The sequence below is a fragment of the Flavobacterium sp. genome, assembly GCF_040402955.1.
GTDB lineage: Bacteria > Bacteroidota > Bacteroidia > Flavobacteriales > Flavobacteriaceae > Flavobacterium.
This window is the reverse complement of sequence record NZ_JBBALQ010000001.1, coordinates 115,343-173,013: the sequence shown is the minus strand read 5'-3', so window position 1 is coordinate 173,013 and position 57,671 is coordinate 115,343. Positions and strand designations below refer to the sequence as shown.

The window sequence follows — 57,671 nt, the reverse complement described above, 5'->3', positions numbered from 1 at the left end:
CTTATTGAAAAATTTATTGAATCTACAAAAGAATCATCAATAGCATTAAAAAGTTTTATTGATGATAATACTGATTTTGCAAAATTAGTAGATAATAAATTTAAAAATATAGAAGAGCTATATAAAATGAATAAAAAGAATAACGAATTAAATTCAGAAATAATGGATTTGATGTCAAAAAGATTAAACTCTTTACAAGAAACAATTAAAATAATAGTTAAAAATAATTAGCCAATAAAACCAAATTTATTATGAAAAAGATAAAAATTATTCTCATAGTAATATTTTCATTAGTAGTAATTAATTATTTAGGTGTATATTTAATTCATTTATTTAATAAAGAACCACAAGAAAAACTATTAAGTGATGCAGAAGAAGCTTTAATTAGTTCTATGAATGACCCAGATAGTTATGAGTTTATTTCATTTGATAAAGATTATATATATTCTGATTCTTTAAGAAAAAGTGATGAAAAAAATTTTAAGGAAGAAAAAATGGATCCAAATAATGACTATTATTTATTAACTTTTAGAGGGAATAATAAAATGGGAGCAAAAATAATTGATAAAGTTATTGTAAAATCAACCGATGAATATTTTTTAGAATTAATCGATATTGATTAAATGCATACATCAGATAAATCCATATTACGTTTAATTGAGTTGTTGAAATTTCAAAAATAAAATTATAACTGTTAAAAATTTTGCTGAAATTATCAAAAACATAATCAGGTAAATGCCATTTTACGGTTGAGCAAATTGACACCATTTGTCAAAAATTTAAAGTTAACCCTAATTTTATATTTGGCTATGATACACAGATATTCCGAAATAATTCAGATACACATATTAAGGATTTTATAATGAACAAAAAAGTGAACAAAAATTAATATTAACCTTTTTTAATTTGCTTTTAAATCATTAATAATCAATATTTTATAAAAACGAAAGAAGTTAAAAGAGTTTCCCTCTTTCTCTGCGAAAACTTTAGTGGTTTTCGCCAATTAAAAATCAATAACTATTAACAAATGAGAATATTATTTTTTTTATGGATTCCCTTTTTTTGTTTCTCACAAGAAATAAAACCAATTGAAATTGATTCGCTTTACAGAGAAGACCAATTTTATGCTTCTTTAAGTTATAATTTAATACAAAATCGTCCTGAAGGATTTAAGCAGTTTTCATTTTCACCAGGAATTACATTTGGAATATTGAGAGATTTGCCCATTTCAAAAAACAGACATTGGGCAATTGCTCCTGGTATTGGCTATTCGTACAATAATATTAAACAATTTATAAATTCTGAAGAAATTGTTGGGGCTACAGAAAACAACTTATCTGAAAACATTAGAACCATAATTACAACTCATAGCGTTGATTTTCCTTTAGAAATTAGATGGCGAAATTCCAACCCAAGTAGTCATAGTTTTTGGCGAATTTATACTGGATTAAAAACCAGTTATGTGTTTAATTCAAAATTAAAATTAGAGTCCACAACAGAAAGTTCTAAAGAATCTATTTCAGATGAAATCAATCGATGGCAATATGGCGCTTATATTTCTGTTGGGTTTAATACTTGGAATCCATACATTTATTATGGTTTAAATCCAATCTTTAAAGAAGGCTCTAAAATGAGTAATTTTAATGTTGGTTTTATCTTTTATATATTATAAAACCAAACCAAAATTTGAGGCAAACCTCCTATAACTATTCCTGCAATCAACTCTAATGGTGTATGAGCTTTCATATATAATCTTGACGAGGCAACAAATCCCATACACAATATTAAAAGTGCAACAGTATTAATCGCGGCTATTTCTAAATAACTCATAAAAATTAATACAAAAACAGTTAAAGAAGTACAGCCTATCATATGCAAACTTACTTTAAATCGAAACAATACAGAAATAAAGACTAAAAAAGCACTTATAAATCCTGCTTGAAAAAACATAAATAATTCGGGGAAATGCGTTTCTAAAACCGTAAATTTTAATAGCAAATACAAAAGTACCAATTGAATAAAAATAGGCAATCTTCTTTCTTCAAGTGTGGCTTCTGTGAATGATTTGATTTTTTTAAAAATTTTTAATAACGAATAAAAGCTAATAGGTAAAAGTAGTGTTAGAATAAAAATTTGAATGAGTGACAAGTACATTTCTGCCAAATAATTGATGTTATTTGTGAAAAAGAAATATAAAATTGCCCCATACATAGAAATAAAAATGGGATGAAAAATATATGAAAATGGTTTTAAAAAGTATTTTGTAATCAATTGAAACAGCATTTTGAACGTTAAAAAGAGTTACATTTTTTTTCTCAATCTGGCTACAGGAATATCTAATTGTTCTCTATATTTTGCAATAGTTCTTCTTGCAATTGGAAATCCTTTTTCTTTTAAAATAGCTGCTAAATCTTCATCTGGTAAGGGCTTGCTTTTTTCTTCATCAGCAATAACGCGTTCTAAAATATTTTTAATTTCAATGGTAGACACATCTTCCCCTTGATCGTTTTTCATCGCTTCAGAAAAGAATTCTTTAATTAGTTTCGTTCCGTAAGGTGTATCCACATATTTGCTATTTGCTACACGGGAAATCGTAGAAATGTCCAAACCAATCATATCGGCAATATCCTTTAAAATCATTGGTTTTAACTTAGATTCTTCACCTTCCAAAAAGTATTCTCGTTGAAAATACATAATGGCATTCATCGTAACAAATAAGGTTTCTTGACGTTGTTTTATGGCATCAATAAACCATTTAGCAGAATCTAATTTTTGTTTGATAAACTGCACCGCATCTTTCTGTGAATTAGACTTGTCACTGGAAACTTTATACGTTTGCAGCATTTCTTGATAGTCTTTAGATACGTGTAATTCTGGCGCATTTCTTCCGTTCAATAGTAATTCTAATTCGCCATCTACAATACGAATGGTAAAATCAGGAACTACGTGTTCTACAATCCTACTATTGCTATCGTAACTGCCACCCGGTTTTGGATTTAATTTTTCAATTTCTTCAATCGCTTTTTTTAATTGGTCTTTAGAGCAATCGAATTTTTGTAGTAATTTATCGTAATGCTTTTTAGTAAACGCATCAAATTGTTTGTCAAGTATAGCAATAGCTAAATTGACCGATTCTATAGGTGTTTTGTGTTTTAATTGAATCAATAAACATTCTTGTAAATCCCTTGCGCCTACTCCAGAAGGTTCTAACTGTTGCACAATATGAAATACTTTTTCAACTGATTTCTCGTCAGTATACACCCCTTGTGTAAACGCCATATCATCTACAATATCCTGAATGGTTCGTCTGATATAGCCAGAATCTTCAATACTTCCTACTAAAAATTCAGCAATTTCTCTATCGTTTTCTGAAAGAATAAAGGTATTTAATTGATTAATTAAATCTTGATGAAAACTAATTTGAGCCGCCATAGGCAACGTTCGGTCTTCATCGTCATCGCTATAATTATTACTTTGATATTTATAATCTGGCGTATCGTCGTTGCTTAAATATTCATCAATATTAATATCGCCAGTATCTATTTGGTCGTTATCGTAATCATCATAACCATCCTCATCATTTGAAGAATCATTATAATCATCTAACGATTCGTTATTGTCGTCTAAACTTCCTTCTAAAGCTGGATTTTCAACCATTTCCTCTTGCAAACGTTGTTCAAAAGCTTGCGTAGGCAATTGAATCAACTTCATCAACTGAATTTGTTGAGGCGATAATTTTTGCGATAATTTGAAATTTAAACTGTGTTTAAGCATTGATTTTTTTGTTTAAAAGTTTAAGGTTTCAAGTTTCAAGTTATTGCAACTACAACAACTTGAAACTTTAAACTTGAAACAAATTTTTAGAACTCTGCGTTATCTGGCGTTCTTGGGAAAGGAATTACGTCGCGAATGTTAGTCATACCCGTAACAAACAACACCAATCTTTCAAAACCTAATCCGAAACCTGAATGCACCGCTGAACCAAATCTACGAGTATCTAAATACCACCATAATTCTTCTTCATCAATATCTAACGCTTTCATTTTTTCGATTAAAACGTCCAAACGCTCTTCACGTTGTGAACCTCCAACAATTTCACCAATGCCTGGAAATAAAATATCCATAGCGCGTACGGTTTCTTTTCCTGGTTCGGTTCCGTCATTTAATCGCATATAAAATGCTTTAATTTTAGCAGGATAATCAAATAAAATTACGGGACATTTGAAATGTTTTTCTACTAAGAAACGTTCGTGTTCTGATTGTAAATCAGCACCCCATTCGTCAATTAAATATTGGAATTTTTTATTTTTATTTGGTTTCGAATTTTTAAGAATATCAATAGCTTCGGTATACGAAACACGTTTGAAATTGTTTTCTAAAACAAAATTTAATTTTTCTAACAAAGCCATTTCGCTACGTTCCGCTTGTGGCTTGTTTTTTTCTTCTTCAATTAAACGATTTTCTAAAAACTTTAAATCTTCAGGACATTTATCTAACGTGTATTTTATTACATTTTGAATAAAATCTTCCGCTAAATCCATATTCGCAGCCAAATCATTAAAAGCTACTTCTGGTTCAATCATCCAAAATTCGGCTAAGTGACGAGAAGTATTTGAATTTTCCGCACGAAAAGTAGGTCCGAATGTATATACTTGACCTAAAGACATTGCATACGTTTCTGCTTCTAATTGACCAGAAACCGTAAGATTCGTTTGTTTTCCGAAAAAGTCTTCTTTATAATTTACTTTTCCATCTTCAGTTCTTGGCGTATTATCAAAAGGCAAAGCCGAAACTTGAAACATTTCTCCAGCGCCTTCAGCATCAGAACCTGTAATAATTGGCGTATTTACATACACAAATCCTTTTTCTTGAAAATATTTATGTACCGCGAAAGACAACGTAGAGCGAACACGCATAATGGCACCAAACATATTGGTTCGGGTACGCAAGTGTGCATTTTCTCTTAAAAAGTCTAAACTTGGTTTATTTTTGGGTTGTATTGGGAATTTTTCCGCATCAGAATCGCCTAAAATTTCAAGTTTAGTTACTTGGATTTCTACTTTTTGTCCAGCACCTTGACTTTCTACTAAAAGTCCGGTTACAGAAATTGCCGCACCAGTAGTAATGCGTTTTAGCGTTTCTTCAGGTGTGTTTTCAAAATCAACCACACACTGAATATTATTTAGCGTTGAACCGTCATTTAGCGCAATAAATTGATTGTTTCTAAACGTTCTTACCCAACCTTTTGCGTTTACTTCTTGTAACGTTTTTGTGTTTTCTAATAAATCTATAATTCTAATGTGCTTCATAATCTCCAAATGTTCATTTAAAATGCAAATATAGTGCGAATTTTTGAGTTTTAGAAATACGAATTTTAGATAAATTTATACTGGTTTTTTCTTTATAAGAAGCTGCTTATTATTTCAATTTTTCACTAATTTTACAAAATGATATTAGTCACAGGCGGAACAGGTTTAGTTGGTTTTCATTTATTGTTAAAATCAGATATTATAAATTGATCGAATTTTATACCTTTACTAAAACTAAAATAATTATGAAATCAATAATTTATATTTTTTTATTAACTCTTTTGTTGTTTGGATGCAAGAAAACCAATAAACATAATAAAAATGTTCCAAAAAATAAGAATATTACTTTATTAAAACCAATAACAAATTTTTTATTTTTTAAAACGGGAATGACATCTGGTGATGTAGAAAAAGAATTGTTAAAAAGAAAAATAGAGTATAAATTCAAAAATGATAGAAATTATGTTTTTGAAAACATTAACATAAATTCATTCAATTCCTATCATAAAATTTACAATTTAAAAGTTTTAAAAGGAAAATCTCTAAAAATTCTAAGTTATGAAATTAAAGATTTTGAATTAGGTTTTGTTAATGATACATTAACAGTGTTTAGATATTATCACATTAGCGAAGAACCTGAAGCTGAATACGTTTACCCAAAAATAATAGATGAAAATGGCGAAACCGTAATAGACATAACGAACAAACACTTTTCTGATAATTGGCATAAAGCAAATAGTGAATATAAAAAAAATGGTGTGTTTTTTAAAGAATATTATTATGCATTGAAGGAAAAATATGGGAAATGTGATAAAATAATTGGAGATATTTACGACGTAAAATTAACTGAAGACAATGAATTTGATTTTAATAAATTTTGGATTAATTATAAAATGATGTTAGGAAATAAATCAGATAAAAGAGGATTAAATAGTGAATTAGTTTATTATTCTTTAAATAATTATTTAACTCAAAGAGATTGGTCAAATGATATACATAATATAAATATTAGTCTTAAAAGAAGAGAAGTTAGAGAAATGTTTAGAGAGAAAAATAAGGATGCTGAATTTTTACCCTATATTACTATTATTGATATTACAGCTAATTTTAAAAAACACACATTAAAAAAAGTTTTTGATTTACATAAAAAACAATTAAAAGAAACAACTGAATTAAATAATAAAATCGTTAGCAATAAAATGAAAATGAAAAGAAAAAAAGAACTTGATAGTTTATAATTTAAAAGTAACTATAACAAAGATCATATTGCAATACACAATAATGATATAGTTAACAAAGTATAAAGTTATTTAATTTAAAAACTATTTGTTTATTTTACAAAATGATATTAATTACAGGAGGCACAGGTTTAGTTGGTTTTCATTTATTATTGCAACTCTCTCAAGAAGAGATTGCCATTCGTGCAATATATAGATCGGAGAAAAAACTTCTGCACGTTAAAAAATTATTCGAAAATGAAAACAAGCTTTCGGAATTTGAAAAAATTGATTGGGTTAATGCCGATATTTTAGATATTCCTGCACTTGAAACTGCTTTTACCAACGTTTCTTATGTATATCATTGTGCGGCGTTGGTTTCTTTTAACCCAAAAGATGAAGAAAAACTATATCAAAACAATATTGTTGGAACCGCAAATGTGGTGAATTGTTGCATATATTCAGATGTAAAAAAACTATGTTATGTAAGTTCGATTTCGGCTTTAGGAAACGGAACGGAACATAATTTGATAATAAATGAAGAAACGGAAAGAAACAATGAAGTTGTAAGAAGCGATTATTCTATTTCAAAATTTGGCGCAGAAATGGAAGTTTGGCGAGGGTTTCAAGAAGGATTAGATGTGGTAATTGTCAATCCTGGTGTAATTTTCGGGAACGGATTTCCAAAAGAAGGCAGCAGTTTATTTATTCAAAATATAAAAAACGGACAATTATTTTACACGCAAGGTAAACTTGGAATTGTAGCTGTGGAAGATGTGGTAAAAACTATGACGACTTTAATGAAAAGCACCATTTCTGGAGAACGCTTTATTTTAGTTGCCGAAGATGTAACTTACAAAGAATTATTTGATAGTATTGCAGATTGTTTGGCTTCGAGAACCTCAGCAAACAAAATAAAAAAACCAAAATTTGAAATAAAAAAGTGGCAATTACAAATTATTCGAATCTTTGAGTTTATTTTCACAACCCTGTTTTTTAGAAAACGAATGCTTACAAAAGCAACCATAAACGCATTATATAACTTAGAAACTCAAGATACGAATAAAATTAAAACCGCTATTGATTTTGAGTTTTTAGATATGAAGGTGTATTTGAAAACGTTGATAGAGAAAATGAAATAAAAAATCCAAATTCCTTTTACATATTGGAATTTGGATTTCTAAATATTGAAAGTTATTTATAATTATACTTTCATAATTTCAGCTTCTTTAGCTGTGAAAACCTCATCAATTTTCTTAATAAAAGCATCCGTTAATTTTTGTACGGAATCTTCCGCAACTTTACAAATGTCTTCAGATGTTCCGTCTTTTTCTTCTTTTTTGATGTCGCTATTGGCGTCCTTTCTGGCATTTCTGATACCTACTTTTGCATCTTCAGCTTCTGCTTTGGCTTGTTTTACTAATTCTTTACGTCTGTCTTCTGTTAAAGCAGGAATACTAATGATAATATTATCACCATTATTCATCGGGTTTAACCCTAAATTAGCAATCATTATCGCTTTTTCAATAGGTTGTAACATCGCTTTTTCCCAAGGCGTTACGGTTAAAGTTCTTGCGTCAGCAGCTACAACATTTGCCACTTGAGCCAATGCCGTTTGCGCACCGTAATAATCTACAAAAACACTACCTAACATTTGCGGAGATGCTTTTCCTGCTCTAATGTTTAAAAATTCTTTTTCTAAATGCGCTACCGAACCATTCATAGATTCTTTCGCACTATCAATAATAAAGTTAATTTCTTCTGTCATTTTTTTATGATTTTTAGATGGTTAGATTAAAGATTGTTAGACTAAAATATATTCTAATAGTCTAAAATTCTAATAATCTAATTATATCGTTACTGTTGTTCCTACTATTTCTCCGTTACAAATTTTAAGTAAATTTCCTTTTTTGTTCATATCAAAAACAATAATTGGCAATTTATTTTCCTGACTTAATGTAAAAGCTGTCGTGTCCATTACATTTAATCCTTTGGCTAATACATCGTCAAAAGTAATGGTGTCATATTTTACAGCGCTTGGATCTTTTTCAGGATCAGCAGTATACACACCATCAACGCGTGTTCCTTTTAAAATCACATCGCAATTTACTTCTATTCCTCTTAAAACTGCTGCCGTATCTGTAGTAAAATATGGATTTCCTGTTCCGGCACCAAAAATTACTATTCTGCCTTTTTGAAGATGTCTTGTGGCTCTTCTTTTGATATAAGGTTCTGCAATAGCTTCAATTTTTAATGCGGTTTGTAGACGTGTTGGCATTCCAGCATCTTCTAACGCACCTTGCAATGCCATTCCGTTAATAACTGTGGCTAACATTCCCATATAATCACCTTGCACTCTATCCATTCCGTTACTTGCACCAGCTACACCTCTAAAAATATTTCCACCACCAATAACAATGGCAATTTCTACACCTTGGTCGTGAATTTGTTTGATTTCTGAAGCATAATCTGCTAAAGTTTTCGGATCAATTCCGTACTGTCTTTCGCCCATTAAGGCTTCTCCACTTAATTTAAGAAGGATTCTTTTGTAACTCATTGTGTTATTTTTAGTGTTGCAAATATAATTATTATCTGCTATCAAAAAAACAATTTAATTTAGAAACTCCAATTCTGTGTAACATATAATACACAAATGCTCATAATTTATTTTTAAATTTGTAAAAACAATTCATCCGATATGAAATCTATCATCCAATCTGCTTTACAAAATAGTTGTTCTTATAATGAATATAGAACATTAGTTTCGAATTTAATTAGCGAAGGAAAATCGACCGGATACGTACAAAGTGCCGATTTATTACATTATTCGGAATTGAATGAAGTTCGTATAAAACGATTAGAAAAAACACTTAAATTAGACTTAGAAGTAGAAAAAGCGCTACAAAATTTGAAATCTAAACAAACTTGGTTAGTCATTTCAGAAGGTTGGTGTGGCGATGCGGCTCAGATTTTACCAATTATCAAATTAATGGCTGAAGTTTCTGAAAACATTGACTTTAAAATAGTGTTACGTGATGAAAATGAAGTCTTAATGAACCAATTTTTAACCAATGGTGCCAAATCGATTCCTAAATTATTGCTTTTAGATGAAGCATTCCATTTAATAAATCATTGGGGACCAAGACCAGAAGGCGCAAAAAACCTAATTATCGAGTATAAAGCAAAACACGGAATTGTAGATGAAGCTGCAAAAATAGCGTTACAAAAATGGTATTTAGACGATAAAGGAATTTCTACAATGAAGGAGATTGTTGGGATGATAAGTTAAGATTAATCAAAAGAAAAAACACTCAAACCTAAACTTATTGTATTTAAAGATTGCTGATTAAATTTAAATCCATAAAAACTACTATCAATAAACAAAGAAAAGTCATCATTATTTAAAAACCCTATTCTTGCTTTATAATAATTACCTGCTAAATTACCCCTACCTAATACAAAACTTTGACCAAAACCAAATTGTGTAATTAATCTTGTTTCATCTGCTATTTTAGGCGAAATGGAAAGTTGTGCATAAATTGGAACCGAAATAAGTTTTGAATCCCAATTCAAATCTAATCCAGAGTGAGATGAAATTCCAATCCAATTATGAAAAATATACCCATAACCTAATTTTGTACCTAATCCACTTGGTTTGTACCAAGGTTTAGATCTAATTTCATCTAATTCCTTTTGTTCATTTAATCCAAAAGGAACCGTGATTTCAAATTGAGTAAAGTTTGAAAAATTAGATTGTTTATTCTGTGAAAATGATTGACAAAAAACAAATAAAAAAACAATCGCCTTAAATAATTTCATAATATTAAGATATCAATCCTTGAATAAAAACTTCAGGTTCAGTAGCATTTTCAACTGAATAATCACCGATTTTTGTTCTACGAAGCGCAGTTAAATGACCTCCTGAATGTAAAGCCAATCCAAAATCATAAGCGATGGAGCGAATGTACGTTCCTTTACTGCAAACAATTCTGAAATCTATTTCGGGTAAAGCAATTCTGGTTATTTCAAATTCGGAAACTGTTACTTTTCTGGTTTTTATTTCCACTTCAATACCAGCACGAGCCGATTCGTACAACCTTTTTCCATCTTTTTTAATGGCTGAAAAAACAGGTGGCTTTTGATCTATTTCACCAATAAATTGGGGTAAAGTTTCGTGAATTAAAGCTTCTGTAATATGTTCGGTTGGAAACGTGGCGTTAATTTCTGTTTCTAAATCATAAGAAGGGGTTGTTGCTCCTACCGAAATAGTTCCATTATATTCTTTAGCTTGACCTTGTAATTCTTCAATTCTTTTGGTGAATTTTCCGGTACAAATCAGTAATAAACCAGATGCCAATGGATCTAATGTTCCAGCGTGACCAATTTTGAATTTTTTGGGTAATTTTAATTCCTTTATTAATCCGAATTTTAATTTATTTACGGCTTGAAAAGACGACCATTTTAGTGGTTTATCAATTAGTAAAATTTGTCCTTCTTGGTAGTCTTCTGCTTTCATTATTTGTATAAATTAAAGTAAGCTAACAATAGAATCCCTGCAATAATTCTGTACCAACCCCAAGGTTTAAATCCGTATTTTTTAATGATTTCAATGAAAAATTTAATAGCTAAAACCGCTACAACAAACGCAACTAAATTTCCAATTATAAACATTTTAGTATTGTCTTCTGTTTTCAGAATTAATTCGAAACCTTTTAAACCACTTTTATCATACGTTTTCAAAAACACCGAATAACAAGTAACCGCTAACATTGTTGGCACGGCTAAAAAGAATGAAAATTCCGCAGCCGCTTGTCGACTTAGCCCTTGTTGCATACCTCCAATGATACTTGCCGCGCTTCTGCTTGTGCCTGGCATCATAGCTAAACATTGCCAAAAACCAATAGTAACTGCTTTTTTTATAGTGATGTCTTCTTCTTTATGAATGGTAGGATTTTTGAAAAATCGATCTACGAATAGTAAAATTATTCCTCCAATAATTAATACAATTGCAATAGGTGTAGGATGTTCTAAAACAGCTTCGATTTTATCATCAAACAATTTTCCCAAAATTAAAGCAGGAACAACTGCCCAAGCCAATTTAATAAAGAATTGCAACTTCGAAAAATCAAAAAACTTTTTCCAATACAATACAACCACCGCCAAAATAGCTCCAAATTGTATAGAAACTTGAAATAATTTTACAAATTCTTCTTTTTCAATTCCGAAATAAGAACCGGCAAAAATCATATGTCCTGTAGAAGAAACCGGTAAATATTCTGTAATGCCTTCAATAATGGCAATGATAATAGCTTGAAGTAAATCCATTTTTTAGATTCTTAGATTCTTAGATTCTTAGATTCTTAGAAAAACAGAATCTTAAAAATATAAATTATTTTTCAGATTTCGACTTCTTTAAAATCGAATAAATTGTAATTCCGAATCCGATTAACACAACCGTTGGCGCTAATCTAATTCTTCTGAAGCTATATACGTCTTCATTAAATACATTTGGATTTTCGTTGGCACCACCGCTCATTAAAATGAAGCCTAAAGCAATAACCACTAATCCGATAATTAATATTTTATAATTGGTAGCACTGAATAAAAATTCGGGCTTTTTTGTGTTTTCTTTCATTGTAATTTATATTTATGTTGTTTTAAGACCTCAATTTATGGTGACTGAGGTTCTCGAAGTCACCATCGACCTAGGCTCTCGAAGTCACCATCAAATTAGATTCTCAAAGTCACTTTTTACTTAAGGCTTCTAATACAAGTCATCTGTTCTTAAATTTAAGAAACGAGTAGTTGCAAAATACGTACTCAACCAAGTAATAATAATACCGATTAACAATACGCCAAAAGCCACAATACCAATAGAGGCGTAATCGTTTGCAATTCCTAAAGTTGGAAATAAACCATCAATATAAAACGCTAAAATAACCAATCCAATAATGGCCAAAACCGCTCCAATTATTCCTAATAAAATACTTGTTTTGATAAAAGGTTTTCTAATAAATGTTTTTGTAGCACCAACCATTTGCATCGTTTTTATGGTAAATCGATGTGAGTAAACCGATAAGCGAATCGAACCGTTAATTAACAACATCGCTACAAAAGTTAAAACCGTACTTATAATTAAAATCCAAAAACTAATTTCAGACACATTTTCGTTAACTAATTCTACCAATTCTTTATCGTAAATAATGTCAGAAATATTGCCATTTCTTTTAAAATTATTTTCAATTTTTTTAATTTCTTCTTTGGTTACATAATCACTTTTTAAATTAATATCAAAAGAATTTTGTAACGGATTAAATCCTAAAAACTCCATAAAATCCTTACCAACTATGTCTGGATTGTTTTTAGCAGCTTCTTCTTTGGTTACAAAATCGTACGATTTGATAAATTTTGAATTTTTCAATTCTGTATCAAATGCATTTAGAATCGTATCATTCACTTCGTCTTTAAAATAAACACTCATTGGAATGTTTTCTTTAAAATCGTTCGAAATTTTTTCAGAATTTATCACAAACAAACCTAATGCTCCTAATAAAAAAAGTACTAAAAAAATACTAAAAACTACCGAAAAATAAGAAGAAATTAATCTTCTGCGTTGATATTGCTCAAATGATTGTGCCATAAGTTTACTAATTATGCTGTAAAAATAGTAAAGAAATTTTGTTTACACAGAATATAACAACAAAGTTTTAACATTAGTATATAAAAATGTAAATTTGCACCTTATTTTTTGGTTAAAACCGATAATAAAAAATCAGAAAACAGACTATAGAAAACAGAAATGAAATATTTCCACGAAAAAATCGAAGCCAAATGGCAACAATATTGGGCAAAAAACCAAACTTTTGCTGCGTCTAATCAATCGGATAAACCTAAATACTATGTGTTAGATATGTTCCCTTATCCATCGGGAGCTGGTTTGCACGTGGGGCATCCGTTAGGTTATATCGCTTCAGATATTGTAGCACGTTATAAAAGACATCAAGGTTTTAATGTATTGCATCCGCAAGGGTACGATTCATTTGGGTTACCGGCTGAACAATATGCGATTCAAACAGGACAACATCCTGCAGATACGACTCGAATGAATATTGAAGGTGGTGTCGATAAATCGGGAAATGTAATTCAAGGATATAGAAATCAATTGGATAAAATTGGATTTTCGTTTGATTGGAGCAGAGAAGTTCGCACCTCAAATGCAGACTATTACAAGCATACCCAATGGATTTTTATTCAATTATTTGAATCTTGGTACAATAAAACAACCGATAAAGCGGAAAGTATTTGCACCTTAATGCAGGAATTTGAGAAAAACGGAAATACGCAAGTAAATGCCGTTTGCGATGACAACATCACTTCGTTTTCTGCAGCCGAATGGAACGCTTTTTCATCGGAACAACAACAAAAAATCTTATTACAATACAGATTAACCTATTTAGCTGAAACCGAAGTCAATTGGTGCGCGGCTTTAGGAACCGTTTTAGCGAATGACGAAATTGTAAACGGCGTTTCAGAACGTGGTGGACATCCCGTAATTCGTAAGAAAATGACCCAATGGAGTATGCGAATTTCTGCTTACGCGGAACGCTTATTACAAGGTTTAAACGATATCGATTGGAGTGAATCTATCAAAGAATCACAACGAAATTGGATTGGAAAATCAGTCGGAGCTACAGTTTCGTTTAAAGTCAAAAGTCAAAAGTCGGAAAGTCAAACACAATCTGAGTCTTTCGACCTTAGACCTTCGACCTTCGACTATATCAATGTATTTACTACCAGACCTGACACGATTTTCGGAGTTACCTTTATGACGTTGGCACCCGAACACGAATTGGTTGCTCAAATTACCACTCCAGAACAAAAAGCAGCGGTGGAAGCCTATGTAGAAGCGACTGCAAAACGTTCAGAAAGAGAAAGAATGGCCGATGTAAAAACCATTTCAGGTGTGTTCACTGGTGCTTATGCCGAACATCCGTTTACCAAAGAACCCATTCCGGTTTGGATTGGCGATTATGTTTTAGCGGGTTACGGAACAGGTGCCGTTATGGCGGTTCCTTGTGGTGATGAGCGTGATTATGCTTTCGCGAATTTCTTTAAAGGAACGCACGGAATGCCAGAAATAAAAAATATTTTCAACCAAGATATTTCTGAAGCCGCTTATGGTGAAAAAGGCGGATTCGAATTGGTAAATTCTGATTTCTTAAACAGATTAGATTACAAAAACGGAACGAAAAAAGCCATCGAGGCTTTAGAAAAAATAGGTGCAGGAAATGCCAAAGTAAATTACCGTTTACGTGATGCCGTTTTCTCACGCCAACGCTATTGGGGTGAACCTTTTCCAGTATATTATGTGAATGGTTTACCACAAATGATAGACAAAAAACACTTGCCAATTGTATTACCAGAAGTAGAAAAATACTTACCCACCGAAGACGGCCAACCGCCATTAGGAAATGCAACGGTTTGGGCGTGGGATAGTGTGCAGTGTGCAGTGGTTTCAAACACACTTTGTCATGCTGAACTTGATTCAGCATCTCATAATGGAGTGTATCCATTAGAATTGAACACGATGCCAGGTTGGGCAGGTTCTTCTTGGTATTGGATGCGTTATATGGATGCGCAAAATGAAAACGAATTTGCGAGCGAAGACGCCTTAAAATATTGGGAAAGCGTAGATTTATACATTGGCGGAAGCGAACACGCTACGGGACATTTATTATACTCGCGTTTTTGGAATAAATTCTTAAAAGACAGAGGCTACGCACCAACCGAAGAACCATTCAAAAAACTGATTAATCAGGGAATGATTTTGGGAATGAGTGCTACTGCGTATAATGTATCTATTGAATTTAATATTGATTGTTTTAATTCCAATAAACAATATTTAGGCAAATTAGATTTTGATAAAAAAATACCACATTCTAAATTTACAAGTTTTAAAAGAAATTACCTTGTTTCTAAAAATAAAATGAGTTTTCATTCTAAAGATCCAGATAGTTATTTTCTTGGTGAAGAAGTGAGAAAAGAAATAGAATTTCAATTAAAAAATGAATTTATAAAACAAGTCCAATTTGGAGAGGTTATTAAAGGAGGAAAAGAATATGATTTCTCAGATATTTCAATTGTATTAACATCATTTATTCCTTATAAGGAAAGAGTTTTATTGGATTTAATTGACGAAGTTTCAAATGAGCTAAAAATTGAGGATTTTAAAACACATCCTTTATACTCGAATTTATTTAATGTAATGAATGCAGAATTTGTTTTAGAAAACGGCAAATACATTGTAGGTAGAGAAGTCGAAAAAATGTCGAAATCAAAGTACAATGTGGTTTCCCCAGATGATATTTGTAATGAATATGGTGCCGATACCTTACGCTTGTACGAAATGTTTTTAGGGCCTTTAGAGCAATCTAAACCTTGGAATACAGCTGGAATTACAGGTGTTTCTGGTTTCTTGAAAAAATTATGGCGTTTGTATTTTGATGATAACGGTTCGGTTATTGTAAACGATGAACCAACTGCAGAAATGTACAAATCGTTACATAAAACCATTAAAAAAGTAACCGAAGACATTGAGAATTTTTCATTTAACACATCGGTTTCTCAATTTATGATATGCGTAAACGAATTGCAACAATTAAAATGCAATCACAGAGCTATTTTAGAACCTTTAGCTATTTTAGTTTCACCGTATGCACCACATATTGCGGAAGAATTATGGTTGGGATTGAAAGATTTAAAAATTGAAGAATTGAAAGATTACGAAGGAATTTCAACACAACCTTTTCCAAAATTTGAAGAAAAATATTTGGTAGAATCTGAAAAAGAATATCCTGTTTCATTCAATGGAAAAATGCGTTTCACGATTAAGTTACCATTAGACTTAACAGCGGCTCAAATTGAAGAAATCGTAATTGCGGATGAAAGAACACAAGCGCAATTACAAGGCAGAACGCCAAATAAAGTGATTATTGTACCAGGGAAGATTATTAATTTGGTGGGATAACATAGAATGTGTCAATAAGCCAATGTGCCAATATTAAAAACTCAAACATAAAAGTTTGAGTTTTTTTGTAACATTTTTCATTTTTTTAAGTATAATAAAATGTCAAACTGTCATTTTTAAAATTTGGCTCATAATTTGATATTTATTTAGTAACTTTAAATTTTTAAAATTAAATACTATGTTTGATTTACCTTATATGATTTTAATTGGAGCAATTGCTCTTTTTAGTTGGTTAGTAAGTTCTCGTTTAAAAAGCAAATTTGAACATTACTCAAAACTTACCTTAAGAAATGGTATGTCTGGTGCCGAAATTGCAGAAAAAATGCTTGCTGATCACGGAATTAGTGATGTAAAAGTGATTTCTACTCCAGGAAGATTAACAGACCATTACAATCCAGCAGATAAAACAGTAAATTTATCAGAAGCCGTTTATAACCAAAGAAATGCAGCAGCTGCAGCAGTAGCCGCTCACGAAGTTGGACACGCGGTACAACACGCACAAGCCTACGAATGGCTAACGATGCGCTCTAAAATGGTACCAATGGTTAATGTGTCGTCAAGTATGTCGCAATGGTTAATTATGGGTGGAATTATTTTAGGATTCGCTTCAAAATCTGGAATTGGCTTTTATGTAGCAGTGGCTGGTTTGGCTTTAATGGCTGTGGCAACAGCATTTAGTTTTATTACTTTGCCCGTTGAATACGATGCAAGTAATCGTGCTTTGGCTTGGTTGAAAAACAAAAATATGTTAGGTCAAGAAGAATATGCTGGTGCCGAAGATTCTTTAAAATGGGCTGCCAGAACGTATTTAGTTGCCGCTTTAGGTGCTTTAGCTTCTTTATTATATTGGGCATATAGAATATTAGGATCCAGAGATTAATTCTTAAAAACCTAAAATAGTAAATCCAAATTCCGAAACAATTTCGGAATTTGGATTTTTTTATTTAATTATAGTAATCGTATCCAAAGTATGGTACATCAAATTCTTTAAAAACCACGCCATACTGTTCTAATTCTTCTAAAATTGGTAGATACACTTCTTTAGAAACAGGTAATTGCACCCCTGTTGTTTGTATCTCGCCATTTAATATCTTCAAAGTGGCAATGGCTACGGGTAATCCCACAGTTTTGGCCATTGCGGTATACGTTTGATCGTCGCCCAAACAAACCATTGTAGCATCTATTTGTTTTTGCTCACCATTAATTTCATAACCAATTTTATGATACATCACAATCATGTCTTTATCTTCTGGTTGTAATGTCCATTTATACGATAGTATTTTTTCTAACATTTGAGCTGGAGTGGCATTTTTTAAACCTGTAACTACAGATTTACTGAATAAATCTAACTCTAAAAGTTTGTCCCAAATTACATCGTCTTGATCAATTTTTAATTGGTGTCTAAATTTAATTTCCACAGAGTCTGTTGGATGATAAGGCAAAAATAAATTTACAAAATCGCGATTACTCATATTTTCAGAATCATCAATAATATAGGTATCATCCGTCATACCTAATTGCACGAAAACATCCCAAGCTTTTGAAAAACCGACTCTTCTTATGGTTCCACGATAACAGGTTTCTGCATTTTGTAAACCATAAATTTCTCTATATTTTAAAGAATCTCTGTTTGCGTAAGCTTCAAATCGTCCAAAACCTTCCACTTCTAAAAATTCGGTTCTTCTAAATAATTTATGATAAGGAATGTACTTATAAGTACCTTCTTGTATGAATTTTGCCGCTCCACCTTGACCCGCTAAAACGACATTTCTTGGATTCCAAGTAAATTTATAATTCCACAAATTGGTATCGCTTTCAGGGGCAACTAATCCGCCACAAAAAGATTCGAAAAGAATAATTTTTCCACCTTTACTTTTAATGTCGTCCATAATTTTCATGGCACTCATGTGGTCTATTCCTGGATCTAAACCAATTTCGTTCATCAATACAATTTGGTTTTCTTTAGCTTGAAAATCTAAATTTTTCATTTCTTCACTAATGTACGATGCCGTAATCATGCTTTTTTTATAGAAAACACAGTCTTTAGCTACCTCAATATGAAGATGAGCCGGTAACATTGAAATAACAATATCCGCTTGTTGAATTTCTTGTTTACGTTGTTCGTCATTACAAACATCAAAAGAAATAGCCCGCGCATTTTTATGGTTTCCCGTTTTTTTATTGGCTAATGCTTCAGATAAATCAGCAATCGTAAGTAGCAAGTTTTCGGCTTCTGATTTATCTAATAAATATTTTATAAGTGAAGAGGCAGATCGACCTGCTCCTATAATTAATATCTTTCTCATTTTACTATAATATCACACGAAGGTAATGAAATGTTATATTTCTAAAAAATAAAAAACCGCATTTATAAAAAAACTTGATTTGAAGTTTGTTATATTTGTGAAGAGATAAAACACAATCCATGGAAAAGAAAATTCTACTTGCAGCATGTGCTTTGGGCTTTTTAGCTATTATATTTGGAGCTTTTGGAGCGCATGCCTTAAAAAAATCACTTACTGTTGAACAATTAAATTCTTTTGAAACAGGTGTGAAATATCAAATGTATCACGCCTTGTTTTTATTGTTCATTGGCGCGACGCAAATCATAACTTTAAAGGAAAAAACAATCGTGTTTTATTTGACTTTAACGGGTGTATTATTTTTTTCAGGATCCATTTATGCTTTAACAACCAATGGTTTAACTGGTTTTAAAACGAAACTTATTGGGCCTATAACACCAATCGGAGGCCTGCTTCTTATCCTATCTTGGGGGTATTTATTTTACTTAATTTTGACGAAAAAATAATAGAAACCGTTTATTTGTCAAATTATTGTTTAATTTTGCACTTTAAATAAAAGCAACATAACTAATAATTTTATGGATACCTACGCTCAATTTACGAAATCGATTTCGTTAGAAAAATATGGAATCAAAAATGTCACAGAAATCGTATATAACCCTTCCTATGATTTACTTTATAACGAAGAGTTAAATGACACCCTTCAAGGTTATGAAAAAGGACAACTAACAGAACTTGGAGCCGTTAATGTTATGACGGGTGAATTTACAGGTCGTTCTCCTAAAGACAAATATATTGTAAAAGACAGTACAACAGAAAATACCATTTGGTGGAATTCTGAAAAAGCGGTTAACGATAACAAACCTATTTCAACAGAAACTTGGAATGCCTTAAAAGAAACTACATCTACACAATTATCCGGAAAAAGACTTTTTGTAATAGATGCGTTTTGTGGTGCAAATGAAAATACACGTTTAAAAGTTCGTTTCATTATGGAAGTGGCTTGGCAAGCGCATTTTGTAACAAATATGTTCATCAGACCAACCAAAGAAGAAGTAGCAAACTTTGGCGAACCGGATTTTGTGGTGATGAACGGTTCTAAAACAACTTTTAAAGATTACGCTGCACACGGATTAAATTCGGAAGTTTACGTTGCCTTTAACTTAACAGAAAAAATTCAGTTGATTGGTGGTACTTGGTATGGTGGCGAAATGAAAAAAGGGCTTTTCGCCTTAATGAATTATTACTTACCCTTACAAGGAATTTCATCGATGCATTGTTCTGCAAATAAAGGAAAAAATGGCGATGTAGCTGTTTTCTTCGGGCTTTCTGGAACAGGGAAAACAACCTTATCTACGGATCCTAAACGCGAATTAATTGGTGATGACGAACACGGTTGGGATAATGATGGCGTGTTTAATTTTGAAGGCGGTTGCTATGCAAAAACTATTGATTTAAGTGCGGAAAACGAACCTGATATTTTTAAAGCTATAAAAAAAGACGCCTTATTAGAAAATGTTACGGTTGATGTTAATGGAAAAATCGATTTTAAAGATGGTTCTGTAACACAAAACACGCGTGTATCTTACCCTATTTACCATATAGACAATATCGTAAAACCTATTTCAAAAGCAGGACACGCTAATAAAGTTATCTTTTTAACCGCAGATGCTTTTGGGGTGATGCCACCAGTTTCAAAATTAACTCCTGAACAAACAAAATATTATTTTTTATCAGGATTTACAGCTAAATTAGCCGGTACTGAAAGAGGCGTGACACAACCAGAACCAACGTTTTCAGCTTGTTTTGGAAAAGCTTTTTTAACTTTACATCCAACAAAATATGGTGAAGAGTTAGTAAAAAAAATGGAACAACATCAAGCTACTGCATACATGGTAAACACAGGTTGGAATGGAACTGGAAAACGAATATCTATTAAAGACACAAGAGCCATAATTGATGCCATTTTAGATGGTTCAATTGAAAAAGCAGCCACTACAATTGTTCCTGTTTTTAATTTTGAGGTCCCTACCGCTTTAAACGATGTGGATGATTCAATTTTAGATCCAAGAAATACGTATTCAAATCCAAAAGAATGGGATACAAAAGCTGAAGATTTAGCAAGTCGCTTTATTAAGAATTTTATACAGTACTCGTATAATCAAGAAGGTGCTGCTTTAGTAGAAGCAGGTCCAAAATTATAAAACCTAAAAAAGTAAAACTTACTTGTAAAATCGTCTTGAAATCAAGACGATTTTTTATTGTACAAAAAAAGCGTTCATTTCTGAACGCTTTTATAATTTATAAATAAAAAATATTATTTTCCTTTGTTTGCTTCCGCTACATATTTTTCTAAAGCACCAGTCATAGAAGGCGTTCCTGGTGCAGGTGCTAAAATATCAACGCGTAATCCGTGGTCTAAAGCTTCTTTCTGAGTGGTTGGTCCAAATACAGCAATTCTAGTGTGGTTCTGCTCAAAATTTGGGAAATTCATGAAAAGTGATTTTATTCCAGTTGGACTAAAAAAGGCCAACACATCATAATACACATCTTTTAAATCAGATAAATCACTCATTACAGTTTTATAGAAAATCCCTTGTTTCCAATCTACTTTTAAACCATCTAATGTTTGTGGAACATCGTGATTCAATTGGTCAGTATTTGGCAATAAGAATTTTTCGTCTTTATATTTTTTTATAAGAGGCGTTAAATCAGCAAAATCTTTCTGTCCAACATAAATTTTACGTTTTCTGTAAACAACATATTTTTGTAAGTAAAACGCAACTGCTTCCGATTGACAAAAATATTTTAAATCTTCAGGAATTTTATATCTCATTTCTTCAGCAACTCTAAAAAAGTGATCTATAGAATTTTTACTTGTAAATATAATTGCTGTAAAATTGTTTAAATCAATTTTTTGCGTTCTTACTTCCTTAGCTGAAACACCTTCAATATGAATAAAAGGTCTAAAATCTATTTTAACCTTAAATTTATTTTGCAAATCGTGATATGGAGAATTGTCCACTTTTGGCTCTGGTTGTGAAACCAAAATCGTTTTTACTTTCAAATTTGACATATCTAACAAATTCCTAATTTTTCGTTATCCAATAATACATGAAATAATACGGTGCTATTTCAAGGGTGCAAAGATACAAAATAAAATAAAACAATTTGCTTAAAATTGTCTTTTGATATGTTTTTATAAAAAAATAATAAGTAAAAACATTATAAAGTAAAAAAATAGTTAAAATAATGTAAAACACCTCTTTTATTGGCCATGAATTATAGTACAAAACAATATTAATGGGCAATAAAATAAACCCTAAAAAAGCCCGATAATTTACTTTTATAAGATTAAACTTATCTACTAAACTTTCGGAATCTATAGCTGTTCCTATAATTTTTTCAATTAAAAATTTTGATAAGATAAAAACAAATAAAAATGTTATTACTTGGATATAAGTTATAAAATTATCGGTTTTCGTATAATTAAAATAGCTTAAAAACAATAAAATAAAAAAGGAAAAAGAAATTAATTGAATGACAAACATTGAAATCGTAAACCAACTCAATAAATTATTAGTGTCTTTATATATCTTATTATACTTTTCAGAATAACCCAATTTAATAAACTCATTAAATCTTACTGAAAAAATTGTTTTGTTAATAGCAACAATTGCAATTGCTAATACAAATAATAAGGCTGCCCAATCTTTATTGATTAAAATCCGCTCTGTTAATAGTATATTATTCATAATGCAAAAGTAACAAAAAAAATAACTCAAATAAATTATAAAATTATTAAGAAAATTAATGTAAAAATAACTTAATTTTGTAACGAAATTAAAATAACATGTCAGCAGGAATAGTAATTATACCTACATACAACGAAATTGAAAATATAGAACGGATTATCCATGCTGTTTTTCAGTTACCTTCAAACTTCCATGTATTAGTTGTGGATGATAATTCGCCAGACGGTACTTTTAATAAAGTTGCCGAATTACAACAACAATATCCTGAAAAATTATTTTTAGAAGTAAGAACTAAAAAATCAGGCTTGGGAACCGCATATGTGCATGGTTTTAAATGGGCATTATCTCATAACTATAACTATATTTATGAAATGGATGCCGATTTTTCTCATAATCCAAACGATTTAGAAAAATTATATTTGGCCTGTCAAAATGGTGCTGATGTAGCAATTGGTTCAAGATATTCCAAAGGTGTAAACGTAGTTAATTGGCCTTTAAACCGAGTTTTAATGTCGTATTTTGCTTCAGTTTATGTGAAATTTATTACTGGCATGCAAATTCATGATGCCACAGCAGGTTTTATTTGTTATAGAAGAAATGTTTTAGAAACTATTAATATTGATAAAATTAAATTTGTAGGATATGCATTTCAAATAGAAATGAAATATCGTGCTTTTGTAAATAAATTTAAGATTGAAGAAGTGCCAATTATTTTTACAGACCGAACGCTAGGCGAATCAAAAATGAGTGGCGCAATTATTCGTGAAGCGGTAATTGGTGTAATTATGTTACGAATTAGAAAAACATTTAATAAACTATAAATGAGTACGTTTTTAATTAAAAATGCAAGAATTGTAAATGAAGGGAGCATCTTTGAAGGAGATGTATTAATTGAGAATGAAATCATCCGTCAAATTGGAGACAATATTAGTGCAAAATCGTCAGAATGTATAATTATTGATGCCGAAGGAAGTTTTTTAATTCCTGGCGTTATTGATGATCAAGTTCATTTTAGAGAGCCGGGACTTACGCATAAAGGCGACATCGCGTCAGAAAGTAAAGCCGCCGTTGCTGGTGGAATTACCTCTTATATTGAGCAACCCAACACGGTTCCGAATGCAGTAACTCAAGAGCTTTTAGAAGATAAATATCAAATTGCTTCCAAAACATCTCACGCCAACTATTCTTTTATGATGGGTGGTACTAATGATAATTTAGAAGAAATTTTAAAAACAAATCCTAAAAATGTTGCCGGTTTGAAGCTGTTTTTAGGTTCCTCAACTGGTGATATGTTAGTAGATAGTTCCGCATCGTTAGAAAAAATATTTTCTAACACGAAACTTTTAATAGCCGTTCATAGCGAAGACGAAACCATTGTAAAAAATAATCTTGCGAAATACAAAGAAATCTACGGTGATGACATTCCAGTAGAAAAACACCCAGAAATTAGAAGTGTAGCATCATGTTACGAATCTACCGTTAGAGTTATTGAATTGGCTAAAAAAACCGGTGCAAGATTGCATGTTTTTCATATTTCAACCGCTAAAGAATTAGACTTATTTACAAATAAAATTCCGCTTGAAAAAAAGCAAATTACAGCTGAAGTTTGTATTCATCATTTGTGGTTTACAGATGCAGATTATGAAACCAAGGGCTCATTGATTAAATGGAACCCGGCGGTTAAAACTCATGCAGATAAAGAGGCCCTTTGGAAAGCGCTCTTAGATGATAGAATAGATGTAATCGCTACAGATCATGCGCCTCATACTTTAGAAGAAAAATCAAATCTATATACAACTTGCCCATCTGGAGGCCCATTAGTGCAGCATGCTTTAGTTGCCATGATGGAGTCGTACTTTAATGGAAAAATTTCTATAGAAAAGATTGTTGAAAAAATGTGTCATAATCCAGCGAAAATTTTTAAAATAGAAAATCGTGGTTTTATTAAAGAAGGGTATTTTGCCGATTTAGTTATAGTAAATCCTCACATGCCTTGGAATGTGAAAAAAGAAAATATTATTGCAAAATGTGGCTGGTCGCCTTTTGAAGGAACTAATTTTAAATCGAGAGTGACGCACACTTTTGTAAATGGAAAACTGGCTTATGCCAATGGAAAAGTAAAAGATATTATTGCAGGAGAAAGACTAACTTTTGATAGATAATGATGAAAAAAATAATTTATTTAGCTGTTTTTTTTGGATTTTTTGCGTGTAATGAAAATCCTGCAAAACCACCAAAAAAACTTTTGGACGAGGATACCATGGAGAATATTTTATATGATATAGCTGTTTTACAAGCTGCTAATAGTAATGCCCCAGAAATTTTAAAAGCTAATAAAATTGAAGCTAAAGACTATATTTACAAAAAGTACAAAATAGATAGTGCTACGTATCATCAAAATAACAGATATTACGCTGCAGAAGTGAACAATTACAAACACATGCACAATCGAATTTTAGCTAGGCTAGAAAAACACCAAAATGCTAAAAAATAAAAAAAACGCCAAATTCTAATGAATTTGGCGTTTCTCATTTATTTTGAAGTTATTACATTTTTAATAACCAGTTTCTAACGGAAACTTCTTTGTCAATGATATTTTTTAAATCGGCAATAGCCACACGTTCTTGAAGCATCGTATCTCTGTGACGGATGGTAACTGTTTTGTCTTCCACCGTTTGATGATCTACAGTAATACAAAATGGCGTTCCTAAAGCATCTTGACGTCTGTAACGACGGCCAACAGCATCTTTTTCATCATAGGCTACGTTGAAATCCCATTTTAATTCTTCCATAATTTCTTTGGCAATTTCAGGTAACCCATCTTTTTTAACCAAAGGCAACACAGCTGCTTTTGTAGGCGCTAAAACAGAAGGCAATCGTAACACAGTTCTGGTAGAACCATCTTCTAATGTTTCTTCTTGTAGTGCTTTTGAAAATACCGCCAAGAACATTCTGTCTAAACCAACGGATGTTTCTACTACATAAGGCACGTAGTTTTTATTTTCTTCTGTATCAAAATACTGTAATTTTTTACCAGAAAATTGTTCGTGTGCTTTTAAATCGAAATCTGTACGAGAGTGAATGCCTTCTAATTCTTTAAATCCGAAAGGAAAATTAAATTCAATATCAGCCGCAGCATTTGCATAGTGTGCTAATTTTTCGTGGTCGTGAAAACGGTAATTTTCAGCACCCAAACCTAATGATTTGTGCCAATTTAATCGCGTGTTTTTCCAGTATTCGTACCATTTCATTTCTTCACCTGGTTTCACGAAAAACTGCATTTCCATTTGTTCAAATTCGCGCATTCGAAAAATAAATTGTCTTGCTACAATTTCATTTCTAAATGCTTTACCCGTTTGTGCAATTCCAAAAGGAATTTTCATTCGGCCTGTTTTTTGAACATTTAAAAAGTTAACGAAAATACCTTGTGCCGTTTCTGGACGCAAGTACAAATCCATTGCCGTATCTGCAGAAGCACCTAATTTAGTGCCAAACATTAAGTTGAACTGGCGAACTTCTGTCCAATTACGAGATCCAGAATCTGGACAAGCGACTTCTAATTCTTCAATTAAAAGTTTCACATCATCTAAATCACCTGCATCTAAACTTTTCGCCATTCTGGCTAAAATTTCGTTCTTTTTAGATAGATATTCAACAACTCTTGGGTTTGTAGTGATAAATTCTTGTTCGTTAAAAGTATCGCCAAAACGTGCCTTTGCTTTTTCAATTTCTTTTAGTGCTTTGATGTTTAATTTTTCGGCATAATCCTCAATTAAAACATCTGCACGATATCTTTTTTTAGAGTCTTTGTTATCAATCAACGGGTCGTTAAATGCGTCAACATGTCCTGAAGCTTTCCAAGTAGTTGGATGCATTAATATTGCGGCGTCTAATCCTACAATATTTTCATGCATTTGCACCATGGATTTCCACCAATATTCTCTAATATTTTTCTTTAATTCTACACCGTTTTGTGCGTAATCGTATACCGCACTTAAACCATCGTAAATTTCGCTAGAAGGGAAAATAAATCCGTATTCTTTTGCGTGCGAAACTACATTCTTAAATAAGTCTTCTTGTTTTGCCATGTTGCAAAAGTAAAAATAGGAAAGGAATTAAAAAAGTAATTTTTAATTATAATTGAAAATGGTTGAACTAATTTTTGTAGTTCCTGAATATAAGTTTATAATATATCTTCCTTTTACGGTTTTGTTTTTTTCTAAATCAATATAACTGCAGACATCTGTTACTTGTTGTTGGTATTCAAACTTTACTAATTTACTGTATTTTAAAGTAATATTATCGTTTTCGAAAGTTAGTTGCTCTACAGAAACAATATCATTTTTGGGATTAACAACTTGAACAAAAAATTCTTTTTCGCCAGTAGAAATGGATTTGTTTTTATCAACCGTAAAGCATACTCTAATTTGTTCAATTGGTTTTACTTTATTTGGCGTTTTGTTATCTGTAAGAAATTTTACACCTTTCACTTGCAAATTAGTTACTTCAAATTTAGCGTCTTTTAAAACTGTGTTTTCAGTAATTTTTGGTGCTTTAATTTCTGGTTTAATTAAAGTTCTAAGCTTTTCAATTTGTTTTAATTTCTCTTTCAACAATTTAATTGAATCTTTAATTTGATCAATTTCCTTGTTTAATTCTGCTAAATTCTTAAACTTAATATTCTTCTTTGGATCTTTTAAATCAGTAACTTTTAATGATAAATCCTGAAAACTTTCTTCAAAATTATTGTATAAATTAGAAACGGAATCATATTTAGATAGAATTTCAGATAACTGATTTTGAGTAATCAAGGTTTCTTGCTTCAAAGTATCTTGTAGTTCTATGGCAGATTTATTATCTTTATAACTTTTAAATAATACTATCAGTAAAAAAAAGGATAATAGAAGTATGGCAATCTTATATTTATTGTTTCTTTTTGAAGACATTCTTAATATTTTTACTAAAGTAAAACTAATGTTTTAATATGATAAAATTTTTCGACCAAATACATAAAAATCTGTTAAACGTGGTATTTCCTGCATTTTGTAATGGCTGTTCGAAACTACTTTTAAAAAACGAAAAAATTATTTGCACCACTTGCATGCATCATTTGCCCCTTACTCATCATCATAATTTAAAGGAACATGAAATGCATAGGGCTTTTTATGGCATAGTGCCTTTTGAATTTGGTGCTTCGCTATTATATTTTAGAAAAAAAGGGATTGCACAACAATTAATGCACAATTTAAAATATAAAAACCAACAAGAAATCGGCACTTTTTTAGGGGATATTTTTTCAAAAAACGTATTAGATTTACCTGTTTTTAATGATGTTGATGTAATAATTCCTGTGCCCTTACATAAAAAACGTCTACACGAAAGAGGATACAATCAAGTCACTACTTTTTGTGAAGCATTAGAGAAAAACTTAGCTATTCCGATTATTGATTCTGCTTTAGTAAAATCAATTAACTTAAAATCACAAATTCAAAAATCAAAACAAAATCGCTTAGAAACCAATAAAAATGTATTTTCAATTGAAAACGCTCACAAAATAGAAGGAAAACATATTCTACTTGTAGATGATATTTTTACAACTGGCGCCACTATTGAAGCGTGTGCAAAAGAAATATTAAAAATAAAAAACACCAGAATTAGCATCGTAACAATGGCATATACACAATCATAAAAATTTATTTAAATATTATGATGCGAATGAATATAATTGTTACTTTGCAGGATTAAATAGCGACATAATTAATGAAAAAAATCATAGTAATTCTTACCATAATTTCTGTAATATGTATCAGTTGTGCCAAAAGAGGTATGGTTTATGGTGGACCAAAAGATAGTATAGCACCCGTTATTGTAAAAAGTATACCGAAAAACTATGAAACCAATTTTTCCGGGAAAACTATTAAAATTGATTTTAGCGAATACATAAAAGTAAAAGACATTAACAAACAATTGATAGTGTCGCCACCTATGGCAAAAAACCCAACAATTGTACCACAAGGAAGTGCGAGTAAATTCATTTCAATTACTTTAAATGAAGATTTAAAACCGAATACTACCTACAGTTTTAATTTTGGCCAAAGTATTACAGATTATAACGAAGGCATCCCGTATTCGCAATTTAAATATGTGTTTTCAACAGGAGCATTTGTTGATTCTTTAAAGGTTTCTGGTGAAATTGTAGACGCATTTGAAAAAGAAACCGATGAATTTGTAACTGTAATGTTATATGACGCTGAAACGTATAATGATTCATTAGTCTACAAAAACAAACCCGTTTATATTACCAATACTTTAGAAAAAAACACAAAGTTTACTATTGAAAACATAAAAGAAGGTAACTATTATTTAGTGGCTTTAAAAGACAAAAACAACAATTACAATTATCAGGCAAAATCGGAAAAAATTGCCTTTAAAAAAGAAAAAATAAAAATTCCTTCAGATAGTAGTTATACTTTAAAATTATTTGCTGAAAAAAACGAAATCAAAACCTATTCGCCAACCCTTGAAAGTAATAACAAATTGTTTTTAGGGTACGAAGGCAATGCAAATGATGTGAAACTATTTTATAAAAAGAATAACATTGAAACGCCTTTACGTTTTGCAAAATCAGCGAATAAAAAATCGGATACTTTACAAGTTTTTATGCCTAAAGAATCTAAAGATTCTATACAAATCGTTGTGAAATCTGATAAGTATTTAAAAAATTATGTAGTGAAATTAAAAAAACTAAAAGAAGCAGATTCATTAAAAGTGACGCTTTTTGCTAATAAAAAATTCCAATTTAACGAAAAACTCAATTTAGAAACTACTACACCAATTAAAAAAATAAATTCCGAGAAAATATTTTTGAGAAAAAAAGATAGCAGTTTAGTTTCTTTCACAACCGAAATTAACGATTTTGAACAATTGATTTCTTTTGATTTTAAACAAGAAGAAAACGAAAAATACGAACTCGAGTTACTGCCAGGTTCCATAGAAGATGAATACGAAACTCAATCTGATAGTTTAAAATTTACCTTTGATAAAGGTGCGATAAGCGATTTTGGAAATTTAAAATTGCGATTGAAAAACATCAATAGATTTCCGTATGTGGTACAAATTTTAAATACTTCTGGAGATATCGTTAGCGAAAAATACTGCACTAAAGAAACTGAATTATATTTCGAAGCCATTCAGCCAAGCAATTATCAAGTGCGGTTGTTTTACGATGACAACAAAAATAGAATTTGGGATTCAGGAAACTTTAAAATAAAATTGCAACCTGAAGAAATGATATATTTTCCAAGTTTAATTGACGTAAGAGCGAATTGGGATGTGGATCAGGAATTGGAGTTAAAATAGTTTCAAACAAAAAGCGCATTCAAATTTGAATGCGCTTTTTGTTTTAATATTATTGTGTCTTATTAAAGTACACTTGCTTTTAAATATTCTCTATTCATACGAGCGATGTTTTCTAAAGAAATTCCTTTCGGACATTCTACTTCACATGCTCCTGTATTGGTACAATTTCCGAAACCTTCTTCGTCCATTTGACGTACCATATTTAATACTCTTTCTGTAGCTTCTACTTTTCCTTGTGGCAATAAAGCGTATTGAGATACTTTTGCTCCAACAAATAACATTGCCGAACCGTTTTTACAAGTCGCCACACAAGCACCACATCCGATACAAGCAGCTGCCATAAAGGCTTTATCTGCATCTTGTTTGTTAATTGGTGTTGCATTAGCATCTATAGTTCTACCAGAAGTATTTACAGATACGAATCCACCTACTTGTTGAATTCTGTCGAAAGCACTTCTATCTACCATTAAGTCTTTTACAACTGGGAACGCTTTACTTCTCCATGGTTCAATAAAAATAGTTTCGCCATCTTTAAATTTACGCATGTGTAACTGACAGGTAGTTGTTCCTGTATCTGGACCGTGTGCACGACCATTAATATATAACGAACACATTCCGCAAATACCTTCACGACAGTCGTGATCAAAAGAAACTGGCTCATTTTGAGTATTGATTAATTGCTCATTTAATTGGTCTAACATTTCTAAAAAAGAACTGTCTGTAGAAACATTATCTAATTTATATGTTTCCATTTTACCTTGTGCACTAGCATTTTTTTGACGCCAGATTTTAAGGTTGATATTTATATTTTTTTTAGCACTCATAATATCTTATTTATAGTTTCTAGCTGCAATTTTGATAAACTCATATTTCAATTCTTCCTTATGAAGTACTGATTTACTTGCATCGCTTCCGTTATATTCCCAAGCGGCAACATACCCAAATTTTTCATCATCACGAAGCGTTTCACCTTCAGCATCTTGATATTCTTCACGGAAATGACCACCACAAGATTCTTCACGAACTAAGGCATCTTTCGCCATTAATTGTCCCAATTCAATAAAATCTGCCACACGAAGTGCTTTTTCTAATTCTTGGTTCAATTCGTTGGCCGCACCAGGAACTCTAACATCTGCATAGAAATCTTCTCTTAATTGTCTAATTTCTTCAATCGCTTCCGTTAAGCCTTTTTCGTTTCTTGCCATACCAACTTTATTCCACATAATTAATCCTAATTTTTTGTGGAAATAGTCAACAGATTTTGTGCCGTTATTGTTAATTAATTGCTCAATAGACTGACGAACTGCATTTTCTGCATCTACGAATTCTGGTGTATCTGTAGAGATTTTACCGGTTCTAATTTCATCTGCTAAATAGTTAGAAACAGTATAAGGTAATACGAAATACCCATCGGCTAAACCTTGCATTAATGCAGAAGCTCCTAATCTGTTTGCTCCGTGGTCTGAGAAATTTGCTTCACCAGCTACGAAACAGCCAGGAATAGACGACATTAAGTTATAATCAACCCAAACTCCACCCATCGTATAATGCACGGCTGGATAAATTTTCATTGGTGTCTCATATGGGTTTTCATCTGTAATTTTTTCATACATCGTGAAAAGATTTCCATATTTTTCTTCCAACCATTGTTTTCCTAATTCCGTTATTTCTTCCTGAGTTGGATTGTGATTTCCTTTGGCATAAGCCGATTGTTTCCCTTTTGTTTGTATTTCAGAAGAAAAATCTAAATACACCCCTTCATTGGTGTCATTTGCTTCAATACCATGGCCAACATCACATACTTCTTTTGCTGCTCTTGAAGAAATATCTCGAGGAGCAAGATTTCCATAAGAAGGATATTTTCGTTCTAAGTAATAATCTCTATCTTCTTCTTTTAGATCAGTAGCTTTTAATTTTCCAATACGAATGGCTTCTGCATCTTCTTTTTTTGCAGGCACCCAAATTCGCCCAGAATTACGCAGCGATTCTGACATCAATGTCAATTTAGCTTGGTTGGTTCCATGAACTGGAATACAAGTTGGATGAATTTGTACAAAACAAGGATTGGCAAAATGCGCTCCTTTTTTGTGCACCTTCCATGAAGCAGTAACGTTACTTCCCATTGCGTTGGTTGATAAAAAATATACATTCCCATAACCACCAGAAGCAATAATTACCGCATGAGCGGAATGACGTTCTAATTCGCCAGTAATTAAATTACGAGCAATAATTCCACGAGCTTTGCCATCAACTTTTACAATGTCAAGCATTTCGTGACGGTTATACATTTTTACATTCCCTAAACCAATTTGTCTAGATAATGCAGAATACGCTCCTAATAATAATTGTTGACCTGTTTGTCCGGCGGCATAAAAAGTACGTTGTACTTGTGTTCCACCAAATGAACGGTTATCTAATAATCCACCATAATCTCTTGCAAAAGGAACTCCTTGTGCCACACATTGGTCGATAATATTTGAAGATACTTCTGCTAAACGGTGTACGTTTGCTTCACGAGCACGGTAATCACCACCTTTAATAGTATCATAAAATAATCTATAAGTACTGTCACCATCATTTTGATAGTTTTTCGCAGCGTTTATTCCTCCTTGAGCCGCAATTGAGTGTGCTCTACGAGGTGAATCTTGAAAGCAAAATGCTTTTACGTTGTAACCCATTTCTCCAAATGAAGCAGCAGCCGATGCACCTGCTAAACCTGTTCCTACTACGATTACATCAATTTTTGGTCTATTGTTTGGAGCCACCAATTTAAGATTATTCTTATGGTTGGTCCATTTTTCTGAAATATGACCTTGAGGAATTTTAGAATCTAATGCCATATGTTTTTATTTTGTAAAAAAGTGAATGTAAATTGGAATAATTGCAAATAAAAACGCAACTACAACTGAAAATGCTTTTCCAAATGATTTAATAGCTGGTGTAAATTTACCATTTGCTCCTAAAGATTGGAAAGCACTTTGAAAGCCATGCCATAAATGGAAACCTAATGCCATCATAGATAACACATAAAATATAACGAAAAACAACCCTTCGTTTGGAATTACATTGAATAATTTTCCTTTACTTTTAAAGAAAGCATAGGTTAATTTGTGTAAATCTTTGAAACCAATAAATAAAACTTCACCTGTTTTAGCGTCTTTAACAATATTTGAACCTTCGATAACTAATTTAGTAGTATTTCCAGGTTGATTATTATTTTGTTCTACTAATGTTTTTAAAGAGCCACCTGGAGGCAAAGGAATCGTCTGAATTTTAGAATCTGGTGTTCCAATAAGCATAGATTGAGATTGCCCTTGATTTCCTTGTGTTTTCGTAACTAAAGGCATGTTAGCATCAAAATGCATTTTTGCCCAAAAATTAATCATGTGTGTAGAAATAAATATCAAAACAATTGTGCCTAAAACCGCCATATTTCTTGATGAAAAACTACTGTTTTTAGAAGGATTATTCATTGCGTAACCAACAGGACGCGCTTTTTTGTTTTGAATGGCTAAATAAATTCCATCAATAGCGTGAAAAATAATAGAAATATACGTTAAATAAGAAAGTAATTTTACTGCCGGGTTGGTAGTCATAAAAAGTGCATACTTATTAAATTGTAACGCCGCTTCAATAGAGTCGCCGGCTAACAATTGTAAGTTTCCTAATAAATGCCCAACTAAAAACAAGCACAAGAACAATCCAGTAAGTGCCATCCAATATTTTTTTGCAATAGATGACTTTAAAAATGCTGATTTTGCCATAATTATAGTTAATGTTAATTTGAATATATTTAATGTAAGCAAAAATAAAGGTTATAAGTAAGACTTACAACCTTTGAAAGTTAATTTATAATCATTTTAAATGAGTTTAACATTTGTTGAATATCAACCTATTAAGTATTAGTTTTTACAAAAATCTTATCTCATTTGGTTTTTTTCTATAATTTCTAAGGTTTGCGTTTCCTTCTTTCCGTTATTTTCTAATTCAATTGTATATTTTCCTGCAGGTAAATAGTACTTTTTATTAACCGATTGGTTGATTTTTATTTTGCTATCTTTCTTCTCTATTGCGGTTTTTATTTTTTCATCAACGCTTAAATCGAAATCTACTTTAAGCATTCCTTTTTCTGCTTTATTTTGACGGTTAAAAACCACAATTCCATCTTTATTTTTTATGGTTAAAATTGTATTTGAAAGTTCTTTTACATAATACCAAATTAATACATTTGGTGTGTTTTCGGTACCCCAAGCAGAACGCTTATTTCCCCAATTTTTAGAAAAAGAAATGTTCTTTACAGGAAATAACGCTATACTGTTTGACTGTGTTTTCTCATTAATTTGTTGAATGTTCGAAAGATTCACTTTGTACAAAGAACGCCCGTGTGTAGCCACAATTAAATCTTTTTCTCTTTTTTGAATAACCAAATCGAGTACGGCAACATTTGGAATGTCGGTTGAAAAATCTTGCCAAGTTATTCCTCTATCAATAGAAATAAATAAACCAGTATCTGTACCTAAATATAAAATGTTTTCGTTTTCAGAATCTTCTAAAATCACATTCGCAGCATTTTGATTGAAATTCTCCGTTAATAATTTCCAAGTTGTGCCTAAATCTTCCGAAACATAGGCATAAGTAGTGAAATTATCATTTCTATATCCGTTTAACGTAATATAAATTCTATCGGATTTAAACGTTGAAAATCGCACACGAGATACCCATAAATTTTGCGGCAAATTAGTTGATATTTTTGTCCAATTTTCGCCGCTATCTTTTGTTACATAAACATTTCCATCATCTGTTCCGACAACTAATTTTCCAAATTTAAATTTACTTTCAGCTATGGATGTTATGGTTCCAAAAGGCACGTTCCCTTCTACTTTTCCATTGGTTAAATCGGTAGAAATTTTTTCCCAGTTTTTGCCTTGATTCATCGAACGAAACACATATTGTCCGCCAAAATAAACAACATCTTGATTGTGAGAAGACAACAAAATAGGTGCTTGCCAGTTAAATCTGTATGGCTCTTCTTTTTTATCTGCTTGAGGAGTAATGTATTTTCTTTCTCCTGAAATTCTATCTATTTTGGTATAATTTCCAAATTGATATCCCGTGTAAACCAAATTATTAGTTCTCGTATCAATTTGAACTTGCATTCCATCGCCACCGCTTAAAAATTCGTAAGGATATTTTCCGTCTTGTAACCATTCAACATTGTGTTGATAATTATTTGGACCCGCCCAAACGCCGTTGTCTTGCAAGCCACCATATACTTCGTAATTTTCTTTTTCATCTACATTAACACTATAAAATTGCCCAACGGCCTGGTTGTTGCATTTTATCCAATGTTTCCCGTTATCGAATGTAATATTCACACCACCATCGTTTCCATTTATTAGATGATTTGGATTTTTTGGATTCACCCAACAAACGTGATGATCAGAATGAACATTATCTTTACTTATTGATTCGAAAGATTTTCCTCCATCATTAGAGAATAATAAAGGAACCGCAGAAATATATAACCGATTTTCATTAGATTCATCAACAGTAATATCCGCAAAATAATATCCGTAAGAATAAAAAGCATCATCAATAAATTTGTCATTTGTCTTAATCCACGTTTTTCCAGAATCGGTGGTTTTATAAATTTCTGCACCAATTACTTCTACTTCAAACAAGGCGGCATTGGCATCTTTCGGTTTTTCGCTTGAAGCATTTGGTCGTAAATTTTGATTGTCTACAATCGCATAGGTAATATTCTCGTTATATGAAGTTAAACCAATTCTACCAATTCCAATATTAGTTGGAAAACCAGAATTGGCATTAATTTTTGCCCAAGTCGTCCCAGCATCTTCACTTTTATAAATACCTGAATGAATTCCATTTCCTTTAAAATTATTTGCTTTACGTTCCCGTTCCCATGCCGATGCGAACATAATATTTGGATTGTTTGGTGCAAAACTAATATCTATAATTCCTGTTTCGTCGTTAATATATAAAGTTTTTGTCCAATTTTTTCCTCCAGTTGTGGTTTTAAAAACGCCTCGTTCTTCATTCTTTGAATACAAATGCCCTAAAACACCTACTACAATTTCATCAGAATCATTAGGATTAATCCAAATTTTAGAAATATGATGACTATCTGTCAAACCAATATTAGTCCAAGTTTTGCCTTTATCTGAAGATTTCAAAACCCCAATTCCAGCATAAGACGAACGAGAAGAATTTACTTCACCTGTTCCAACCAAAATTAATCCCGAATTCCAATCTACAGTAACACAACCTATATTCTGAGTAGGCGCAGCATCCATTACGGGTTCAAAACTGGTTCCGTTATTGTTGGTATACCACAAGCCTCCAGAAGCGTATGCCGCATAAAATTCAGTTGGATTTTGAGGATTGACAGCTAAATCGACTATCCTGCCGCTCATTATTGTAGGTCCAATATTCTGAAAAGCAACAGATTGAAAATTATTGTCTTGAGACAAAGAAATGAACGTAGTAAGAATAGAAATTAAAAATATAACTTTTTTCATTTTTATATAATTTGATTTGTTTTCAAAATTAATAGAATTATTTGACAACTATTTGTTTGAAAGTTATTAATTTTGAAAACTTTACTAATATTTTTAAAAAATGAAATATTTACCAATAAATCGAGAACTTTTTATTAAAAACCGTAAAAACTTTATGGCGCAAATGAAGCCAAACGGTGTTGCTGTTTTTAATTCGAATGATATTTATCCTGTTTCTGCAGATAGTACGTTGCCATTTGCACAACATCGGGATATTTTTTACTTATCTGGTGTGGATCAGGAAGAAAGCATTTTATTATTATTTCCAGATGCTCCATATGAGCACTTGAAAGAAGTACTTTTTTTAAAAGAAACCAACGAACATATTGCCATTTGGGAAGGCGAAAAACTTACCAAAGAACGTGCTTTTGAAGTAGCGGGAATCAAATCGGTATATTGGTTACAAGATTTTCATAAAGTGTTAAAAGAAGTGATGATGTATGCCGATACGATGTACATAAACACCAATGAACATTACCGAGCAGCAGTAGAAACAGAAACACGTGAAGATCGTTTTATAAAATGGTGGAAAAACGAATATCCTGCGCATAAAGTAGAAAAATCAAATCCAATTTTACAGCGTTTACGTTCTGTAAAAGACCAAATTGAATTGTATTTAATTCAAAACGCGTGTAATATTACAGAAAAAGGAGTGCGAAGATTATTAAATTTCGTAAAACCTGGCGTAACCGAGTATGAAATTGAAGCGGAATTGGCTCACGAATTTCTTCGTAATCGTTCTAAAGGTTTTGCTTATACGCCAATTATAGCTTCAGGAAACAATGCAAATGTGTTGCATTACATAGAAAACAACCAAGTTTGTAATGCTGGCGATTTAATTTTGTTAGATGTTGGTGCAGAATATGCCAATTATTCTTCCGATTTGACTCGTATGATTCCGGTTTCTGGAAAATTTTCTGACAGACAAAAAGCGGTTTACAACGCTGTTTTAAATGTAAAAAACGAAGCTACAAAAATGTTGATTCCAGGTACAAATTGGAAACAATACCACGTAGAAGTTGGTAAAATTATGACTTCTGAATTAATAGGTTTAGGTTTAATCACGAAAGCAGATGTTCAAACTGAAAACCCAGAATGGCCAGCATATAAAAAATATTTTATGCACGGTACTTCGCATAATTTAGGATTAGATACGCACGATTATGGCTTGCTACACGAACCAATGGAAGCAAATATGGTTTTCACGGTAGAACCAGGGATTTATATTCCTGCAGAAGGTTTTGGAATTCGTTTAGAAGATGATGTAGTAATTCAACCAAAAGGAGAACCTTTCAACTTAATGAAGAATATTCCTATTGAAGCAGATGAAATTGAATCGATTATGAATAGTTAGATTTGTTTCAAGTTTCAAGTTTCAGGTTTCAGGTTAAACGGTTTGCGAAAGTGAGCCGTTTTTTTTGAACACAAAAAACATTGCGTGCTTTGCGAAAAAACTTTGTGCTCTTTGCGTTTAAACTCTACATTTGTATCTATGAAAAACACCCACTTCAAAAACACAAAAATTGCTTTTACAGATACTGGAAAAGGCAATGCGGTTATTTTGTTACATGGTTTTTTGGAGAATAGTACCATGTGGGATTATTTGGCGCCTGTTTTAGCTAAAAAAAACCGGTTGATTTGTATTGATTTGTTAGGTCACGGGAAAACAGATTGTTTAGGATACATCCATAGCATGGAAGACATGGCGGATGCTGTTCATCATGTTATTTCCGAATTGAAAATCAGAAAAGCAGTTTTCATTGGACATTCTATGGGCGGTTATGTGGCATTGGCTTTTGCCGAATTATATCCAGAATTTATGAAAGGTTTGGTGCTATTAAATTCGACATCTCGTACCGATAGCGAGGAACGCATTGCAAATAGAACTCGTGCAATAAAAGCAGTGAAGCAAAATTATGTGGCTGCTGTCAGAATGAGTATCGCTAATTTATTTTCAGAGGAAAACAGAACAAAGCTTTTGGAACAAATTGAATGGGTTCGAGAAGAAGCGCTTCAAACACCATTACAAGGAATTATTGCCGCTCAAGAAGGCATGAAATTAAGAAAAGACCGAGAAGTAATTTTGCATTTTGCCACCTACCCAATTTTATTAATTTTAGGAAAAAAAGATCCTGTTTTAAATTACGAAGATAATTTAGAACAAATTGAAGGCACAAATGTAAAACTAATAACTTTTAACGACGGACATATGAGTCACCTCGAAAACCAAGCGGAATTGGAAAAAGTTATAGTTGGATTTTTGAAATCTTAACCACAAAGCTCACAAAGATTTCGCAAGGCACGGAAAACTTATACAAGATATATATAAAACCCCTTTGCAATCTTCGTAATTAACTTTGCGTTTTTGTGACAAAAATTATTTAATCACTTCTTTAAAAGAAATATCAGGATTTAAAATTTCTTGAATTAAAATTACCAATTCTTCTTTAAAATTTTCTAAAAATTCAGTTGTAATTACTGTTTCACCAACTATGCCTCTTCCTTTGCCAAATGCAAAAGGTAAAAATCCAGCTTTCATGTTTTTAAACGAGAATATTCCGACTTCCACATTATAATTTCCTTTTAAAGGATTGGTTTGAAACATTAATGCATAACATAATAATTGAATAATTTTATCATTAGCCAAATCGAGTGTTAAACCTTCAAAAGTATTTATTTTTAATTTATTGGCTTCAACTTTACCTGTTTTGTAATCAATGATTCGAATCGTGTTATTTCGCAACTCAATTCTATCTACTTTTCCTGAAATTTTAACTGAATATGGTAAATTATGATGCTCAAATATGGTGTCGTGTGATTTTTCCAAAGACAAAATAAATAATTCATCTCCATTTTCTATGTTTTGTTTTTCTTGGGTTAAAAAGTTATAAATGTTTCTTTTAGCCACTTCGAAAGCAATTAAATTTTTCCCTTTTTTTATTTCTCCTTCTTTATAAACTTCAATAAATTTTTCTAATGTAATGGCTTCTATATTTTGAATCATCACATCAATATCTGAAACTTGAATTTGAATATTTTTACCTTCAAAAGGAGCGTACATTTTCTCTAATACTTCGTGGATTATGGTTCCTAAAGTATTAAGAGCAACATTTTCTTCTACCTCATCATTTTCGCGGACGCCTAATATTCGTTGGTAATAAAACTGAATAGGATTTCGCAAATAATTGGTTAATGATGAAGGCGAAAAACCTTTTATAATTGCAATTTCTTCTAATCGATCTAAAATAGGTTGTGTTTTTATTACCTCTATTGGCTGATAAATTGTATCAGGTTTAATTGCGTTATAAAACACCTTTTTAAAATTATGATTTGGCAAATGTTCAATCTCTAATTGAGTAATAAAACGACTTTTCTCGCCAGAATCAATACCTTCAGAATGAGTATTATATAACAAGTAAATGTTTTTAGCCCGTTGTAATAAACGATAAAAATGATAGGTAAAGATGGCATCCCGTTCTTTATATGTTGGCAATCCTTTTTCTAATTTTACATCGTATGGAATAAAGGAATTGTTCGATTTACCACCAGGTAATTTACCTTCATTTAACGAAGTAATAATTACATTTTCGAAATCCAAAACACGACTTTCTAAAATTCCCATAATTTGGAGACCTTTGAGTGGTTCGCCTTCAAAAGAAACCTGAGCCTGATCAATAACTTGTTTATAGATAGTGAATAAAATTTCTAAGTTTTCAATGTTTTTATACGATTCATAATAATTTGTAATCTTTAAAACTACATTATATATTGAAAAAACAAATGCTTTGGTAACTTTATCTTGTTCGTTTTGATTACTTAAATGTGTTTTAATGTAAATTAGAATGACTTTTAATTTCTCTAAAATTTTATTTACAGATACATTCCAATCGAAAAACAAATGTTGCACCAATTCATTACTCGATAAATTGTATTTATAAAATAATTCGCTTAGTCGATTACTGGTAATAAAGGTTAAATTAGAATTTTTTATAATTTTTACTACTTCATTCGCTTGAATACTCGAAATAATTAACGGATTATTTAATATTTCTAATACTTCTTTATAGTAAAATACACTTTGTTTTTTATTTCTATTTTGAGCATTTAAATGCAGTTGAAATAATTTGTAAATTAATATTTGTGCTGGATTATTTTTACTCGGATAACCCATCGTAATATTTAAATTTTCAACCTCGATAGGCAACGCATTTAAAATAGGTATTAGAATATTTTCTTCACTTAAAACAAGTGCAGTATTTTCTAATGATTTGTTTTCAAATACGATTTTTTCTATAATTTTTCCTGCAATTTTTGCCTGACCAATAGATTTTGGTGTCCCGATAACTTCAATTTTTTTATCATTTGAAAAAGCATCGGTAATCCAATTAAAAGGATGGGTTTCAAAATGTTTCCAAGAGTTTTTTATTCTTCGCAAAAACAAACCAGCATCGTGGAATTCATCTTTTAAAAAAACAGCATCTATATCCCAAAACACAGAGGCTTTATTATGTTCCAATAAACATTTAATTATAGTTTCTTCCGAGGCATTCAACGCATTAAAACCAGCAAATACAAATGTTTTGTCTTCGGATTTTTTTGCAAAAGCTAAACAATTTTCTGATGCTTTTCTATATAGTAAACCTTGATAACCTACTTTTTTGTTTAGTAAATGTTCTGAAAATTTTTGATAATAGAACGGCATTAATTTCCAAAATTCTAAATGGTTTGCAATTAATTTAGATTGGTTATTTACATTTGGAGTCCAATGTTTAATACGTTCAATATCTAATAAATAGGAGAAAATTTCATTCTGATTGATAAGATATCTGTCGATTTCATTAAAATCTTGAATTAACGTAACCGCCCAACTTGAAAATTTTTCAAAATCTTGCTGTTTTGATTTTTTAGTAGTATCCAAATAAACAATATAAAACTCAAACAAAAGCTCAATATTATCTAATGTTCTTAATTGCGCGATTTCCTCAATTAGCATTTCAATACTAATTATTTTAGGAGCTAAAAAAGTTGTAGAAGATTGTTTTTTTAATTCTTCAATTAAAAAAATCTTTGCTCTTTTGTTTGGTAAAACAATGTTTGTATTATGTAACGATGAAGAATTATTACTTAATAACTCTTTTGCCAGTTTAGATAAAAATGATGCATCCATGGCAATAAAGATAAAAAAAAGGTCTCAATTAATTGAGACCTTTTTAAAATATTATGAGAGAAAAATTATTTTACTAATTTAACTTCAACTCTTCTGTTTTGAGCTTTTCCTGCTTTAGTTGCATTTGTTGCAGCTGGTTTAGCTTCACCAAAACCTTCAGATGTTAATCTGTCAGAAGCAATACCATTATCAATTAAGAAAGATTTTACAGCTACAGCTCTATTTTGAGATAACACTAAGTTAGCATCGTCTTTACCGTCTGAATCAGTATGTCCTTCCAAAGCGAATTTAGCTGTTGGATATTCTTTTAAGATAGCAACAATTGCTTGTAAAACTGAATACGTTTGTTTTTGGAAAGATGATTTTGCAGAATCAAATAAGATTGTTTTTGCATAATCATTTAATTTCTTCAATGTGTCTTCAGATACTTCTGGACATCCGTTATTTGCAACAGTTCCTGCTACAGTTGGACATTTGTCATCTTTATCTAAAACTTTATCACCATCAGTATCAGGCCATGGGCATCCACCGTTAGCTTTTTCACCTTTTACAGTAGGACATTTGTCGTTTTGATCAGCTATTCCATCACCATCAGCATCTGGACAACCTTTTAAAACTGGTAAACCAGCTACATCAACACAAGCATCATCTTTATCAGCAACACCATCACCATCTTGGTCAGGACATCCATTCATTTCTGGAGTACCTGCTTCATCTGGACAAGCATCTGCTGAATCTTGAATACCATCTAAATCAGTATCAGGACAACCTTTGAATGCAGCTAATCCTTTAACTTCTGGACAAGCATCTTCAGCATCAATAATACCGTCATCATCTTTATCTTTAGCACCAAATTGGAATTTTATACCTGCTTGATTAAAGAAATGTGTTGGAATATCAGCGTTAGCCGCTCTATTGTCGTCAAAACTAGATTTATATGTAGAAGCTATTGTGAAAGCTACATTTTTAGCAAACCACAAGTTTAATCCCCAACCAGCATTAACTGTACCTGCTGAAGCATCACCCATAAAAACATAACCTCCTCCTAAATTTAAAGATGGGTCAAACCATTTAGATTTTAATAAACTTTTAAAACTGTAAGAAACCGCAGCATCTAAACCATAATAGTTTAAATCACCTGGGTTACTAACAACCATACCTCTTGCATCTGCACCAACTACAGTTGGTTTAAAGTCTACAAATTTGGTAACTTTATTAAAAGATCCAGTCATTCCTAAAGAAAAACCATCTCCAACGTATTTAGATACGCTTAGGTAAGATACAGAAGGAACAATATTCCAATTGTCTTTCATATCTAATGCTTGAGAATACGTTTTTTCAAAAAAACCTAATCCACCTCTACTAGCACTTACTCTAGTGTCTACTGCATTTACTCCAAAAGACACAGCCCATGGATTAATGTTATCTTGTGCTTGTGACGCTAATCCAACAAACAACAAAGCAGCAGAAAATAATTTGTTCAAATGTTTCATACTTTTTATTTAATTTAATTACAATTCATTATATTTAAGAGCAAAAGTAATATGTTTTTTGTAATTCACAAAACTTTTGTTTGTTTTTTCATAATTATATGTTAAACAAATTATTTTTATTAAATTATATTTAACTTTTTGGCAACACTTTCAAAAGCAGAAATGGCTTTATCTAAATGTTCTTTTGTATGAGCAGCAGATAATTGCACCCTAATTCTAGCCTTGTCTTTTGGAACAACTGGATAAAAGAAACCAATTACATAAATTCCTAATTTTAGCAATTCGTCAGCCATTTCTTGTGATAATTTTGCATCATATAACATAACTGGTACAATTGCTGAATCGCCATCTATAAAATCTAAACCGGCTTTTCGCATACCTTCTTTAAAATAATTAGTATTCCATTCTAATTGATCTCTTAAAGAAGTGTCTTTTTTTAATAATTCAAATACTTTTAAAGAAGCGCCAACAATTGCTGGAGCTAATGAATTTGAAAATAAGTAGGGGCGAGATCGCTGACGTAAAATTTCAATTACTTCTTTTTTAGCAGTTGTATAACCCCCCATAGCACCACCTAAAGCTTTACCCAAAGTTCCAGTAATAATATCTACACGAGTCATTACGTTTTTGGCTTCCATCGTACCTTTTCCCGTTGCGCCAATGAAACCAGCAGCGTGACATTCATCTACCATTACTAAGGCATCATATTTATCGGCTAAATCGCAAATTTTATCTAATGGTGCAACTAAACCGTCCATTGAGAAAACACCATCAGTTACAATTAACTTAAAACGATGTCCCGCTTCTGTAGCTTTTATCAATTGGGCTTCTAAATCTTGCATATTAGAATTTTCATAACGATAACGCGCTGCTTTACATAAACGTACTCCATCAATAATAGAAGCGTGATTTAAACTATCAGAAATAATACAATCTTCTTCTCCTAATAAAGGTTCGAAAACTCCGCCATTTGCATCGAAAGCTGCGGCATATAAAATGGTATCTTCTGTTCCATAAAAATCGGCAATTTCTGCTTCTAATTGTTTATGAATATCTTGCGTACCACAAATAAATCGTACAGACGACATTCCAAAACCGTGCGAATCTAAGGCGTCTTTTGCAGCTTGAACTACTTCTGGATGTGATGAAAGTCCTAAATAATTATTCGCACAAAAATTTAAAACCGTTTTGCCATTTACAACTATTTCTGCACCTTGCGGCGAAGTGATAATACGTTCTTTTTTATAAAGTCCGTTTTCTTGAATTGTATTTAATTCATTTTGTAAGTGAGCTTGAATTTTTCCGTACATTTTTTTATTGTTGTTAATTATTTAAAATTTCTACAAATGTATAATTTTTAACTCTTCTCCAATATATAACACCACTTTTTTAGTAACTTTTAAATTCATTTTTTCAATAACGCGGGCGTAATTTTCTATTTGTTTTTTGTGTTTTTCGTCTTGCGCACCTGTTTTGTAATCAATAAGAAAAGCTTCCGTGTTATTTATTACTAACCTGTCTGGTTTTAAATTGATTTCGTTTGGCGAAATAATATTGTGCTCGGTAAAAACGGTGTAATTAGGATTAAAAAAGTCTTCTAATTCTGGATGATGAATTATTTGTTTGATTTTTTCCTCAAAAATGCTTTTTTGCGATTGTTGAATCAGACCTTCATCTAAGCTTTTTGTTAAAGCAGGTTGCAAATCATTTTTCGTAGTAATATAGGATAAAATTTGATGAATAATATTTCCGAACTCAATCGCATCTTGCTGTAACGTGCCCCACATTAAGGCTTCTTTTTTGGCAATTCGTATCGAAGAAAAATCTAATGCGTTTTTTACGGACTGAATTTCTGCTTTATTTTTAGTAAATAATTTAGGTTGCGAATTTCTTTTTGAGCTTCCAAAAACATACTCTTTTTGTTCTAAAGAAAAATTTGCTTTTTGAGTCAAAAAATTTATAAAATATGAAGCTAACGTTTTGGAAGTTGAAATTTCTCCTTTTGCGGTGACTTTATAACTACTAATAATATGCAATTGCTCTTCGGCGCGAGTTAAAGCAACATATAACACGTTTATAGTGTCTAAGATTTCTTCTTGCGATTTGGTTTGATAAATTTCTTGAGTTGTGTCGCTATATTTTTCTAATATCTTATTATTTTTAACCAAAGCTTGAGGCATATCTACACTTTCGTCTTCCATTGGAATCCAAATATTATTGCTTCTTGGATTCAAACTGTCATCGGCAAACGGATAAATTACCACCGGAAATTCTAATCCTTTCGATTTGTGAATGGTCATAATTCGGATGGCTTTTTCTCCTTCTGGCGATGGAATGCTTTGTTTGAAACCTGATTTTTCCCAATATTCTAAAAAATCTGCAATGCTGGTTTGATATTTTACGTTTCGTTCTAAAACTAAATCTAAAAAATACTGCACATAAGAAATCGTAGTTTTTTCTTTTAAAAACACATTTACAATGTTTTCAACTGCCTCATATAACGATTTTTTTCTGCAATTTTCAAAGGATATTTCACAATTAAATGACGCTAAATATTTTTGTAAATCCGCTTCCGATAAGTCTTTTGCAGACACAATGAAATCGTGAATTTTATTTTTATCAACCTTTGTAGTTGCTACAAAATACAACCAATTTATTTTTGATTCTTGATTATTTGAGCTATCTAAATATTCTAAAAAATTAATAATGAATTTTACTTCTGAAGCATTTTGAATTAGCAATGTTTCCGATGAAATAATTGGAATATTATTTTCGGTTAAAAAATTAGCCAATAACACCCCGTTTTTTGTTTTTCGAGTCAATAAAACAATGTCTGAATAGTCAAATCCATTTGCAAGAGATTGCTGAATAATTTCTAATGTTTTCGATAAATATTGTTTGTCTTTTTCTGTAATCGATTCGTCTTCTGCAATTTCTTCATTTATTTCAATGGTATCATCTAAAAAAGTAACCGATACAAAACCGCCTTTTTTATCATTTGTTTCCTGTACTGCGGTTTCTTTATATAATTTTTGATACGCTTCATTGGTAAATTCTTCAGAAAGAAATTGAAAAAATTGATTATTAAAATCAATAACTTCAGAGTAACTTCTGTAATTTTTTGGCAAATTTTCTACAGATTTTTCTTTATTAGAAAACGGATTTACATCCGTACTTAAATCAATAAACTGTTCTGCTTTTCCGCCTCGCCATCGGTAAATAGATTGTTTTGGATCGCCTACAATCATTAATGAACCTTTTGTGCCATCTAAATCTTCACTTGCCAAGGCATTATCAATTAGTGGTATAAAATTTTCCCATTGTAATTGCGAAGTATCCTGAAACTCATCTATAAAATAATGACGGTATCTATCGCCTAAACGTTCATAAATAAAAGGAGCGGGTTGGTCTTTAATTTCGTTGTGAATTATAGCGTTAAAATCGGAAATAGATAAGACATTTTGGTCTTCTTGCAATTGCTTGTATTCTTTATAAATTACATTAATTAATGACAACGGAATCATGTTTTTGATAATTAAATCGAATAACGCATTTTCGTTTTTTGCTTTGTAAATAAGTGTCAGTTTTTCTTTCCAAGTAGGCGCTAAACGACAAACTAATTCTGAATTATTCGATTTTTTAGGAACCCCGATTTCTTTTTCATTTACAAAATCGTATTCGGTTGCCTTTTCCTTAAATAAATTGGCAACGTGATTGTAAAACGTTTTTCGGTCAAAATCTTCTTCAGTTAAATTATTTGAGGCAAAATCATCTAAAATGAATTTCGCTTTTTCTTTTATCAATAATTTATTGCTTTCAATTTTTAACTTTATTTTCTCTGCAATTTTAGAAAAATCATCTACGGATTTATCGCTTAATTTTCCGAAATTAAAAAAATGTTCTTCGTTTAAAATTAATCTTGAAACTTCATAAAGATCTAATGTTACGTCCCAACTTTTATCGTCATCTGTCTTACTTTTAGCAAAATTGATTAATATTTGAGTCAATTCTTCGTCCTCTCCCGCTTTTGCAACCACTACATCAATCGCATTTTTTAAAAGTTCATCTGTATCGAGTGTAACATCAAAATTGGTAGGTAAATTTAAATCGTGCGTAAATGTTCTAATTATTCGATGCGTGAATTTATCTATTGTTGAAATATCAAACGCCGCGTAGTTGTGAATTAAATTCTTTAAAATTTTTCTGGATTTTAGTTGTATCGAAGGAACATCTAATTTTATTTCAGCAGCAATTTCTCGCATAAAATCAGCTGTTTTTTCAGTAACTTCATCTTTAGTAAACGCAATTAAGCTTTCAATTATTCGGCTCTTCATCTCCTCTACCGCTTTATTGGTAAACGTAATGGCAAGAATTTTTTTATAGGTATCGTTGGCAGGAGCTACCAATAAAATTTTTAAATATTCTTTTGTTAAGGTATATGTTTTACCCGAACCAGCGGAAGCGTTATAAACTTGAAATGCCATATTATAAATAATCTTTTAAGAAAGTATTAAGACGGAAAAATTTTATTTTCAAAGTTAAAGTTATAAATTTGAAAAAAATAATTAATCCATTAAAAAATAGCAAATCATGGCTTTTGAACTCCCACAATTACCTTATGCATATGATGCATTAGAACCACATGTTGATGCAAGAACTATGGAAATTCACCATACAAAACATCATAATGCTTACACCACAAATTTGAATGCTGCTATAGCTGGAACAGATTTAGAAGGAAAATCTATTGAAGCCATTATGACCAATTTAGATATGAATAATATGCCGGTTAGAAATAACGGAGGTGGTTTTTACAATCACAATTTATTTTGGACCGTAATGTCACCAAATGGTGGTGGTTTGCCAACAGGCGAATTAGCAGCTGCAATTGACACTGCTTATGGTTCTTTTGATGCTTTTAAAGCAGAATTTGCTAAAGCTGCAGCCACTCGTTTTGGTTCTGGATGGGCTTGGCTTTGTGTGCACAAAGGCGGAAAAGTTGAAGTATGTTCTTCACCAAATCAAGATAATCCTTTAATGCCAGGAATTGGTTGTGGCGGCTCACCAGTTTTAGGTTTAGACGTTTGGGAACACGCGTATTACTTAAACTATCAAAACAGAAGACCTGATTATATTGAAGCGTTTTTCAATGTAATTAACTGGGACGAAGTAACAAAACGTTTCAACGAAGCAAAATAAATTTTAAAATAAATAAAAGCGTTCAAGTAATTGGACGCTTTTTTATTATCTGTATATTTGCTTTTAATTTCTTGTAAATGAGAATACTCGTGTGGTTTATTTTTTTTAGTTCTTTTGTAGCAATGGCTCAAAAGACAACTTCAAAGCACCGTGAAACCACTGAGAATTTAGTAACTAGTATTATTCAATTACAAAGCAAAAACCAAATAAAAACACCTGATTTTAGTTATACGTTTTACGAAAAATCAATTGTTTCTGCGAATCCAGATTCTATTTCTGCTTCAATTGATACGGTTTTTAAAAACAAGCGAAAAACGAAATTTATAATAGATTCTTCAAGTTATAAATTCAAAAAAATTATTACCAAACAACATATTTATCAAACCGAAAAAGTAGCAAAAATTTCTATCGAAAAAGGAAAGAAAAAAGAAACTATTATTGGTTTAAAAATGGCTGGTTTAAAACAACCTGTTTACGAATTACTTGGTCAGGAATTTATGTCCTTTGATTTGAGTAAAAAACAATTGAAAATTTTACAATTTACTTTTCAAAATCCGTTTTCAACTGATGGTTCTCTTAAATATAAATTTAAAATAACAGACACATTAATTAAACCAAATGGTAATGAAATAGTGTTGCAATTTGAATTAAAAAAAAGCATCAAAAAAAACAAATTAAAAGGTGTGGCTATTGTTGATTTAAAAACAAATGCCATTACTAAAATTACTTTTTTAATAAATATCATTATAAATGTAAAAGCTGAAACTATTTTTGGCTCGTTTAATACTGAAAAATCGTGGTTTCCTATTTCGCAAAACATATTGGTAACCAAAGGAAAAGGGAAACAAAATATTGATTTTTTAGGAGAAACCATTCAGTTTGACAATTTGCCGAACACTTCTAAAAAGTATGATTATTCTAATGATTTGTATGTGAAAATTTACAGAGATTACAGTAATTACAGCTTTACAGAACTTCCAGAAAATCAACGTTATCAAATTCAGATTGATAAAAGTGCTATTAAAAAAAATACTTCTTTTTTTAATACAATTTCAAACGACACGTTAGACGAAAGATCACAAAACACCTATCAAACATTAGACAGTTTAGTAACCGCAACAAAAATTGAAAAGAAAATTTATTTCGGCAAAAAACTAATTAACGGACAAATTCCGTTTGGTTGGTTTGATTTTCGTGCGCGCGATATTTTTAAATATAACAATTACGAAGGTTTCCGATTGGGTGTAGGAATTGCCACAAACGATCGCTTTTCACCTTATTATAAACTATTTGGTTATGGCGCATATGGCACACGAGACGGTGTTTTTAAAAGTCAACTTGGAAGTGCGTTTCGGATTTCAAAAAATTCGGATAGTTGGATTTCGGGTTCCTTTACAGATGATATTATTGAATTTGCTGATTTAACCTTAATAGCCGATTCTAAAAAATTTAAATTATACGACCCAAGACCCTTTAATCTTTCTACATTTTACAACCATCAATCGTACGAACTGACTTTTGAATCGAAATTTATTTCTAAAATTGAAACTACTTTTAAAATAAGTCGTTCCAGAATCAATCCTTTATTTGATTACGAATTTATTGCACCAAATAAATCTTATAAAGTATATAATTTAACATTAGCTACTTTAAGTTTAGAGTGGTCGCCAAACAGTAAATTTTTACAAGCACCACAAGAAATTTTGGAGGTAGAAAAAGGATTCCCAAAAATAATTTTGCAGGTGTCTCACGCCATCCCAAATGTATTGAGCGAAAACATTGAATTTACAAAAATTGATGCCCGAGTTTATCAAGAAAAGAAATACTTATCAGGACAAAAAACCACTTTTTTATTACAAGGAGGAATTAGTTTAGGCAACGCACCACTATCTCATTTATATAGTGTAGCGCCAAATAATTTAGACAGAGAAGCTGTTTTAAGGCGAATTACATTTGCTAATAAAACATCTTTTGAAACCATGTATTTCAATGAATTTTTTTCAGACAGGTATTCACTTTTTCAAATGAAACATTACTTTAATAAATTTCAAATTACAAAAAGCATTAAGCCGATATTAATTTTAGGAACTAAAGTCGCTTTTGGAGGATTTTCCCATCCTGAAAATCATCAAGGTATCGCATTCAAAACTATGGAAAAAGGTTTTTTTGAAAGTGGATTTGAATTGCAAAACATTTTCAAAGGCTTCGGTTTAGCTACCTATTACAGATATGGACCGTATCAATTGGAAAAGTTTGATCAAAATATCGCTATAAAATTATCTTTTACATTGAACTTGGGGATATAATTCACCATAATTCTTACCTTTGCAGCCTAAAATCATATCATGACGAAGTGGTTAAATACCAGTTTTTGGAATTTTGTAGCGCGTACGCTTTTAAGAAATAGACATTGGGTGCTTTTGTGCATTGCTTTGTTTACTATTTTTATGGCATCGCAATGGAAATACATCCGTTTTACACAAACCGAAGCCAATTTATTGCCTAACGACCATAAAGACAATATTGCTTACACCGATTTTTTAAAGAAATTTGGTGAAGAAGGTAATGTAATCATTTTTGCAGTAAAAAGTGCCGATGTTTTTAAACCAGAAACGTTTAAAACATGGAACAACATGATGGCTTCTATTGCTAAAAATAAAGAAGTTGATGGCGTGTTATCGTTTAATGAAATTGAAGATTTAGTTAAAAATGATTCCTTACAAACCTTTCAAACCAAACCTTTTATAGATCAAAATAAAGTCGCCGATGCTGATTATTTGAATACCAAAAAACAAGATTTATTAAACAAAATGCCTTTTTACGAAAGCTTATTGTTTAATAAAAAAAGTGGCGTGGTTAGAAGTGTCATTTATCTTAAAAAAGATATTGTAAACAAACCCGAAAGAAAAGAATTTGTTTTAAATAAACTAATTCCAGCTATTGAATCGTTTAAAGAAACCGCAAAAACGGATATCAAAGTTTCAGGAATGCCTTACATTAGAACTATGAATGCTAAGGCAATCATTAGCGAAATTGGTCTGTTTATTGGCGCGACATTATTGGTAACATCCTTACTTTTCTATTTCTTTTTCCGTTCATTTCGTACCACTATGATGGCGCTTTTTGTGGTGATGATTGGTGTGATGTGGTCTTTCGGATTTTTGGGATTATTGCGTTATGAAATTACTGTTTTAACGGCTTTAGTGCCTTCGTTAATTGTTATTATTGGCATTCCGAATTGTATTTTCTTAACCAATAAATACCATCAAGAAACCCGAATTCACGGAAACAGAGCCAAAGGATTGCAACGTGTTTTAACTAAAGTAGGAACCGCAACTTTCATTACAAATGTGACAACAGCGGTAGGTTTTGCAACGTTCATTATTACCGATAATAAATTATTACAAGAATTTGGAATTGTAACGTCGATAAACATTATGGCACTTTTTGTGCTTAGTTTATTTGTAATTCCGATTTTCTTCAGTTTTATGCCCATTCCAAAAGCGAGACATTTAAAACATTTGGAACGCGGGTATTTGGTGAATTTTAAAAATTGGATTATCAACCAAGTAAAATTTCATAATGTTCGTGTGTATTCGGTTGCTGTTGGTATTTTAATACTTGGAATTATTGGCGTTTATAAAATAAATATTTCTGGAAGCATTTTGGAAGACATGCCAAAAAGCACGCCGTTTTTTGAAGACATTCGTTTTTTTGAAAAAGAATTTAAAGGGGTGTTACCTGTAGAAATTTTAATTGACACGAAGCGTAAAAAAGGCGTAATGAAGATTTCAACTTTGAAGAAAATGGACGAGTTGCAATCGGAAATTGAAGCCATTCCTGAACTTTCAAAACCGGTTTCTATTGTCAATTTAGTGAAGTTTTCGAAACAAGCGTATTACAACGGAAATCCTGCTTTTTATGATTTACCCGATTCGCAAGAGCAAGCTTTTATTTTGCCTTATTTGAAAAATTCATCAAAAGACAGCAAAAATAATCCATTAAAAAGTTATGTAGATTCCAATGGGCAATATGCTCGAATCTCAACTTTTATGAGAGAAGTAAGTACCGATGAAATGGTAAAAGTGGAAGAAAAATTAAATGACCGAATCAATAAATTATTTCCAAAAGAACGTTTCACAGTTACCATTACTGGAAAAGCTTTATTATTTCAAAAAGGAACTAGTTATTTATTAGAAAATTTAATAGAATCGTTATTATTCGCTTTAGCATTAACTGGTGCTTTAATATTTTTCCTATTCCGTTCGGTTAAAATGATTTTTGTGGCTTTGATTCCGAATTTATTACCCCTATTAGCCACGGCTGGATTGATGGGATATTTAGGCATTCCAATTAAGCCCTCAACTATTTTGGTTTTCGGAATTGCATTCGGACTTTCCGTAGATGATACGATACGATTCTTAGCGCAATACCGACAAGAATTAGTTAGAAATAATTGGAAAATAAGAAAATCAATTTTCGCAACATTAAACGAAGAAGGACCAAGTATGTTTTACACTTCTTTCGTATTATTATTCGGATTTTCGGTATTTACTTTATCCGATTTTGGTGGAACAGTGGCTTTAGGAGGTTTGGTTTCCATCACATTATTATTCGGAATGCTAACCAATTTAATTTTATTACCAAGTTTGGTTTTATCGTTAAACAGAAGTATAGCCAATGCCCAAGAATTAAAAGAGCCAAGAATAGATATTTTAGAAAATAATGACGACCCAGATGCTGTGGTGGAAATAGATAAATAAAAAGAAATAAGAAATAGTACAATGATAATTTCAACTATCAATCCTTTAATTACAGATGTGTATTTGCGTTCGCAAAAAGAGAATCAATATTTTGAAAGAAAAGGATTAGGAGAGAAAGATGTAAAACCTACTAAAATTGCAGAGGAATTAATAGGACTACTTAATGCAGATGGTGGTGTTTTAGCTTTTGGGGTTACTGACGAAGGAGAAATACAAGACATTAGAACCTTAGAAAGCAAACTAGATGCATACAGAACTTTAGTATTCGATTTTATTAACCCAGCTTGTACTATTGAATTAGAAGAATTAGAAATAGATGGTAATTTAGTATTTCTATATCATGCAGAACAAGATGTAGAACGTGTTTTTTGTAGAAAAGATAATGAAAAAATTTATTTAAGAGTTCTAGATACAAATCGAGAATTAAATCGAGATCAAATTAAAAAACTAGAATATGATAAAGGAATAAGACGCTTTGAAGAAGAAATTGTAAAAGAGTTTGACGTTGAAGATTTAGATCAAAATCTACTTAATGAATATAAAGAAAAATTAAACTATAATGGCGAGTCAATAGATTTACTGGTAAAACGTCATTTAACTAAAAAGAAAGATACCGTTTATCAATTAAAAAATGCTGCTGTACTTTTATTTACAAAAGACCCTGAGAAATATATTCCTTCTGCTTCTGTTCGATACGTTCGATATGACGGAACCGAAGCCTTAACGGGGGTCAACCATAATGTAGTTAAAGATGAACGATTTGAAAATAACATTCCAAATTTAATCAATGAAATAAAGAAATTTTTGAAAGCTTCATTTAAAGATTATTACTTTTTAGATATGGAAGAAGGTCGATTTAAAAAAGTACCTGAATATCCAGAAGAGGCATGGCTTGAGGGAATTGTTAATGCTTTATGTCATCGTTCCTACAATGTTCAAGGCAACTCAGTATATATTAAACATTTTGATAACCGTTTAGAAATCAGTAATAGTGGACCTTTACCAGCACAAGTGACCATTGAAAATATTAAAACGGAACGATTTGCTAGAAATCCACGTGTAGCCAGAGTATTGGAAGATATAGGTTATGTAAGACAATTAAACGAAGGTGTTTCTAGAATTTACGAATCAATGGAAAAGTCTATGTTGTCAACTCCAGAATATAAAGAAGAAAATGGAAATGTTTACTTAATATTAAGAAATAAAATAAGTGAGCATTCTAAAACCATTCATGATTCGATAATAGAAAAAATTGAGGAAAATTGGAAAACTTACAACGAAACTCAAAAAAACATTCTAAATTATTTGTTTTTAAATCATAAAGGAACAATATTAGATTTTGATACCCACATAAATGTAAATGAGAAAACAATTCGCATTTATTTAAAGCAATTTGAAAAGGATAATATTTTAGAAAAATTGAGCGATAAACAACGAGACATTAAGGCTCATTTTGTATTTAAAAAACATTAATAACTCATTAAGGAATGCTAATTTTATTCGTTTAATTATCGATTTACAAGGGTTTTGAAAGATTAAGGAACATTGACACTAACTTAAGGAACATTGACAATAATTTAAAAAACAAAATATAAAATAATTTCAACAAACTTAAATTAAGATTGTTGAAGAAATAAAAATAAAATAAAATGAAGAATTTAATTGAAGAATTACAATGGAGAGGTCTGGTACACGATGCGATGCCAGGAACAGAAGAGCAACTTTTAAAAGAGCCAACAGCAGTTTATATTGGTTTTGATCCTACTTCAGATTCCTTACATATTGGTAGTTTAGTACCTATTATTTTATTAATGCACTTGCGAAAATTCGGACATAAACCTTACGCTTTAGTCGGCGGTGCAACTGGAATGATTGGTGATCCATCAGGAAAATCAAACGAAAGAAATTTATTAGATGAAGCGACTTTAAATCACAATGTTGAAGGAATTAAAGGTGTGTTGTCTCGGTTTTTAGATTTCAATGCTACGGATGCACAAGCCCCAGTTTTAGTTAATAATTACGATTGGATGAAAGATTTCTCGTTCATTGATTTTGTTCGAGAAGTGGGAAAACGCATTACAGTTAACTATATGATGAGTAAAGATTCTGTAAAGAAACGTTTGTCTGGGGAAGGCGAAGGAATGAGTTTTACAGAATTTACGTATCAATTAATTCAAGGATACGATTTTTATCATTTGCACAAACACCACAATTGTAAATTACAAATGGGCGGAAGTGACCAATGGGGAAACATCACTACTGGTACAGAATTAATCCGAAGAATGAATGTTGATTCTGAAACGGAAGGAAAAGCTTTCGCGATGACTTGCCCGTTAATTACAAAAGCTGATGGTTCGAAATTCGGAAAATCGGAAAAAGGAAACATTTGGTTGGATGCGGATAAAACATCACCGTATGAATTTTACCAATTTTGGTTTAATACGACGGATGTTGATGCCGAAAAATATATTAAAATATTCACGTTCTTAGACAAAGCTTCGATTGATGCGTTATTAGCGGAACACGCTGAAGCGCCACATTTACGAGTATTACAGAAGAAATTAGCCGAAGAATTAACCGTTATGATTCACGGTGCAGCAGAACACAAAAAAGCCGTTTTTGCTTCACAAGCCTTCTTTAAACCAACCGTGGACGATTTAAAACTATTAGATATAAAAACGTTAGCCGATGTTTTCCAAAGTTTAGATCAAGCGGAAGTTACTTTAGCAGAAATACAAGCGGGTTACCCAATTGTAGATGCCTTTGTGAAATCTGGATTTTTATCTTCAGGAAATGAAACCAGAAGAGCGTTAAAAGAAAATGCCGTTTCCGTAAACAAAGTAAAAGTAACAGAAGAATATATAATTTCAACTAACGATTTAATTGCGAACACGTTTGTTTTATTGCAAAAAGGAAAGAAAAACTATTATATTTTAAAAGTGGTGTAAGCTGGTTTTAAACTAAAATTAAAAGAGATAAAAAAAGAGCTGTAATTTTACTTACAGCTCTCAAAAAAAGATTATTACATTTATTATTATAAATTAATTAGTAATAAAACTTAAAAATTATAACCAACTCCTATTTGCACTACTCTGTTTTTAGCTTTTATTCCATCAGTATCACTTGAATTAGATGCACCTAAATGATATCTTACATTCGCAAATAAATTATCTGTGATGTGATAACCTGCACCCAAGTCTACTCCCATTACAAAACTTTTATAAAATTCTTTTACATCTATATTATCTCTTGTTATTGTTGAATTAGATGATGAATAAGTAACTGTTTGACTCGCTTTTGCACTCATCAATACATCTAATTGAGGACCAGCTTCTACATAAAATTTATCTATAAATTGATATTGAAATACTAAAGGAACACTTATGTAATTTAATTTAACTTTGGCGTCATAAATGCTTCCTCTCTCATTTAAATACTCTTTAAATCCTTGCATAGAATAAAGTAACTCAGGTTGAAACGTAAACTTACTTGCTACAGGAATGGAAACAAAACCACCCGCATACAAGCCAGTTAAAGCATTAATATCCGAATTAAAAGTGCTTTCTACACTGGCACTAGACAAATTAAGTCCTGCTTTCGCTCCAAACTTAACCGTTTCACTTTTTTCTTGTGCTTGGCTTACTGCCAAAGTAGCTAACAAGGCTACTGATAAAATTAATTTTCTCATGATAATTTATTTAATTGTTAAATGTTACTATAAGTTACAATACAAGGAACGCTAAAACTATTGTTGAAAGCGAACTAATGAATAGCCTGTGGCTTCTCCAATAAAAGCATTGCAGGTTCTTGTTCCTGTAGGAATTTCAATAACCATCGTATTTTGTGTTAACGAAACTACTTTTCCATCTTCAAGAAAAGGGAAAGAATTAGTAGAAAAAATAGCGTTATCTTCAAAAATACAATAACTTGAAAAATCATTTTCTATTACACAATTGGCATTAAAAAATTGCAGAAGCATTTCTTTATAGGAGTTACTATTATCATTTCTAAAAACAAGAACGGCATTTTTATTACCTACACAAACTGGCTGAAAATCTACCACGGAACCGTTTGGTCTTTTTAATTTTGTAAACTGCCAAGGCCCTATAATATTAGCCCATGTTTTTGGCACTTGAGTTTCTACTGGAGTAGCATTATCATCATCTTTAGAGCAAGAAGATAAAAGTAGTGTACAAACACTTAAAATTGTTAAAAAAATTTTCATAGTTAAATAATTTAATTTTTGTTTTATGTATAACTTATTATGCGAAAGGATACTCACGTGAACGGATGTCTATATTATATTTTGTATTTAATTGTTGGTCGAGATTAATTAAATAGTAATTCCAATATTATAATTGCTAACAGTATGGTAATTCCAAAAACAATAAATGCAATAGAAACCCAATACAACTTTAAATTAAGATAATCTTTAAAATAATTTAAGGATTCCTCTCTTTTAATTCCAACTTTTGGTTTTTCCTTATTTTTATATTTGGTT

Annotated in this window: 47 protein-coding genes (1 of these 47 cut by a window edge); 22 read left to right on the top strand and 25 right to left on the bottom strand. The window is 31.3% G+C overall.

From position 1 onward, the window contains the following. The 3 genes from ABWP78_RS00745 to ABWP78_RS00735 form a co-directional block, all read left to right on the top strand. A protein-coding gene (locus tag ABWP78_RS00745; RefSeq protein ID WP_353167917.1) for a hypothetical protein crosses the window boundary here: on the top strand, positions 1 to 231 show its 3' portion. It extends 129 nt beyond the left edge of the window; the window shows 231 of its 360 coding nt (coding positions 130-360); its start codon lies beyond the left edge, outside the window; it ends in the stop codon at positions 229 to 231. Positions 232 to 251: 20 nt separating this feature from the next. Next, positions 252 to 623, top strand: coding sequence for a hypothetical protein (locus ABWP78_RS00740; protein ID WP_353167916.1), 372 nt, complete (start codon positions 252 to 254; stop codon positions 621 to 623). A 404-nt stretch (positions 624 to 1,027) separates the two neighbouring features. After that, positions 1,028 to 1,672 (top strand): porin family protein, encoded by a 645-nt coding sequence (locus ABWP78_RS00735; protein WP_353167915.1) that lies wholly within the window; start codon positions 1,028 to 1,030, stop codon positions 1,670 to 1,672. On the opposite strand, the gene ABWP78_RS00730 is transcribed toward ABWP78_RS00735, so the two are convergent. From ABWP78_RS00730 to asnS, 3 genes are all read right to left on the bottom strand, one after another. Next, positions 1,660 to 2,283 carry a hypothetical protein gene (locus ABWP78_RS00730; protein WP_353167912.1) on the bottom strand — a complete coding sequence of 208 codons (624 nt, stop codon included), beginning with the start codon at positions 2,281 to 2,283 and terminating at the stop codon, positions 1,660 to 1,662. The genes ABWP78_RS00735 and ABWP78_RS00730 overlap by 13 nt on opposite strands. A gap of 18 nt (positions 2,284 to 2,301) precedes the next feature. Then, positions 2,302 to 3,774 carry an RNA polymerase factor sigma-54 gene (gene rpoN / locus ABWP78_RS00725; protein WP_353167910.1) on the bottom strand — a complete coding sequence of 491 codons (1,473 nt, stop codon included), beginning with the start codon at positions 3,772 to 3,774 and terminating at the stop codon, positions 2,302 to 2,304. Positions 3,775 to 3,860: 86 nt separating this feature from the next. After that, positions 3,861 to 5,309: an asparagine--tRNA ligase gene (gene asnS, locus ABWP78_RS00720; protein ID WP_353167907.1), complete on the bottom strand. Its 1,449-nt coding sequence runs from the start codon at positions 5,307 to 5,309 to the stop codon at positions 3,861 to 3,863. A gap of 245 nt (positions 5,310 to 5,554) precedes the next feature. Here asnS and ABWP78_RS00715 point away from each other — a divergent pair, with 245 nt between their 5' ends. Further along, the gene (locus tag ABWP78_RS00715; protein WP_353167905.1) at positions 5,555 to 6,547 is read left to right on the top strand and encodes a hypothetical protein; all 993 of its coding nucleotides are present in this window, start codon (positions 5,555 to 5,557) and stop codon (positions 6,545 to 6,547) included. 104 nt (positions 6,548 to 6,651) lie between these two features. Beyond that, a complete protein-coding gene (locus tag ABWP78_RS00710) occupies positions 6,652 to 7,668 on the top strand; it encodes an NAD-dependent epimerase/dehydratase family protein (protein ID WP_353167903.1) in 1,017 nt (338 codons plus the stop codon). Positions 7,669 to 7,730: 62 nt separating this feature from the next. Here ABWP78_RS00710 and frr read toward each other — a convergent pair whose 3' ends face one another. Both frr and pyrH read right to left on the bottom strand, forming a co-directional pair. Next, positions 7,731 to 8,294, bottom strand: a complete 564-nt coding sequence (gene frr / locus ABWP78_RS00705) for a ribosome recycling factor (RefSeq protein WP_353167901.1) — start codon at positions 8,292 to 8,294, stop codon at positions 7,731 to 7,733. A gap of 81 nt (positions 8,295 to 8,375) precedes the next feature. After that, complete coding sequence (pyrH, locus tag ABWP78_RS00700; protein WP_353167898.1) at positions 8,376 to 9,083, bottom strand: UMP kinase; 708 nt, start codon at positions 9,081 to 9,083, stop codon at positions 8,376 to 8,378. Positions 9,084 to 9,224: 141 nt separating this feature from the next. Here pyrH and ABWP78_RS00695 point away from each other — a divergent pair, with 141 nt between their 5' ends. Further along, positions 9,225 to 9,815 (top strand): thioredoxin family protein, encoded by a 591-nt coding sequence (locus ABWP78_RS00695; RefSeq protein ID WP_353167896.1) that lies wholly within the window; start codon positions 9,225 to 9,227, stop codon positions 9,813 to 9,815. Positions 9,816 to 9,817: 2 nt separating this feature from the next. Here ABWP78_RS00695 and ABWP78_RS00690 read toward each other — a convergent pair whose 3' ends face one another. From ABWP78_RS00690 to ABWP78_RS00670, 5 genes are all read right to left on the bottom strand, one after another. Further along, positions 9,818 to 10,345, bottom strand: a complete 528-nt coding sequence (locus ABWP78_RS00690; protein ID WP_353167893.1) for a hypothetical protein — start codon at positions 10,343 to 10,345, stop codon at positions 9,818 to 9,820. Between the two features lie 4 nt (positions 10,346 to 10,349). After that, entirely contained in the window at positions 10,350 to 11,042 is a 693-nt protein-coding gene (truB, locus tag ABWP78_RS00685; RefSeq protein ID WP_353167890.1) for a tRNA pseudouridine(55) synthase TruB, read from the bottom strand. Then, positions 11,042 to 11,851 (bottom strand): undecaprenyl-diphosphate phosphatase, encoded by an 810-nt coding sequence (locus tag ABWP78_RS00680; protein WP_353167888.1) that lies wholly within the window; start codon positions 11,849 to 11,851, stop codon positions 11,042 to 11,044. The genes truB and ABWP78_RS00680 overlap by 1 nt, the downstream gene beginning before the upstream one ends. 64 nt (positions 11,852 to 11,915) lie before the next feature. Continuing rightward, entirely contained in the window at positions 11,916 to 12,161 is a 246-nt protein-coding gene (locus ABWP78_RS00675) for a DUF3098 domain-containing protein (protein WP_353167885.1), read from the bottom strand. Between the two features lie 129 nt (positions 12,162 to 12,290). Continuing rightward, a complete protein-coding gene (locus ABWP78_RS00670) occupies positions 12,291 to 13,166 on the bottom strand; it encodes a cell division protein FtsX (RefSeq protein ID WP_353167883.1) in 876 nt (291 codons plus the stop codon). 159 nt (positions 13,167 to 13,325) lie between these two features. Here ABWP78_RS00670 and ABWP78_RS00665 point away from each other — a divergent pair, with 159 nt between their 5' ends. Both ABWP78_RS00665 and ABWP78_RS00660 read left to right on the top strand, forming a co-directional pair. After that, positions 13,326 to 16,553 (top strand): leucine--tRNA ligase, encoded by a 3,228-nt coding sequence (locus tag ABWP78_RS00665; RefSeq protein ID WP_353167881.1) that lies wholly within the window; start codon positions 13,326 to 13,328, stop codon positions 16,551 to 16,553. Between the two features lie 178 nt (positions 16,554 to 16,731). Then, positions 16,732 to 17,433, top strand: coding sequence for a zinc metallopeptidase (locus ABWP78_RS00660; RefSeq protein WP_353167879.1), 702 nt, complete (start codon positions 16,732 to 16,734; stop codon positions 17,431 to 17,433). 64 nt (positions 17,434 to 17,497) lie between these two features. Here ABWP78_RS00660 and ABWP78_RS00655 read toward each other — a convergent pair whose 3' ends face one another. Next, positions 17,498 to 18,859 carry a saccharopine dehydrogenase family protein gene (locus ABWP78_RS00655; RefSeq protein WP_353167877.1) on the bottom strand — a complete coding sequence of 454 codons (1,362 nt, stop codon included), beginning with the start codon at positions 18,857 to 18,859 and terminating at the stop codon, positions 17,498 to 17,500. A 119-nt stretch (positions 18,860 to 18,978) separates the two neighbouring features. Between ABWP78_RS00655 and ABWP78_RS00650 the strand changes: the two genes are divergently transcribed. Both ABWP78_RS00650 and pckA read left to right on the top strand, forming a co-directional pair. Beyond that, the gene (locus ABWP78_RS00650; RefSeq protein WP_353167875.1) at positions 18,979 to 19,362 is read left to right on the top strand and encodes a DUF423 domain-containing protein; all 384 of its coding nucleotides are present in this window, start codon (positions 18,979 to 18,981) and stop codon (positions 19,360 to 19,362) included. Positions 19,363 to 19,434: 72 nt separating this feature from the next. Then, on the top strand, positions 19,435 to 21,060 hold the full coding sequence (gene pckA / locus ABWP78_RS00645) for a phosphoenolpyruvate carboxykinase (ATP) (RefSeq protein ID WP_353167872.1): 1,626 nt from the start codon (positions 19,435 to 19,437) through the stop codon (positions 21,058 to 21,060). Positions 21,061 to 21,173: 113 nt separating this feature from the next. Here the strand turns inward: pckA and ABWP78_RS00640 are convergent, their stop codons facing one another. Both ABWP78_RS00640 and ABWP78_RS00635 read right to left on the bottom strand, forming a co-directional pair. Then, entirely contained in the window at positions 21,174 to 21,923 is a 750-nt protein-coding gene (locus tag ABWP78_RS00640) for a uroporphyrinogen-III synthase (protein WP_353168099.1), read from the bottom strand. A gap of 22 nt (positions 21,924 to 21,945) precedes the next feature. After that, the gene (locus tag ABWP78_RS00635) at positions 21,946 to 22,611 is read right to left on the bottom strand and encodes a DUF4271 domain-containing protein (protein WP_353168098.1); all 666 of its coding nucleotides are present in this window, start codon (positions 22,609 to 22,611) and stop codon (positions 21,946 to 21,948) included. Positions 22,612 to 22,709: 98 nt separating this feature from the next. Here ABWP78_RS00635 and ABWP78_RS00630 point away from each other — a divergent pair, with 98 nt between their 5' ends. From ABWP78_RS00630 to ABWP78_RS00620, 3 genes are read left to right on the top strand one after another with little or no spacing between them, the layout of a single operon-like run. Further along, the gene (locus tag ABWP78_RS00630) at positions 22,710 to 23,432 is read left to right on the top strand and encodes a polyprenol monophosphomannose synthase (protein ID WP_353167870.1); all 723 of its coding nucleotides are present in this window, start codon (positions 22,710 to 22,712) and stop codon (positions 23,430 to 23,432) included. Next, entirely contained in the window at positions 23,433 to 24,773 is a 1,341-nt protein-coding gene (locus tag ABWP78_RS00625; RefSeq protein WP_353167869.1) for a dihydroorotase, read from the top strand. It abuts the gene before it with no gap. Continuing rightward, positions 24,773 to 25,105, top strand: coding sequence for a DUF4296 domain-containing protein (locus tag ABWP78_RS00620; protein WP_353167866.1), 333 nt, complete (start codon positions 24,773 to 24,775; stop codon positions 25,103 to 25,105). Before ABWP78_RS00625 ends, ABWP78_RS00620 begins: the two co-directional genes overlap by 1 nt. A gap of 52 nt (positions 25,106 to 25,157) precedes the next feature. Here ABWP78_RS00620 and ABWP78_RS00615 read toward each other — a convergent pair whose 3' ends face one another. Then, positions 25,158 to 26,699 (bottom strand): glycine--tRNA ligase, encoded by a 1,542-nt coding sequence (locus tag ABWP78_RS00615; RefSeq protein WP_353167864.1) that lies wholly within the window; start codon positions 26,697 to 26,699, stop codon positions 25,158 to 25,160. Between the two features lie 42 nt (positions 26,700 to 26,741). Then, on the bottom strand, positions 26,742 to 27,557 hold the full coding sequence (locus tag ABWP78_RS00610; protein ID WP_353167862.1) for a DUF8428 domain-containing protein: 816 nt from the start codon (positions 27,555 to 27,557) through the stop codon (positions 26,742 to 26,744). 38 nt (positions 27,558 to 27,595) lie between these two features. Between ABWP78_RS00610 and ABWP78_RS00605 the strand changes: the two genes are divergently transcribed. Both ABWP78_RS00605 and ABWP78_RS00600 read left to right on the top strand, forming a co-directional pair. Further along, the gene (locus ABWP78_RS00605; RefSeq protein ID WP_353167860.1) at positions 27,596 to 28,300 is read left to right on the top strand and encodes a ComF family protein; all 705 of its coding nucleotides are present in this window, start codon (positions 27,596 to 27,598) and stop codon (positions 28,298 to 28,300) included. Positions 28,301 to 28,371: 71 nt separating this feature from the next. Next, the gene (locus ABWP78_RS00600; RefSeq protein ID WP_353167857.1) at positions 28,372 to 29,970 is read left to right on the top strand and encodes an Ig-like domain-containing domain; all 1,599 of its coding nucleotides are present in this window, start codon (positions 28,372 to 28,374) and stop codon (positions 29,968 to 29,970) included. 62 nt (positions 29,971 to 30,032) lie between these two features. Here the strand turns inward: ABWP78_RS00600 and ABWP78_RS00595 are convergent, their stop codons facing one another. The 4 genes from ABWP78_RS00595 to ABWP78_RS00580 form a co-directional block, all read right to left on the bottom strand. After that, positions 30,033 to 30,794 carry a succinate dehydrogenase/fumarate reductase iron-sulfur subunit gene (locus ABWP78_RS00595; protein WP_353167855.1) on the bottom strand — a complete coding sequence of 254 codons (762 nt, stop codon included), beginning with the start codon at positions 30,792 to 30,794 and terminating at the stop codon, positions 30,033 to 30,035. Between the two features lie 6 nt (positions 30,795 to 30,800). Then, positions 30,801 to 32,810 (bottom strand): fumarate reductase/succinate dehydrogenase flavoprotein subunit, encoded by a 2,010-nt coding sequence (locus ABWP78_RS00590; RefSeq protein ID WP_353167853.1) that lies wholly within the window; start codon positions 32,808 to 32,810, stop codon positions 30,801 to 30,803. A gap of 6 nt (positions 32,811 to 32,816) precedes the next feature. After that, on the bottom strand, positions 32,817 to 33,734 hold the full coding sequence (locus ABWP78_RS00585) for a succinate dehydrogenase cytochrome b subunit (RefSeq protein WP_353167852.1): 918 nt from the start codon (positions 33,732 to 33,734) through the stop codon (positions 32,817 to 32,819). Between the two features lie 156 nt (positions 33,735 to 33,890). Next, entirely contained in the window at positions 33,891 to 36,509 is a 2,619-nt protein-coding gene (locus ABWP78_RS00580; protein ID WP_353167849.1) for a WD40/YVTN/BNR-like repeat-containing protein, read from the bottom strand. Between the two features lie 100 nt (positions 36,510 to 36,609). Between ABWP78_RS00580 and ABWP78_RS00575 the strand changes: the two genes are divergently transcribed. Both ABWP78_RS00575 and ABWP78_RS00570 read left to right on the top strand, forming a co-directional pair. After that, positions 36,610 to 37,902 (top strand): aminopeptidase P family protein, encoded by a 1,293-nt coding sequence (locus ABWP78_RS00575; protein ID WP_353167847.1) that lies wholly within the window; start codon positions 36,610 to 36,612, stop codon positions 37,900 to 37,902. A 138-nt stretch (positions 37,903 to 38,040) separates the two neighbouring features. Beyond that, on the top strand, positions 38,041 to 38,820 hold the full coding sequence (locus ABWP78_RS00570; protein ID WP_353167846.1) for an alpha/beta fold hydrolase: 780 nt from the start codon (positions 38,041 to 38,043) through the stop codon (positions 38,818 to 38,820). A gap of 105 nt (positions 38,821 to 38,925) precedes the next feature. Here the strand turns inward: ABWP78_RS00570 and ABWP78_RS00565 are convergent, their stop codons facing one another. From ABWP78_RS00565 to ABWP78_RS00550, 4 genes are all read right to left on the bottom strand, one after another. Then, entirely contained in the window at positions 38,926 to 41,715 is a 2,790-nt protein-coding gene (locus ABWP78_RS00565; protein WP_353167844.1) for a PD-(D/E)XK nuclease family protein, read from the bottom strand. Between the two features lie 65 nt (positions 41,716 to 41,780). Further along, the gene (locus tag ABWP78_RS00560; protein WP_353167841.1) at positions 41,781 to 43,208 is read right to left on the bottom strand and encodes an OmpA family protein; all 1,428 of its coding nucleotides are present in this window, start codon (positions 43,206 to 43,208) and stop codon (positions 41,781 to 41,783) included. Between the two features lie 119 nt (positions 43,209 to 43,327). After that, complete coding sequence (gene kbl / locus ABWP78_RS00555) at positions 43,328 to 44,518, bottom strand: glycine C-acetyltransferase (RefSeq protein WP_353167839.1); 1,191 nt, start codon at positions 44,516 to 44,518, stop codon at positions 43,328 to 43,330. Positions 44,519 to 44,548: 30 nt separating this feature from the next. Then, positions 44,549 to 47,692 carry a UvrD-helicase domain-containing protein gene (locus ABWP78_RS00550; protein ID WP_353167836.1) on the bottom strand — a complete coding sequence of 1,048 codons (3,144 nt, stop codon included), beginning with the start codon at positions 47,690 to 47,692 and terminating at the stop codon, positions 44,549 to 44,551. Positions 47,693 to 47,798: 106 nt separating this feature from the next. On the opposite strand from ABWP78_RS00550, the gene ABWP78_RS00545 reads away from it, so the two are divergent. The 5 genes from ABWP78_RS00545 to tyrS all read left to right on the top strand — a co-directional run bounded on the left by ABWP78_RS00545 (position 47,799) and on the right by tyrS (position 56,118). Next, complete coding sequence (locus ABWP78_RS00545) at positions 47,799 to 48,407, top strand: superoxide dismutase (RefSeq protein ID WP_353167834.1); 609 nt, start codon at positions 47,799 to 47,801, stop codon at positions 48,405 to 48,407. Between the two features lie 77 nt (positions 48,408 to 48,484). Continuing rightward, positions 48,485 to 50,713 (top strand): DUF5686 family protein, encoded by a 2,229-nt coding sequence (locus ABWP78_RS00540; protein WP_353167832.1) that lies wholly within the window; start codon positions 48,485 to 48,487, stop codon positions 50,711 to 50,713. 39 nt (positions 50,714 to 50,752) lie between these two features. Beyond that, positions 50,753 to 53,170: an efflux RND transporter permease subunit gene (locus tag ABWP78_RS00535; RefSeq protein WP_353167829.1), complete on the top strand. Its 2,418-nt coding sequence runs from the start codon at positions 50,753 to 50,755 to the stop codon at positions 53,168 to 53,170. A gap of 21 nt (positions 53,171 to 53,191) precedes the next feature. After that, the gene (locus ABWP78_RS00530) at positions 53,192 to 54,643 is read left to right on the top strand and encodes an ATP-binding protein (RefSeq protein WP_353167826.1); all 1,452 of its coding nucleotides are present in this window, start codon (positions 53,192 to 53,194) and stop codon (positions 54,641 to 54,643) included. Between the two features lie 176 nt (positions 54,644 to 54,819). Beyond that, the gene (tyrS, locus tag ABWP78_RS00525; RefSeq protein ID WP_353167823.1) at positions 54,820 to 56,118 is read left to right on the top strand and encodes a tyrosine--tRNA ligase; all 1,299 of its coding nucleotides are present in this window, start codon (positions 54,820 to 54,822) and stop codon (positions 56,116 to 56,118) included. Positions 56,119 to 56,228: 110 nt separating this feature from the next. Here tyrS and ABWP78_RS00520 read toward each other — a convergent pair whose 3' ends face one another. Beyond that, the gene (locus tag ABWP78_RS00520) at positions 56,229 to 56,858 is read right to left on the bottom strand and encodes a porin family protein (RefSeq protein WP_353167821.1); all 630 of its coding nucleotides are present in this window, start codon (positions 56,856 to 56,858) and stop codon (positions 56,229 to 56,231) included. A gap of 57 nt (positions 56,859 to 56,915) precedes the next feature. Beyond that, on the bottom strand, positions 56,916 to 57,395 hold the full coding sequence (locus tag ABWP78_RS00515; protein WP_353167818.1) for a hypothetical protein: 480 nt from the start codon (positions 57,393 to 57,395) through the stop codon (positions 56,916 to 56,918). Positions 57,396 to 57,671 lie beyond the last annotated feature (276 nt).

Bases quoted from the DNA above. Each gene is read 5' to 3' on its own strand.
- ABWP78_RS00740 (WP_353167916.1), top strand. From the start codon at position 252: ATGAAAAAGATAAAAATTATTCTCATAGTAATATTTTCATTAGTAGTA.
- ABWP78_RS00735 (WP_353167915.1), top strand. From the start codon at position 1,028: ATGAGAATATTATTTTTTTTATGGATTCCCTTTTTTTGTTTCTCACAA.
- ABWP78_RS00730 (WP_353167912.1), bottom strand. From the start codon at position 2,283: ATGCTGTTTCAATTGATTACAAAATACTTTTTAAAACCATTTTCATAT.
- rpoN (WP_353167910.1), bottom strand. From the start codon at position 3,774: ATGCTTAAACACAGTTTAAATTTCAAATTATCGCAAAAATTATCGCCT.
- asnS (WP_353167907.1), bottom strand. From the start codon at position 5,309: ATGAAGCACATTAGAATTATAGATTTATTAGAAAACACAAAAACGTTA.
- ABWP78_RS00715 (WP_353167905.1), top strand. From the start codon at position 5,555: ATGAAATCAATAATTTATATTTTTTTATTAACTCTTTTGTTGTTTGGA.
- ABWP78_RS00710 (WP_353167903.1), top strand. From the start codon at position 6,652: ATGATATTAATTACAGGAGGCACAGGTTTAGTTGGTTTTCATTTATTA.
- frr (WP_353167901.1), bottom strand. From the start codon at position 8,294: ATGACAGAAGAAATTAACTTTATTATTGATAGTGCGAAAGAATCTATG.
- pyrH (WP_353167898.1), bottom strand. From the start codon at position 9,083: ATGAGTTACAAAAGAATCCTTCTTAAATTAAGTGGAGAAGCCTTAATG.
- ABWP78_RS00695 (WP_353167896.1), top strand. From the start codon at position 9,225: ATGAAATCTATCATCCAATCTGCTTTACAAAATAGTTGTTCTTATAAT.
- ABWP78_RS00690 (WP_353167893.1), bottom strand. From the start codon at position 10,345: ATGAAATTATTTAAGGCGATTGTTTTTTTATTTGTTTTTTGTCAATCA.
- truB (WP_353167890.1), bottom strand. From the start codon at position 11,042: ATGAAAGCAGAAGACTACCAAGAAGGACAAATTTTACTAATTGATAAA.
- ABWP78_RS00680 (WP_353167888.1), bottom strand. From the start codon at position 11,851: ATGGATTTACTTCAAGCTATTATCATTGCCATTATTGAAGGCATTACA.
- ABWP78_RS00675 (WP_353167885.1), bottom strand. From the start codon at position 12,161: ATGAAAGAAAACACAAAAAAGCCCGAATTTTTATTCAGTGCTACCAAT.
- ABWP78_RS00670 (WP_353167883.1), bottom strand. From the start codon at position 13,166: ATGGCACAATCATTTGAGCAATATCAACGCAGAAGATTAATTTCTTCT.
- ABWP78_RS00665 (WP_353167881.1), top strand. From the start codon at position 13,326: ATGAAATATTTCCACGAAAAAATCGAAGCCAAATGGCAACAATATTGG.
- ABWP78_RS00660 (WP_353167879.1), top strand. From the start codon at position 16,732: ATGTTTGATTTACCTTATATGATTTTAATTGGAGCAATTGCTCTTTTT.
- ABWP78_RS00655 (WP_353167877.1), bottom strand. From the start codon at position 18,859: ATGAGAAAGATATTAATTATAGGAGCAGGTCGATCTGCCTCTTCACTT.
- ABWP78_RS00650 (WP_353167875.1), top strand. From the start codon at position 18,979: ATGGAAAAGAAAATTCTACTTGCAGCATGTGCTTTGGGCTTTTTAGCT.
- pckA (WP_353167872.1), top strand. From the start codon at position 19,435: ATGGATACCTACGCTCAATTTACGAAATCGATTTCGTTAGAAAAATAT.
- ABWP78_RS00635 (WP_353168098.1), bottom strand. From the start codon at position 22,611: ATGAATAATATACTATTAACAGAGCGGATTTTAATCAATAAAGATTGG.
- ABWP78_RS00630 (WP_353167870.1), top strand. From the start codon at position 22,710: ATGTCAGCAGGAATAGTAATTATACCTACATACAACGAAATTGAAAAT.
- ABWP78_RS00625 (WP_353167869.1), top strand. From the start codon at position 23,433: ATGAGTACGTTTTTAATTAAAAATGCAAGAATTGTAAATGAAGGGAGC.
- ABWP78_RS00620 (WP_353167866.1), top strand. From the start codon at position 24,773: ATGATGAAAAAAATAATTTATTTAGCTGTTTTTTTTGGATTTTTTGCG.
- ABWP78_RS00615 (WP_353167864.1), bottom strand. From the start codon at position 26,699: ATGGCAAAACAAGAAGACTTATTTAAGAATGTAGTTTCGCACGCAAAA.
- ABWP78_RS00610 (WP_353167862.1), bottom strand. From the start codon at position 27,557: ATGTCTTCAAAAAGAAACAATAAATATAAGATTGCCATACTTCTATTA.
- ABWP78_RS00605 (WP_353167860.1), top strand. From the start codon at position 27,596: ATGATAAAATTTTTCGACCAAATACATAAAAATCTGTTAAACGTGGTA.
- ABWP78_RS00600 (WP_353167857.1), top strand. From the start codon at position 28,372: ATGAAAAAAATCATAGTAATTCTTACCATAATTTCTGTAATATGTATC.
- ABWP78_RS00595 (WP_353167855.1), bottom strand. From the start codon at position 30,794: ATGAGTGCTAAAAAAAATATAAATATCAACCTTAAAATCTGGCGTCAA.
- ABWP78_RS00590 (WP_353167853.1), bottom strand. From the start codon at position 32,810: ATGGCATTAGATTCTAAAATTCCTCAAGGTCATATTTCAGAAAAATGG.
- ABWP78_RS00585 (WP_353167852.1), bottom strand. From the start codon at position 33,734: ATGGCAAAATCAGCATTTTTAAAGTCATCTATTGCAAAAAAATATTGG.
- ABWP78_RS00580 (WP_353167849.1), bottom strand. From the start codon at position 36,509: ATGAAAAAAGTTATATTTTTAATTTCTATTCTTACTACGTTCATTTCT.
- ABWP78_RS00575 (WP_353167847.1), top strand. From the start codon at position 36,610: ATGAAATATTTACCAATAAATCGAGAACTTTTTATTAAAAACCGTAAA.
- ABWP78_RS00570 (WP_353167846.1), top strand. From the start codon at position 38,041: ATGAAAAACACCCACTTCAAAAACACAAAAATTGCTTTTACAGATACT.
- ABWP78_RS00565 (WP_353167844.1), bottom strand. From the start codon at position 41,715: ATGGATGCATCATTTTTATCTAAACTGGCAAAAGAGTTATTAAGTAAT.
- ABWP78_RS00560 (WP_353167841.1), bottom strand. From the start codon at position 43,208: ATGAAACATTTGAACAAATTATTTTCTGCTGCTTTGTTGTTTGTTGGA.
- kbl (WP_353167839.1), bottom strand. From the start codon at position 44,518: ATGTACGGAAAAATTCAAGCTCACTTACAAAATGAATTAAATACAATT.
- ABWP78_RS00550 (WP_353167836.1), bottom strand. From the start codon at position 47,692: ATGGCATTTCAAGTTTATAACGCTTCCGCTGGTTCGGGTAAAACATAT.
- ABWP78_RS00545 (WP_353167834.1), top strand. From the start codon at position 47,799: ATGGCTTTTGAACTCCCACAATTACCTTATGCATATGATGCATTAGAA.
- ABWP78_RS00540 (WP_353167832.1), top strand. From the start codon at position 48,485: ATGAGAATACTCGTGTGGTTTATTTTTTTTAGTTCTTTTGTAGCAATG.
- ABWP78_RS00535 (WP_353167829.1), top strand. From the start codon at position 50,753: ATGACGAAGTGGTTAAATACCAGTTTTTGGAATTTTGTAGCGCGTACG.
- ABWP78_RS00530 (WP_353167826.1), top strand. From the start codon at position 53,192: ATGATAATTTCAACTATCAATCCTTTAATTACAGATGTGTATTTGCGT.
- tyrS (WP_353167823.1), top strand. From the start codon at position 54,820: ATGAAGAATTTAATTGAAGAATTACAATGGAGAGGTCTGGTACACGAT.
- ABWP78_RS00520 (WP_353167821.1), bottom strand. From the start codon at position 56,858: ATGAGAAAATTAATTTTATCAGTAGCCTTGTTAGCTACTTTGGCAGTA.
- ABWP78_RS00515 (WP_353167818.1), bottom strand. From the start codon at position 57,395: ATGAAAATTTTTTTAACAATTTTAAGTGTTTGTACACTACTTTTATCT.